At 42.7% G+C, this 56,349-nt stretch carries 57 protein-coding genes, 3 pseudogenes and 1 riboswitch (1 of these 61 only partly in view); of the genes and pseudogenes, 11 read left to right on the forward strand and 49 right to left on the reverse strand.

Annotated elements, in window-relative coordinates; genetic code table 11:
- The 6 genes and pseudogenes from tnpA to tmk form a co-directional block, all read right to left on the reverse strand.
- Window positions 1-226: pseudogene (tnpA, locus tag HMPREF9389_RS11905) on the reverse strand (IS200/IS605 family transposase); the annotation flags it as partial.
- Window positions 227-467: 241 nt separating this feature from the next.
- Window positions 468-1,232, reverse strand: a complete 765-nt coding sequence (locus tag HMPREF9389_RS00580) for a DpnI domain-containing protein (RefSeq protein ID WP_002931299.1) — start codon at window positions 1,230-1,232, stop codon at window positions 468-470.
- Window positions 1,233-1,317: 85 nt separating this feature from the next.
- A complete protein-coding gene (gene rsmI, locus HMPREF9389_RS00575) occupies window positions 1,318-2,187 on the reverse strand; it encodes a 16S rRNA (cytidine(1402)-2'-O)-methyltransferase (protein WP_002931303.1) in 870 nt (289 codons plus the stop codon).
- Window positions 2,188-2,189: 2 nt separating this feature from the next.
- On the reverse strand, window positions 2,190-2,507 hold the full coding sequence (gene yabA / locus HMPREF9389_RS00570; protein WP_002894690.1) for a DNA replication initiation control protein YabA: 318 nt from the start codon (window positions 2,505-2,507) through the stop codon (window positions 2,190-2,192).
- 24 nt (window positions 2,508-2,531) lie between these two features.
- The gene (locus HMPREF9389_RS00565; RefSeq protein ID WP_002931304.1) at window positions 2,532-3,422 is read right to left on the reverse strand and encodes a DNA polymerase III subunit delta'; all 891 of its coding nucleotides are present in this window, start codon (window positions 3,420-3,422) and stop codon (window positions 2,532-2,534) included.
- Window positions 3,419-4,057, reverse strand: coding sequence for a dTMP kinase (gene tmk, locus HMPREF9389_RS00560; protein ID WP_002931310.1), 639 nt, complete (start codon window positions 4,055-4,057; stop codon window positions 3,419-3,421). The genes HMPREF9389_RS00565 and tmk overlap by 4 nt, the downstream gene beginning before the upstream one ends.
- A 311-nt stretch (window positions 4,058-4,368) precedes the next feature.
- Between tmk and HMPREF9389_RS00555 the strand changes: the two genes are divergently transcribed.
- Window positions 4,369-5,256 carry a YitT family protein gene (locus HMPREF9389_RS00555; protein ID WP_002931316.1) on the forward strand — a complete coding sequence of 296 codons (888 nt, stop codon included), beginning with the start codon at window positions 4,369-4,371 and terminating at the stop codon, window positions 5,254-5,256.
- Between the two features lie 33 nt (window positions 5,257-5,289).
- Here the strand turns inward: HMPREF9389_RS00555 and HMPREF9389_RS00550 are convergent, their stop codons facing one another.
- Window positions 5,290-5,946, reverse strand: coding sequence for a CBS domain-containing protein (locus HMPREF9389_RS00550; protein ID WP_002931317.1), 657 nt, complete (start codon window positions 5,944-5,946; stop codon window positions 5,290-5,292).
- A gap of 318 nt (window positions 5,947-6,264) precedes the next feature.
- Between HMPREF9389_RS00550 and HMPREF9389_RS12330 the strand changes: the two genes are divergently transcribed.
- The gene (locus HMPREF9389_RS12330; protein WP_002931319.1) at window positions 6,265-6,396 is read left to right on the forward strand and encodes a hypothetical protein; all 132 of its coding nucleotides are present in this window, start codon (window positions 6,265-6,267) and stop codon (window positions 6,394-6,396) included.
- Window positions 6,397-6,750: 354 nt separating this feature from the next.
- On the opposite strand, the gene HMPREF9389_RS00545 is transcribed toward HMPREF9389_RS12330, so the two are convergent.
- From HMPREF9389_RS00545 to HMPREF9389_RS00495, 11 genes are all read right to left on the reverse strand, one after another.
- Complete coding sequence (locus tag HMPREF9389_RS00545) at window positions 6,751-7,461, reverse strand: ABC transporter ATP-binding protein (RefSeq protein WP_002894681.1); 711 nt, start codon at window positions 7,459-7,461, stop codon at window positions 6,751-6,753.
- Complete coding sequence (locus HMPREF9389_RS00540; protein ID WP_002931321.1) at window positions 7,461-8,225, reverse strand: ABC transporter ATP-binding protein; 765 nt, start codon at window positions 8,223-8,225, stop codon at window positions 7,461-7,463. The genes HMPREF9389_RS00545 and HMPREF9389_RS00540 overlap by 1 nt, the downstream gene beginning before the upstream one ends.
- Window positions 8,225-9,178, reverse strand: coding sequence for a branched-chain amino acid ABC transporter permease (locus tag HMPREF9389_RS00535; RefSeq protein WP_002931322.1), 954 nt, complete (start codon window positions 9,176-9,178; stop codon window positions 8,225-8,227). Before HMPREF9389_RS00535 ends, HMPREF9389_RS00540 begins: the two co-directional genes overlap by 1 nt.
- Window positions 9,179-9,181: 3 nt before the next feature.
- Window positions 9,182-10,051, reverse strand: coding sequence for a branched-chain amino acid ABC transporter permease (locus HMPREF9389_RS00530; RefSeq protein WP_002897070.1), 870 nt, complete (start codon window positions 10,049-10,051; stop codon window positions 9,182-9,184).
- Between the two features lie 245 nt (window positions 10,052-10,296).
- The gene (locus HMPREF9389_RS00525; protein WP_002931324.1) at window positions 10,297-11,457 is read right to left on the reverse strand and encodes an ABC transporter substrate-binding protein; all 1,161 of its coding nucleotides are present in this window, start codon (window positions 11,455-11,457) and stop codon (window positions 10,297-10,299) included.
- 88 nt (window positions 11,458-11,545) lie between these two features.
- Window positions 11,546-11,815, reverse strand: a complete 270-nt coding sequence (locus HMPREF9389_RS00520) for a YlbG family protein (protein ID WP_002899797.1) — start codon at window positions 11,813-11,815, stop codon at window positions 11,546-11,548.
- A gap of 160 nt (window positions 11,816-11,975) precedes the next feature.
- A complete protein-coding gene (locus tag HMPREF9389_RS00515) occupies window positions 11,976-12,593 on the reverse strand; it encodes an ATP-dependent Clp protease proteolytic subunit (protein ID WP_268869288.1) in 618 nt (205 codons plus the stop codon).
- Between the two features lie 80 nt (window positions 12,594-12,673).
- Window positions 12,674-13,303, reverse strand: coding sequence for a uracil phosphoribosyltransferase (upp, locus tag HMPREF9389_RS00510; protein ID WP_002903228.1), 630 nt, complete (start codon window positions 13,301-13,303; stop codon window positions 12,674-12,676).
- A gap of 164 nt (window positions 13,304-13,467) precedes the next feature.
- Window positions 13,468-14,643, reverse strand: coding sequence for a MalY/PatB family protein (locus HMPREF9389_RS00505; RefSeq protein WP_002931328.1), 1,176 nt, complete (start codon window positions 14,641-14,643; stop codon window positions 13,468-13,470).
- The gene (locus tag HMPREF9389_RS00500; protein WP_002931330.1) at window positions 14,636-15,793 is read right to left on the reverse strand and encodes a cystathionine gamma-synthase; all 1,158 of its coding nucleotides are present in this window, start codon (window positions 15,791-15,793) and stop codon (window positions 14,636-14,638) included. Before HMPREF9389_RS00500 ends, HMPREF9389_RS00505 begins: the two co-directional genes overlap by 8 nt.
- Window positions 15,794-15,889: 96 nt before the next feature.
- Entirely contained in the window at window positions 15,890-17,518 is a 1,629-nt protein-coding gene (locus tag HMPREF9389_RS00495) for a putative polysaccharide biosynthesis protein (RefSeq protein WP_002931331.1), read from the reverse strand.
- Between the two features lie 86 nt (window positions 17,519-17,604).
- Here HMPREF9389_RS00495 and HMPREF9389_RS00490 point away from each other — a divergent pair.
- Window positions 17,605-19,049: pseudogene (locus HMPREF9389_RS00490) on the forward strand (UDP-N-acetylmuramoyl-L-alanyl-D-glutamate--L-lysine ligase).
- Window positions 19,050-19,093: 44 nt separating this feature from the next.
- Here HMPREF9389_RS00490 and HMPREF9389_RS00485 read toward each other — a convergent pair.
- The 9 genes and pseudogenes from HMPREF9389_RS00485 to treP form a co-directional block, all read right to left on the reverse strand.
- The gene (locus HMPREF9389_RS00485; RefSeq protein ID WP_216725493.1) at window positions 19,094-19,852 is read right to left on the reverse strand and encodes a CPBP family intramembrane glutamic endopeptidase; all 759 of its coding nucleotides are present in this window, start codon (window positions 19,850-19,852) and stop codon (window positions 19,094-19,096) included.
- A gap of 231 nt (window positions 19,853-20,083) precedes the next feature.
- Window positions 20,084-20,278 carry a CsbD family protein gene (locus HMPREF9389_RS00480; protein ID WP_002894655.1) on the reverse strand — a complete coding sequence of 65 codons (195 nt, stop codon included), beginning with the start codon at window positions 20,276-20,278 and terminating at the stop codon, window positions 20,084-20,086.
- 100 nt (window positions 20,279-20,378) lie between these two features.
- The gene (locus tag HMPREF9389_RS00475) at window positions 20,379-21,032 is read right to left on the reverse strand and encodes a DUF1803 domain-containing protein (RefSeq protein WP_002931335.1); all 654 of its coding nucleotides are present in this window, start codon (window positions 21,030-21,032) and stop codon (window positions 20,379-20,381) included.
- Window positions 21,025-21,537 (reverse strand): YiiX/YebB-like N1pC/P60 family cysteine hydrolase, encoded by a 513-nt coding sequence (locus HMPREF9389_RS00470; RefSeq protein ID WP_002931338.1) that lies wholly within the window; start codon window positions 21,535-21,537, stop codon window positions 21,025-21,027. The genes HMPREF9389_RS00475 and HMPREF9389_RS00470 overlap by 8 nt, the downstream gene beginning before the upstream one ends.
- Window positions 21,538-21,628: 91 nt before the next feature.
- Window positions 21,629-22,564, reverse strand: coding sequence for a manganese-dependent inorganic pyrophosphatase (locus tag HMPREF9389_RS00465; RefSeq protein ID WP_002931339.1), 936 nt, complete (start codon window positions 22,562-22,564; stop codon window positions 21,629-21,631).
- A gap of 139 nt (window positions 22,565-22,703) precedes the next feature.
- Window positions 22,704-23,514 (reverse strand): annotated as a pseudogene (gene pflA / locus HMPREF9389_RS00460) (pyruvate formate-lyase-activating protein).
- A gap of 222 nt (window positions 23,515-23,736) precedes the next feature.
- Window positions 23,737-25,986: an endonuclease/exonuclease/phosphatase family protein gene (locus tag HMPREF9389_RS00455; RefSeq protein WP_002931351.1), complete on the reverse strand. Its 2,250-nt coding sequence runs from the start codon at window positions 25,984-25,986 to the stop codon at window positions 23,737-23,739.
- Between the two features lie 186 nt (window positions 25,987-26,172).
- Window positions 26,173-27,804 (reverse strand): alpha,alpha-phosphotrehalase, encoded by a 1,632-nt coding sequence (treC, locus tag HMPREF9389_RS00450; protein ID WP_032906659.1) that lies wholly within the window; start codon window positions 27,802-27,804, stop codon window positions 26,173-26,175.
- Between the two features lie 71 nt (window positions 27,805-27,875).
- Window positions 27,876-29,873, reverse strand: a complete 1,998-nt coding sequence (treP, locus tag HMPREF9389_RS00445) for a PTS system trehalose-specific EIIBC component (RefSeq protein WP_002931354.1) — start codon at window positions 29,871-29,873, stop codon at window positions 27,876-27,878.
- 188 nt (window positions 29,874-30,061) lie between these two features.
- Here treP and treR point away from each other — a divergent pair, with 188 nt between their 5' ends.
- Window positions 30,062-30,775, forward strand: coding sequence for a trehalose operon repressor (gene treR, locus HMPREF9389_RS00440; protein WP_032906661.1), 714 nt, complete (start codon window positions 30,062-30,064; stop codon window positions 30,773-30,775).
- A 366-nt stretch (window positions 30,776-31,141) separates the two neighbouring features.
- On the opposite strand, the gene HMPREF9389_RS00435 is transcribed toward treR, so the two are convergent.
- Together HMPREF9389_RS00435 and HMPREF9389_RS00430 are read right to left on the reverse strand one after the other, a co-directional pair.
- A complete protein-coding gene (locus HMPREF9389_RS00435; protein ID WP_002931356.1) occupies window positions 31,142-32,482 on the reverse strand; it encodes a hemolysin family protein in 1,341 nt (446 codons plus the stop codon).
- 151 nt (window positions 32,483-32,633) lie between these two features.
- Entirely contained in the window at window positions 32,634-33,758 is a 1,125-nt protein-coding gene (locus HMPREF9389_RS00430; RefSeq protein WP_002931357.1) for an AI-2E family transporter, read from the reverse strand.
- Between the two features lie 74 nt (window positions 33,759-33,832).
- On the opposite strand from HMPREF9389_RS00430, the gene HMPREF9389_RS00425 reads away from it, so the two are divergent.
- The 5 genes from HMPREF9389_RS00425 to HMPREF9389_RS00405 all read left to right on the forward strand — a co-directional run bounded on the left by HMPREF9389_RS00425 (window position 33,833) and on the right by HMPREF9389_RS00405 (window position 39,063).
- Window positions 33,833-34,627 (forward strand): ABC transporter ATP-binding protein, encoded by a 795-nt coding sequence (locus tag HMPREF9389_RS00425; RefSeq protein ID WP_002931358.1) that lies wholly within the window; start codon window positions 33,833-33,835, stop codon window positions 34,625-34,627.
- Window positions 34,624-36,186, forward strand: a complete 1,563-nt coding sequence (locus HMPREF9389_RS00420; protein ID WP_002931359.1) for a hypothetical protein — start codon at window positions 34,624-34,626, stop codon at window positions 36,184-36,186. Before HMPREF9389_RS00425 ends, HMPREF9389_RS00420 begins: the two co-directional genes overlap by 4 nt.
- A gap of 111 nt (window positions 36,187-36,297) precedes the next feature.
- Complete coding sequence (locus HMPREF9389_RS00415) at window positions 36,298-36,672, forward strand: hypothetical protein (protein WP_002931360.1); 375 nt, start codon at window positions 36,298-36,300, stop codon at window positions 36,670-36,672.
- Between the two features lie 118 nt (window positions 36,673-36,790).
- On the forward strand, window positions 36,791-37,555 hold the full coding sequence (locus HMPREF9389_RS00410) for a class I SAM-dependent methyltransferase (protein ID WP_002931361.1): 765 nt from the start codon (window positions 36,791-36,793) through the stop codon (window positions 37,553-37,555).
- Between the two features lie 449 nt (window positions 37,556-38,004).
- Window positions 38,005-39,063 (forward strand): DMT family transporter, encoded by a 1,059-nt coding sequence (locus HMPREF9389_RS00405; RefSeq protein WP_002931363.1) that lies wholly within the window; start codon window positions 38,005-38,007, stop codon window positions 39,061-39,063.
- A gap of 481 nt (window positions 39,064-39,544) precedes the next feature.
- Here HMPREF9389_RS00405 and HMPREF9389_RS00400 read toward each other — a convergent pair whose 3' ends face one another.
- The 9 genes from HMPREF9389_RS00400 to HMPREF9389_RS00360 all read right to left on the reverse strand — a co-directional run bounded on the left by HMPREF9389_RS00400 (window position 39,545) and on the right by HMPREF9389_RS00360 (window position 46,151).
- Window positions 39,545-40,321, reverse strand: coding sequence for an ABC transporter permease (locus HMPREF9389_RS00400; RefSeq protein WP_002931364.1), 777 nt, complete (start codon window positions 40,319-40,321; stop codon window positions 39,545-39,547).
- On the reverse strand, window positions 40,308-41,261 hold the full coding sequence (locus HMPREF9389_RS00395; protein ID WP_002931365.1) for an ABC transporter ATP-binding protein: 954 nt from the start codon (window positions 41,259-41,261) through the stop codon (window positions 40,308-40,310). Before HMPREF9389_RS00395 ends, HMPREF9389_RS00400 begins: the two co-directional genes overlap by 14 nt.
- Window positions 41,261-41,857 carry a TetR/AcrR family transcriptional regulator gene (locus HMPREF9389_RS00390; protein ID WP_002931368.1) on the reverse strand — a complete coding sequence of 199 codons (597 nt, stop codon included), beginning with the start codon at window positions 41,855-41,857 and terminating at the stop codon, window positions 41,261-41,263. The genes HMPREF9389_RS00395 and HMPREF9389_RS00390 overlap by 1 nt, the downstream gene beginning before the upstream one ends.
- Window positions 41,858-42,097: 240 nt before the next feature.
- Window positions 42,098-42,649: a class I SAM-dependent methyltransferase gene (locus tag HMPREF9389_RS00385; protein ID WP_002931372.1), complete on the reverse strand. Its 552-nt coding sequence runs from the start codon at window positions 42,647-42,649 to the stop codon at window positions 42,098-42,100.
- The gene (locus HMPREF9389_RS00380) at window positions 42,643-43,590 is read right to left on the reverse strand and encodes a TIGR01212 family radical SAM protein (RefSeq protein ID WP_002931375.1); all 948 of its coding nucleotides are present in this window, start codon (window positions 43,588-43,590) and stop codon (window positions 42,643-42,645) included. Before HMPREF9389_RS00380 ends, HMPREF9389_RS00385 begins: the two co-directional genes overlap by 7 nt.
- A 59-nt stretch (window positions 43,591-43,649) precedes the next feature.
- Window positions 43,650-43,958, reverse strand: a complete 309-nt coding sequence (locus HMPREF9389_RS00375; RefSeq protein WP_002931377.1) for an MGMT family protein — start codon at window positions 43,956-43,958, stop codon at window positions 43,650-43,652.
- A 95-nt stretch (window positions 43,959-44,053) separates the two neighbouring features.
- Window positions 44,054-44,704, reverse strand: coding sequence for a phosphatase PAP2 family protein (locus HMPREF9389_RS00370; RefSeq protein ID WP_002931381.1), 651 nt, complete (start codon window positions 44,702-44,704; stop codon window positions 44,054-44,056).
- Window positions 44,694-45,251 carry an ECF transporter S component gene (locus tag HMPREF9389_RS00365; RefSeq protein WP_002931383.1) on the reverse strand — a complete coding sequence of 186 codons (558 nt, stop codon included), beginning with the start codon at window positions 45,249-45,251 and terminating at the stop codon, window positions 44,694-44,696. The genes HMPREF9389_RS00370 and HMPREF9389_RS00365 overlap by 11 nt, the downstream gene beginning before the upstream one ends.
- Before the next feature lie 131 nt (window positions 45,252-45,382).
- Window positions 45,383-45,532: riboswitch (FMN riboswitch) on the reverse strand.
- Between the two features lie 115 nt (window positions 45,533-45,647).
- Window positions 45,648-46,151 carry a tRNA (cytidine(34)-2'-O)-methyltransferase gene (locus HMPREF9389_RS00360; RefSeq protein ID WP_002931385.1) on the reverse strand — a complete coding sequence of 168 codons (504 nt, stop codon included), beginning with the start codon at window positions 46,149-46,151 and terminating at the stop codon, window positions 45,648-45,650.
- 339 nt (window positions 46,152-46,490) lie between these two features.
- Here HMPREF9389_RS00360 and trkA point away from each other — a divergent pair, with 339 nt between their 5' ends.
- Complete coding sequence (gene trkA / locus HMPREF9389_RS00355; RefSeq protein ID WP_002931386.1) at window positions 46,491-47,840, forward strand: Trk system potassium transporter TrkA; 1,350 nt, start codon at window positions 46,491-46,493, stop codon at window positions 47,838-47,840.
- 4 nt (window positions 47,841-47,844) lie between these two features.
- Window positions 47,845-49,284, forward strand: a complete 1,440-nt coding sequence (locus tag HMPREF9389_RS00350; RefSeq protein WP_002931387.1) for a TrkH family potassium uptake protein — start codon at window positions 47,845-47,847, stop codon at window positions 49,282-49,284.
- 50 nt (window positions 49,285-49,334) lie between these two features.
- On the opposite strand, the gene yidD is transcribed toward HMPREF9389_RS00350, so the two are convergent.
- The 11 genes from yidD to HMPREF9389_RS00300 all read right to left on the reverse strand — a co-directional run.
- On the reverse strand, window positions 49,335-49,589 hold the full coding sequence (gene yidD / locus HMPREF9389_RS11910; protein ID WP_080560800.1) for a membrane protein insertion efficiency factor YidD: 255 nt from the start codon (window positions 49,587-49,589) through the stop codon (window positions 49,335-49,337).
- On the reverse strand, window positions 49,586-50,314 hold the full coding sequence (locus HMPREF9389_RS00345) for a pseudouridine synthase (protein ID WP_002931389.1): 729 nt from the start codon (window positions 50,312-50,314) through the stop codon (window positions 49,586-49,588). Before HMPREF9389_RS00345 ends, yidD begins: the two co-directional genes overlap by 4 nt.
- Window positions 50,301-50,870, reverse strand: a complete 570-nt coding sequence (gene scpB, locus HMPREF9389_RS00340; protein ID WP_002894610.1) for an SMC-Scp complex subunit ScpB — start codon at window positions 50,868-50,870, stop codon at window positions 50,301-50,303. The genes HMPREF9389_RS00345 and scpB overlap by 14 nt, the downstream gene beginning before the upstream one ends.
- Window positions 50,863-51,573 carry a segregation/condensation protein A gene (locus HMPREF9389_RS00335; protein ID WP_002931394.1) on the reverse strand — a complete coding sequence of 237 codons (711 nt, stop codon included), beginning with the start codon at window positions 51,571-51,573 and terminating at the stop codon, window positions 50,863-50,865. The genes scpB and HMPREF9389_RS00335 overlap by 8 nt, the downstream gene beginning before the upstream one ends.
- A gap of 2 nt (window positions 51,574-51,575) precedes the next feature.
- Entirely contained in the window at window positions 51,576-52,307 is a 732-nt protein-coding gene (xerD, locus tag HMPREF9389_RS00330; RefSeq protein WP_002931397.1) for a site-specific tyrosine recombinase XerD, read from the reverse strand.
- A complete protein-coding gene (cbpB, locus tag HMPREF9389_RS00325) occupies window positions 52,304-52,765 on the reverse strand; it encodes a cyclic-di-AMP-binding protein CbpB (protein WP_002894606.1) in 462 nt (153 codons plus the stop codon). Before cbpB ends, xerD begins: the two co-directional genes overlap by 4 nt.
- Complete coding sequence (locus tag HMPREF9389_RS00320) at window positions 52,762-53,283, reverse strand: metallophosphoesterase (protein WP_002923538.1); 522 nt, start codon at window positions 53,281-53,283, stop codon at window positions 52,762-52,764. Before HMPREF9389_RS00320 ends, cbpB begins: the two co-directional genes overlap by 4 nt.
- Window positions 53,262-54,266 (reverse strand): nucleoside-triphosphate diphosphatase, encoded by a 1,005-nt coding sequence (locus tag HMPREF9389_RS00315; RefSeq protein ID WP_002931398.1) that lies wholly within the window; start codon window positions 54,264-54,266, stop codon window positions 53,262-53,264. The genes HMPREF9389_RS00320 and HMPREF9389_RS00315 overlap by 22 nt, the downstream gene beginning before the upstream one ends.
- The gene (gene racE, locus HMPREF9389_RS00310; RefSeq protein WP_002931399.1) at window positions 54,263-55,057 is read right to left on the reverse strand and encodes a glutamate racemase; all 795 of its coding nucleotides are present in this window, start codon (window positions 55,055-55,057) and stop codon (window positions 54,263-54,265) included. Before racE ends, HMPREF9389_RS00315 begins: the two co-directional genes overlap by 4 nt.
- 97 nt (window positions 55,058-55,154) lie before the next feature.
- Window positions 55,155-55,403, reverse strand: a complete 249-nt coding sequence (locus HMPREF9389_RS00305; protein ID WP_002894600.1) for a YneF family protein — start codon at window positions 55,401-55,403, stop codon at window positions 55,155-55,157.
- Between the two features lie 56 nt (window positions 55,404-55,459).
- Window positions 55,460-56,349 carry the 3' portion of a diaminopimelate decarboxylase gene (locus tag HMPREF9389_RS00300; RefSeq protein WP_002931400.1) on the reverse strand. It continues 361 nt past the right edge of the window, so only the last 890 of its 1,251 coding nucleotides appear in the window; the start codon falls outside the window, past its right edge; it ends in the stop codon at window positions 55,460-55,462.

The following is a 56,349-nucleotide window of genomic DNA, read 5'->3' on the forward strand; positions in this document are numbered from 1 at the left end:
GAAACACTTATCCTCGGTGGAATACTTACCAACATATGTACATGATCTGGCATTAAGTGACCCTCGATAATTTCAACACCTTTATAACTACATAATCGGTGAAATATTTCACCCAAACTGTTTCGATATTGATTATAGATAAGATTCACCTATACTTAGGTGTGAACACAATGTGATATTTACACATCCACTTTGTGTGTGATAAACTATGTGCCTTTTGCGCCATATATTTCTCCTTTCGCTTTACAATTGGCTTGAACACCTTTATTGTATCGCGTTGGGAGTTTTTTTGGTATAACCTTCGATGCGCACCCGCATAGCGGGTGGTTTATTTGTCTCGCACCTACCGGAGCGAGACAGACTGAAAGTCAATAACAAAAAAATCCTGAGTTTAAGTCAGGATTACTAAGTCTGAAGACATAGAAAAATTAAAGATTTAATTTCTATAGAAAGTGTTTAATCAATTTTCATAACTTCCTATATCTTCCTCTACCAATAAATTCTATCATCCCTTTATCTCTTAGCAATTGCAATTGTTGGCGAATCTTGTCCTTAATATGATGGTTGTTAGGAAAAATGAGTTTTAAGCTTTCTTCAAAAGAATACATATCTTCAAGCGTAAACTCTCTCTCCTTGATTTTATCCAAGCATTTGAGAATTTCCAGCAACCATCCCCTAGTAGCAAAAGATTGCTTTCTAAGAAATAAGGTCTCTCTAAATTCTTTATGTACTAGTTCAGGCTCTCTAATCTGACCATTTTTAACTAGAAATATTCTTCCCTTTGATGACACTTGTGACAAATCGATATTGCAGCCTACCCAACCCGCTCGTCTTGCAGTCGGACCAAGTGGCTTCCTCTTAATTATAGTGTCAACTGTTATAAATTGCTTGGGAAGGACTATAAAATTTTGAACTTCATAAGTTTCAGAATAGGTCAAAAAGAAAAAGTTTGGATTATTATCTGCTTGTACTCTCTCAACCATAGTTGCATAAGCACCGTCATTAATAATAGAAGAAAAATTTCCCTTCTTACTTTTTAGTTCAAATTCTTCTGAACAACTCTGGCAGAAGAAGTCTGCAACAGGGCGATTATTTTCAAAGTGTTTCAAAGGGGTTTTACCACAATTTGGGCAATAGCTATGACGAGCAACCCAATCTTCTGTCAAAACACGAGCCTTTTGACTGTTGCTTTTATAATTTTTAATTAAAGCTAAGTTAAACTGTAATTGCATAAGAACCTCTAAGTACGATAAACAGCAACAACCTACTATAAAAATTTGACAGCAGGGAGCATGATTAAACACATTTTTAAAGTCTTCAACTTTCTCTTAGTTCATGATAAACCGCATAGAGCTCGCTCTTGTTCCTGCCGTATTTCTTGGCGATGTTCTTGATGGCATGATTTTTTTTGCTGCCGGCTTCAACTAAAAGATCAATTTCAGCTAGAATCTGCTCTTGAGATATTTCTTGTTGAGCATCTTCTGCCGCCCCAGCTACAATCAAGAGACACTCTCCTTTGGGCGGATGTTCAGCCGCATAAGCCAACAATTCTGAAATCTGCCCTCGCTGATACTCTTCGTGAATCTTAGTCAGCTCGCGCACCAAGACGACTTGTCGATTACCATAAACTGCCAACATATTTTCCAGCGTAGCCCGAACCCTATGAGGGGATTCGTAGAAAATCTGGGTCTCAGGATAGGATTTTTTGCTAGTGAAAAATTCCTTCTGCTGGCCAGCCTTTCTAGGCAGAAAACCATAGAAAATATGCGGTTGGGGAGCCAATCCGCTGGCAATCAAGGCTGTTATTCCAGCACTAGGACCAGGAATTGGCACTACAGTAATTCCAGCTTCTAGCGCTGCCTGAACCAAATCATGTCCAGGATCAGAAATGCTGGGCAGACCAGCATCCGAAACCTGGGCTATATCATTTCCGCTTTGAAGCATGTCCAAGAGAACTGGGATTTTCTCCTTGGCATTGTGCTCGTGAAAACTGATCTGTTTAGTCTCAATCCCAAAATGTTTGAGCAGCAGGCCGGTGTTTCTCGTATCTTCAGCCGCAATCCTGTCAACCTCTTTCAGGGTATTGACCATACGGATACTCATATCATCCAGATTGCCAATAGGAGTCGCGACCAGATAAAGCATGCCGTAGGCAGTTTCGCCCTTAAAACTTTTTTGAACCTGCATCGCTACTCCCTAAATAACAATTCATCGCAGAACATGCACTCTGCGTCATTCTCCCGGCGCTGGCCATAGAAATCCGTACAGACATGAAAGCCGTCATAGTAAAGCTTGCGCAGATTATCCCGGTTTTTCTTGGTCTTGGTCGGAGCTTCCTTCTCCACCTCTCCCAAGCGCTCCCTCAGCTTGTCATTTTCCAGATGCAGAGCAATATTTTCCTCTACCACACTCTTGAGATTTTTCTTGACGGCCTCAACCTCAGCAAGGGTCACTAAAAGCGTCTGTGAAAAATCATCTAAGGCGTCAAATAAGTCTTTTTTATCCATTTTATACTCCTGTGCTGCCTCTTTTTACTTTCCCTTCAAAGTCATATATTCTAAAGCGTTTTGAAAAGATACATTGGCTCGCCACATCTTCCGAGCCAGCAAAAGCTGCTCCAAGGCTTGTCGACCATTTTCTGTTGCTATCTCTTTATAAAATAACACTTCCAAGAGCTTGAAGACCTGTTCCTGCTTCTCCTTATCATCAGCCATCTTTGCCAGACGTGAAACCTGCAGAAATGCCTGACTGGAGCGAGTCTGAAAATCCTTGACAAAGCGCTCGCATTCGCTGACTAATTCAAAAAATGCGTTATTATGAGCCAAGCTTTCCGCTTCTGACTGAGTCTGACTATAGGCAGCTAGTAGCTCCGCTCGACTTTTAATCAAGCCATCCTGCTCCAAGCTGTGCTGCAAAGCAGCTGTATTTTTCAAAAAATGATAAACCTGAGTCCGACTTCGAATTGTCGGCAGAATCAGCTGTTCATCAGCAGTCAGGAGAAAGATATAAATCTCGCTCTGCGGCTCCTCAATGACTTTGAGCAAGGAATTGGCTGCATTAACGTGCATCCGATCCGCATCGCAGATAATGAAAACCTGCCGACTGCTTTCCAGACCAGTCTGAGAGAAGTTTCGGACCAGCTCCCGAACTCGGTCAGTTTTGATAATGTTATTAGCTGGTCGCACCACTGTTACATCAGAAAAGTCTTCTTCTGCAATCAAACGACAAGAACGACAAGACTGACAAGGCCAGACGCCTTGCTTATTCTCGCAAAAGAGACTCTGAGACAGGATTTGGGCCATTTCAAAACTGCCAAAAGCTCCGGTAAACAAGTAGGCGTGACTAAGCCGCCCCTGTTCCAGAATATGCTGAAACTGCTCAAACAAGCTGGGCTGGCTTTGCTGTAAATCTTTTATCTTCATGACAGATTCCCAAATCGTTCCTGAATGATGGCCAAACTATCAGCCACCACCTTATCCAAAGGTTGGCTAGCATCCACCTTGACAAAGCGCTCGGGCTCCTTATCAAGAATCGCCAAATAGCCCTGTCGAACCCGCTGATGCAAGTCCAAACCTTCCAGATCAAGCCGATTCACCTCTCGACTTTCGTTCTTAGCAATCCGCGCCAGCCCTTCTACAACATCAATATCAAAATAGAGGGTCAAATCAGGCTTGAGTCCATCTGTCGCAAACTGATTAAGCCATTCAATATCAGATACATCCAGCCCTCGGCCGTATCCCTGATAGGCTACTGAACTATCAATAAAACGATCCATCAAGACGATTTTCCCTTGTGCTAAAGCCGGCAAAACCCGCTCAGCCAAGTGCTGACGGCGGCTGGCAATGTACAGCAAGAGCTCAGTCTTTGCATCCATAGCCGTATGGCTAGGCTCCAAAATCACTTCGCGAATAGCCTCCGCAATCTGGACACCGCCCGGCTCCCGCGTCGTAATCAGACCAGTGCCATAATTTTTCAAAAAAGGAAGCAAGGCTTCCAACACACTCGACTTTCCAGCCCCTTCCGGACCTTCCAGCGAAATCAAAATACCATTTTTCATCTTTACCTTTAATCTCTAACTTCTAATTTCTTAATCTTTATAAGAAAATGCAGATGCGAATTACTCTAAAGCTTGATATAAGCTACTTTTCAGAGTCCGTCCACATTGCTGAGCAGCTTGATAAGAGCCGACTCCGTCAACTCATTATTATCATCCCACTCTTTTTTATCTATTGTTTATTTTACCAAAAAAAAGCTAAAAGCCCATCATAAGAAAAACTTTAAATATTTTTTCAAAGTGTTTTACAAAGGCTAAATTTTTGGTAAAATATATTCAGAAGAAATTTCTGGAAAGAGATTTAGGAGGATCTTATGTTTAAATTAAAAAACGTACTAGCCATCATTTTTGGGGCTGGAATTTTTTCTTTTGCGATTCATTATTTGGTCATTCCTTTTCATTTGTATGAGGGCGGAGCAACGGGTCTGACCTTGATTACCTACTATCTATTTAAAATCCCTGTCTCAACGACCAACCTAGTGATTAACATTCCTCTCTTTATTATTGCATGGAAGCTACTGGGTTCGCGAACCCTCTACCTCAGCATTCTGGGGACCTTCTCTGTGTCTGCTTGGCTCAAGATTTTTGAAATTATACCTGCCTCCAAACACCTGCAAGACTATTTTATCTCAGCTCTGGACGGCGATGTCTTACTAGCCTGTCTTGGAACGGGGATTATTATGGGGATCGGACTGGGCACCATCTTTAATGCTGGCGGAACAACTGGCGGTACCGACATTGTAGCTCGCATCTTCAATAAATACACCAGCATTTCCATGGGCAGACTCATGCTGACGGTTGACTTTGTAGTCATTACCTTGGTTCTCCTAGTCTTCAAAGACTTACGCATGGTATCTTACACCCTAATGTTTGTCTTTATCACCTCCCGCGTCATTGACCTGATTGCAGAAGGAGGTTTTGCCGGCAAGGGCTTCCTTATTGTTACCAGTAAGCCAACAGAGCTGGCTGAAGCTATCAATGACAAGTTAGATCGTGGAGTGACCTACCTCAAGGGGCAAGGCTTCTATAGCAAGCAGGATTTGCAAATTGTCTACTGTGTCGTTTCTCGTAATGAAATGCAGCAAATGAAGAAACTCATTAACCAAGTCGACCCATTTGCCTTTACTACTATTACCGAAGCCCATGAGATCTTGGGCGAAGGCTTCACTTTAGATTCCAACAAACAACCTATTGTACGTTAAAAACCTCATCTAACGATGAGGCTTTTTTATGACTTATAAGGCTTTTGCAGCAGTATGTGTAATCTCAGCCAGCTTAATAGCATGCTCTTCAAATTTTTTCTTGAGAAGCTCCATGTCTATATCACCAGCTAACTGTACTTCAATGACGATTTTGCCATCCTTGCGTGGGATATTGACTGTATTGGAGATGTTGAGATTTTCTTCCACCAAAAGATGGATAATCTGCTCAAGAACCCCCACCTTATTCTCAGTGACAAAACGTAGCCGAACTCCCTCTTCACCATAGCCAGATACTTCTAAAAAGGCCTTGAAAATATCACGGTCTGTGATAACTCCGTAAAGCTGTTCATTGTCCACGACAGGCAGGATGCCAATCTTATTTTTCAGCATCAGATAGGTTGCATCTTCCAGACTGGCAAACTGAGAAATCGTGACCACATCCCGAATCATAACATCACCAACCTTGGTTTTGTTGAGAAGATAGTTCATCTCATAAATGGACAGGCTCGTTGCCTTAGATGGACTAGCTTCTGCAATCGTTCCTTCTGTCACTAGTCCCACTAATTGGTCATTTTCAATCACCGGCAGACGGTGGAGCTTCTGCTCACGCATCATATCTGCCGCATGAGCAATCGTTGTATCTGGGCTGATATAAACCACCTTACGCGTCATAAAATCTTTAACTGCCATAAGAGTTCCCCCTTCTTCCTATCCAAAATTCTTATACTTATTATACTTTATTTTGCAGCTGATTTCAAACGCTTCCAAGTTCTTTGCCTAAGTTTTCAAAATTTAGAAAAATCCTACGATTGGAAAAATTGAAGATAGGAAATAGTCAACTATACTATCTCACTTCAGAGACCATTTTTAAAGATAAACTTTTAGCTATTCAGAAACGTGTTAATAAGCATCAGTTTCAGGTCTTCAATTATATCAGAACATGTATTGATTTGGTCATATATTAAAGATACAATACTACTAAAATATTAGTAAAATTGGAGAGTTCCCATGAAAAATCTGATGGATAAATTAAACAATCTACCCAAAGGCGTTCAGCTAGTCCTAGCAGTGATTATCTTTGCAGTCATGTTCGCAATTATGTACCATGTTGGATTTAATCTATTTGCACCTAGCAAATAATTTTTAAAGTATAGAACTTCATGTTTTAAAATCTGATATTCAAATATGTTTCGATTGACAGGCAGTGTATTCACACTGCTTTTTTTGAATGTGTGGATTTTAAATATGATGACAGGTTTGAAATCACAAAAGACTTCTCAGCTTCAAAGCAAAGAAAAAGGTCCATTGGACCTTAAAGAGCGAAAACTCGCTACCGCGAGTTCCCATCTGCAACCTGAAACAATCCCCTAGGCATCTTGACGAAAAACTTGTTTTCTTTATCTGCAACTTAAAAAGGTCCAATGGACCTTTTCAAAATGTTAAGTTACTATCGTAACTTTCTATCCACAACCTAAAAATGTCTCCCAGACATTTTTAGCCACCTAGATATGCTTTTCGGACTTCGTCAGAAGCGAGGAGTTCTTGACCGGTTCCGGACAGAACGATTTTACCTGTTTCAAGGACATAACCGCGGTCAGCGATAGAGAGAGCCTTGTTTGCATTTTGCTCAATCAAAAGAACTGTCGTTCCTTGTCGCTGAATATCTTGAATAATATCAAAGATTTCCTGGATAAAGATCGGCGCCAAACCCATAGAAGGCTCATCCAAGAGCAAAAGCTTAGGTGTAGACATCAAAGCCCGTCCCATAGCCAGCATCTGCTGCTCACCACCTGAAAGGGTTGCAGCATCTTGGTTTTTACGCTCTTCCAAGCGTGGGAAACGAGAGAAGACCTTTTTGAGATTGGCTTGATTTTCTTCGCGATTTGTTTTGAGAAAGGCGCCCATTTCCAAATTCTCCAAAACGGTCAAACCTGGAAAGACATGACGGCCTTCTGGTACTTGCGAAAGTCCAGCTGCTACGATTTTTTGAGCAGGAACTTTTTGAATTTCATTACCTACAAATTCAATTTTACCAGCACTTGGACGAACCAAGCCTGAAATAGTCCGGAGAATGGTCGTTTTCCCAGCTCCATTGGCACCAATCAGGGAAACGACTTCTCCTTCGTTTACTTCAAAGCTGACATCACGGACAGCCTGAATCATGCCATAATGGACAGAGAGATTCTCAACTTTAAGCATGGACATTAGGCTTCACCTCCTAGATAAGCTTCAATAACACGTTTGTCATTCTTAATTTCATCAGGTGTTCCGTGCGCAATCAAGCGGCCGTACTCCAGCACATAGATTCGCTCAGTGACTTCCATTACCAGACTCATGTCATGCTCAATCAGCATGATGGTAATGTTAAATTCGTTTTTAATCCGTCGAATCAATGCAGTCAGCTCTGCTGTCTCCTGAGGGTTCATCCCTGCAGCTGGCTCATCCAAGAAGAGGATCTTAGGCTCTGTTGCCAATGCCCGAACAATCTCCAAGCGACGCTGCTGACCATAAGCTAGGTTCTTAGCCAAGGTTTCTGCTTCCTTGTCCAAGTCAAAAATTTTCAGCAACTCCAAAGCCTTGTCTTTGAGTTCTTCTTCGTTTTTGTAGTAAGCTGGCAGGCGGAGGAAAGAAGCTAACACATGAGCCTTATGATGATTACCAAAGGCAATCAAAACATTATCCAAAACACTAAGGTCCTTAAAGAGCCGGATGTTCTGGAAGGTCCGCCCTAGCCCTAAAGCAGCAATCTTGTAAGGAACCTTACCATTGAGCAAATGACCATCCAGTGTCACTGTTCCTTCACTCGGCTCATAAACACCAGTCAAGAGGTTGAAAAGAGTCGTTTTTCCTGCACCATTAGGGCCAATCAGACCAACCAGCTCACCCTCGTTGAGTTCCAAGGTCACATCGCTGACAGCAGTCAGACCGCCAAAATTTTTAGTTAGATTTTTTACATCAAGAAGTGCCATTATTCTTTGACCTCCTTATTCTTTTTGAAGAGCTTAGATAGACTGAGCTCCCAAGTTCCTAAAAGTCCGCCTGGACGGAAAATCATGACCAAGATTAAAGCTAAAGAATAGACAATCATCCGAATGCTGGATACATCCTGCAGCAACATATTGAGAATGCCCAATACTACTGCAGCTACGATTGTTCCAGTCATAGAGCCTAGACCACCAAAAACGACAATAATCAAGATATTGATAGTGTTGGTAAAGGAATAGTCCTTAGGAACAACTGAACCAACGAAGCCAGCTTGAAGAGAGCCAGCAATAGAAGCCGTGATAGCTCCCAAGACAAAGGCTGTCACCTTGATTCTAGTAGTATTAACCCCAACAGACTCGGCAGCAATCTCATCCTCACGGACAGACAGAGTACTGCGGCCAATCGGACTGCGCAGGAAATTCAAGGTCAAAATAGTTGTGATAACAACAAAGGCATAGACCATCTGCCAAGAAGTAAAGGGCGGAATGGATAGGATACCAGCTGCGCCATTAGTCAAAGTACCGCCATTAATAATCAGAATCCGGATAATCTCTGAGACACCAAGAGTCGCAATCGCGAGATAGTCCCCTTTAAGACGTAGTGTTGGCAAACCAACTGCCAAAGCCACAATACCAGCAATGACAGCGCCCGCCAGCATAGCAATAAAGAAAGCTCCATAAGTTGGCGATTTAGAGCCAATAATTGCTACAGCGTAGGCACCGATAGCCATAAAGCCAGCATGCCCCAGAGAGAATTGACCCGAGAATCCGACGATGAGATTGAGCCCCACAGCCAAAATAATATTAATTCCGATCTGCTCTAAGATTTGAATGTAAAAAGCATTAAGAACACCGGCACTAACCAATACTGTCATCAGCAGGTAGCCGATTAAGACAAGGCCAAGCCAGAAAATATTTACCTTTAAATTCTTTTTCATACCTTACACCTTCTCTTTCACATTTTTGCCGAGGATACCAGCTGGACGGATCAAAAGAATGACAATCAAAATCGCATAGACAATGGCATCGCGGAAATCAGATAATCCAAGCGCTGTCGCAAAAGTTTCCAAAAGACCGATAACAAAGCCACCAAGTGCTGCACCAGGAATGATTCCAATACCACCGAGAACGGCCGCTACAAAGGACTTAATACCTGGAGTCATCCCCATCAAAGGCTCTAATGAATTATAGTAGAGGGCAATTAGAACACCAGCAGCTCCTGCAAGAGCTGAACCCAAAGCAAAGGTGAAACTAATCGTGCGATTGACATTGATTCCCATCAGCTGAGCAGCATCACTGTCTACGGATACAGCGCGCATAGCCTTACCCATCTTTGTCTTCTGCACGATGAACTGCAAAGCCACCATAAGGAAAATCGAAATTCCCAAAATCAGCAGCTGAATATTTGAGATAGAAATCGGCCCCAAGTTAAAGCGTACTGTTTTAATAACCTGCGGGAAGGAACGGGTATTGGCACCGACAAAGAAAATCATGCCATATTCGAGGAGAAAGGAGACCCCAATGGCTGTAATCAAAGCCGCAATCCGAGTCGAATTTCGCAGAGGACGATAGGCTAAAAACTCAATAACCACACCGAGAATCGCTGTCCCAATCATCGCTAAAATGAGAGAAAGGAAGAAATTAAACTTCAGGATATTAATCAAGTAATAACCCATAAAGGCACCAATCATATAGATATCGCCATGGGCAAAGTTAATCAGCTTAATAATCCCATAAACCATGGTATAACCCAAAGCCAGAAGCGCATAGACACTACCTAGGATTAGACCGTTGACTAATTGTTGGAGCATTAGACACCACTCTTTCTATAATAAAATAAGGAATGGGACAAAAATCAGCAGACTAGGTCGTGATTTTATCATCCCACTCCCAAAATACGAATAATAGTTGATTGAGAAACGAAGAAGAATAGATTATAAAACAATACTCTTTCAATCCATAGATTCATAAAGCAAGAAATCATCTACTAATTTCGTCCAAACAACTAAAAATAGAAAACAAGTCAAAGACTGGGATAGCCCCAGCCTCATAACTCTTATTCCGCTTTAACTGTTTCTACAGTATCTACTTGACCGTCTTTCAAGCCAATCATCAAAGCTGTTTTCACTGGATTGTGATCTTTATCAATAGTGATTGAACCAGTCACTCCATCGAAATCTTTAAGCTTAGCCAAGTTGTCTTTGATATCTACAGAAGTTTTAGCACCTTTGGCTGCTTCTGCTGCCATATAAACAGAGTCATATGCCAGAGCTGCAAACATAGATGGCTCTTCTTTATACTTAGCTTTGTATGCTTCAACAAACTTCTTAGCTTTTTCTGACATTTCACCAGAAGTTGTAAAGCCAGATACATAGTAAACATTTGTAGCTGCAGCAGGAGTTGCTTGCTCAACGAACTTAGCATCACCAAAGCCATCAGGACCAACGATTGTTTGGTCAATACCCAAACCACGCGCTTGATTAACAATTTTACCAGCTTCTGTATAGTAACCTGGAACAACCAGAGCGTCAAATTCTTTGCCCTTAATCTTTGTCAAAGCAGCTTGGAAGTCTGTATCCTTGGATTGGAACGTTTCTGTTGCTACAATCTCACCCTTGAATTCCTTCTTGAAGGCATCCGCCATTCCTTTAGCGTAGTCACTAGATTGGTCGTAGTAAAGAACGACTTTCTTAGCTTTCAAGTTGTCAGTGACATACTTAGAAATGATTTTACCTTGGTAGCTATCAATAAAGGTAGCACGGAAAAGATAATCTTGCTTGTTGGTCAGGTCATCCTGTGTCGCACTTGGTGTAATGATTGGTACACCCGCTTTAGCAGCATTTGCAGTAGCTGAAGCTGTAGCTCCAGAAGTCGCAGGGCCAATGATTGCATTTACCTTGCTTTGGGTAACCAAGCTAGTAGTGATGGTAGATGCTTCAGCAGTTTCTGATTTGTTATCCTTATCAGTAACTTCAATCTTCTTACCATCTACGCCGCCAGCAGCATTGATTTCATCAACTGCTAGCTGAGCACCACGTTGTTCAGCTGTACCGTAGGCTGCTACTTCACCTGATTCTTCAAAGTTGAAACCAAATTTAATCGTATCGCCAATTTCTGTACCAGTTGCTGTTGAGTTGTTATTGGATACTTCTCCACAAGCTGCGAGAAGAGCCGCACTAGCAAAAGCTACTAGGGATAGTGCAAATTTTTTCTTCATTCCGAAATCTCCTTAAGTGATTTGATTGATGATATAGTAAGAATATATCGAATTATCTGACAATTGTCAACCCCTTATAGAAACTTTATCAAATGATAACGTTTTCTTGCTCTCTATACAGGCTTCCAACAAAGTTTTGATCTAGTTCTTTTATATGAGAAATTCGAACCTGCTTAACATAACGCTCCTTGGGAAGATTCTCCTGTAAGTTCTGGGCGTCCTCTTGCTTGACATAGAGATGCAGATAGCGATGCTTCTTAGAATGATAAATAATATCCCCAAAGTTAGCCAGCTTTTTGGCATCTCGATTATAGTAAAGATAGACAATCAAGCCCACTCTTTCTTCTCTCTCTATCATAAAACTCCTTTCCGGTCCATGTAGTTCTTAGATGATTATAGCAAAGATAGGTCAAAAAAACTAGCCCTGAAAAGCTTTATAGTCAGCTTAAAACACCGGAACTTGGTAGCTTGTCAGATTCAAAACAGCAAAAAAGGAACCGCTTTTGGCTCCTCCTCTGTTAGATCAGATTGCTATTTTCCATGATTTCGTCAATAAAGCCGTATTCCAAGGTTTCCTGAGCACTCATCCAGTAATCGCGTTCCGCATCCTTGTGGATTTGCTCAACGGACTTGCCAGAGTTTTCGGCCAAGATTTTTTCCAAGGTATTACGAGTTCTAAGCAAGTGCTCAGCTACAATGGCCATATCCGTTTGCTGAGTACCACTTCCAGCTCCGCCCATTGGCTGGTGAATCAGATATTCTGCATTTGGAAGCATGAAGCGTTTGCCCTTAGCACCACTGGAAGCAATGATTGTTCCCATGCTAGCAGCTACACCCATAACAATGGTCTGAACATCAGACTTGATGAAGTTCATAGTATCCACAATAGCCAGACCTGCTGAAACGGATCCCCCCGGCGTATTTACATAGAGATAAATATCTTTAGTATTGTCCTGTGCATCCAAGAAAAGGAGCTGGGCAATGACTGAATTAGCCATATTATCCTCTACTGGGCCAGTCAGCATGATAATGCGGTCTTTTAATAGCCGGGAGTAAATATCATAGGAGCGTTCTCCTCGGCTGGTTTGTTCAATAACTACAGGAATCATAGTTTTCTCTCTTTCTCTTTTTAAAATTTTCTATCAAACTAGGAAATAGAATTTCAAATTACGGAACTATTATATCCTTTTGGTCAAAAAAGGTCAAATAGAAACTTTTACTTGGTTCCGAAAAGACGATCTCCTGCATCTCCCAGTCCTGGTACGATATAACCATGGTCATTGAGATGGTCATCCAGAGCAGCCGTGAAAATATCAACATCTGGGTGAGCTTCCTGCAAGGCTTTTACTCCTTCAGGCGCTGAAACCAAGCAGACAAATGTAATATGGCTAGCACCACGTTTCTTCAGAGAATCCACAGCCAAGATAGCAGAACCACCCGTAGCCAACATTGGATCTACAACAAAAATCTGACGTTGGTCAATATCTTCTGGCAGTTTCACCAGATATTCAACCGGCTTCAAGGTTTCCTCATCACGGTACATTCCGATATGGCCGACCTTAGCTGCTGGAACCAAGCTCAGAAGTCCATCCACCATGCCAATACCGGCCCGCAGGATTGGTACAATAGCTAATTTCTTCCCTGCAATCTGCTTTTGAATGGTTTTCGTAATCGGTGTTTCAATTTCGACATCTTCAAGTGGTAAATCGCGCAAAACTTCATATCCCATGAGCATTGCGATTTCATCAACTAATTCACGAAAAGCCTTGGTAGAGGTATCTGTGCGACGCAAGATAGACAATTTATGCTGAATAAGCGGATGAGCAATAACTTCAAGTTTTCCCATGATTGGATTTCCTTCTTTCAATTTATTCTTCTTATTATATCAAAAAAAGAGTGAAAAGGCTTGCCATAAGCAAACCTTTTCAAGGATTTTATGCACTTTACTTCCGTAGACTATAACGTATGATATAAAGGTATTTGAGAAATAAATCAAAAAAAGTTTTTGATTTATTTTGGCAATACCTCTGCAATACGAGAGCAGATTTCTTCAACCATGGTCTCTGGAGCAGCAACATTTAAGCGGGCATGGCCTTTCCCTTCTTGACCAAAATCACTTCCCCGATTCAGGACGACCTTTGCATCTTCTCGCAGCAGCTGGAAGAGCTGGTCATCTGTCAGGCCATAATCTGAAAAGTCCAGCCAAATCAGATAAGTCCCTTGAGGCTTCATGACTCGAAGGCGTGGCGCTTCCTTGGCAAAATAATCAACCACAAAATTCACATTCTTCTCAAGAACTTCCTTGAGCTCCATCAACCAAGACCAACCGTAACGATAGGCTGCTTCTGTCGCTAAAAATCCAAGGCCAGGAATTTCATGCTGGTTGTTGGCCAGCTGGCGTTTTTTAAACTGATGCCGCAAGCTAGGATTCTCAATCACAGCATAGGAATTTTTAGTTCCAGCAATATTAAAGGTCTTAGTCGCACTTGCTAAAATCAAACTAAAGTCCTTAAAGTCAGGTGAAACAGTATTGAAAGACTGATGTTCATGGCCAAACAGCGTCAAATCTTGGTGGATTTCGTCTGAGACTAGGAGGACGCCGTACTTTTGGCAGAGGCGGCCAATTTCCTCTAACACTTCCCGTTCCCAAACTCGACCTCCGGGATTATGCGGATTGCAAAGAACATAAATCTTGACTTCATTATCTGCAATGTCCCGCTCCAGCTGCTCAAAGTCAATCTGAAAAAGTCCGTCTTGCTCTATCAGAGAATTGGTAATAAGCTGACGATTATTGAGCTTAACACTGCGGGCAAAAGGCGGATAAACTGGAGTGTTGATTAGAACGGCATCGCCTTCCTCACTAAAGGCTTGGATAGCCGTCGAAATAGCAGGAACAACCCCTTCAATAAATACCAAGGCCTCCCGATCAAAGGTATAGCCATGCTCATCCCGCTCCCAATTTAGCACGGCATTGATTAGCTCTTCACTAGCATAGGTATAGCCATAGACTAGCTGATTAGCATAGTCATGAACGGCTTGCTGGATTTCAGGCAGGACTTCAAAATCCATATCTGCAATCCATGCTGGCAGGACTTCTTTGTCCTTCTCCACTTCTTTCCATTTATAAGTATGATGCCCTACACGACAGGGGGCTTTTTCAAAATTATATCTTCCCATATTATTCATTCTCCAAGGCTGCGCGTAAATCGTCTACCAAATCTCGACTATCCTCAATTCCAATTGACAGGCGCAGCAAATCATCAGTCAAGCCATAAGAATGACGCACCTCCACCGGAATATCTGCATGAGTCTGGGTCGTCGGATAGGTAATCAGGCTCTCTACTCCGCCCAAACTTTCCGCAAAGGTAAAGACTTTCAGGCTATTTAAGAGATGAGGAATCTTCCCTTCGTCCACAACTTTAAAGGAAATCATGCCACCCTTACCTGGATAGAGAACCTCTTTGACCGCAGGAGATTTCTTCAGAAAAGCGACCACTTCGTGTGCATTCTGAGTAGAACGCTCCATGCGGAGAGCCAATGTCTTGAGGCCGCGCAGAAGCAGATAGCTGTCAAAAGGAGACAGGACTGGCCCAGTTGTATTGAGATTATAGAATAGCTTGTCATAGATAGCAGCGTCATTGGTCATGATAGCTCCAGCCAAGACATCATTGTGCCCGCCTAGATACTTGGTCGCAGAGTGCAGAACAATATCAGCCCCATCCTCCAGCGGTTTTTGATAAATGGGACTGTAGAAAGTATTGTCCACAATGACAGCTGCTCCTCGCTCGTGAGCCGCTTGGGCAATGCGGGCAATGTCAAACTCTACCATAAGAGGATTGGTCGGTGTCTCGATATAGACAATATCTATATCCTCTGTCAGATTATTCAGTAGTTCTTCTTCTGTATTGGCATAGGTAAAGGCAAAGCGTCCTTCCGCTTCAGCCTGAGCAAACCAGCGGAAAGAGCCGCCATAGAGATCCCGAACAGCCAAAACCTCACTGCCGACCGGAAAGGCACTAAAGGCAAGCACAATAGCCGACATTCCAGAGCTAGTTGCCAGAGCATAATCTGCACTTTCGATAGCAGCTAGAGTCTCTTCCAAGCTAACCCGCGTTGGATTCTTGGTTCGAGTATAGTCATAACCTGTTGACTGGCCAAACTCAGGGTGCTGGTAGGTCGTTGAAAAATGCAGGGGTGTTGTTAAGGCACCGGTTGCTTCATCTGTTTTAACCCCAGCCTGAGCCAGTAGTGTATTTAATTTTACGTCCTTACTCATATTAACCTTCCAATCCTTCGCTAATATTTCACCCTCTATTGTAACATCTTTTGAAAACATTTATCTTTTTTCTTTTCAAGAGCTAGCTATAGTTTGAAACTATAATGTTGATGTTTTAGAAAAACAAAGCTAAAAATAAAAAAGCCTAGCGGCTTTTTAATAGATATGAAAACGTCGACGGAGACTGGCTGCTTTTGAACCGATAAAGCGATCCATGAGGCGAACTTTGAGCGCCAGACCACCATAGACAGCGAGGCCAATGCCGCCAATAAGGGCTATATAGACAAAGCTGGAAATCCGTCCGCTAGGATGGAAGAAGAGTCCAATGAGCAGTTCTGCTACCAAGACAAAGATGGTCATCAGAACCGTCAGAATCACTGACAGGAGACTTCGTTTAATGAGGTTCTTAGGATTCAGACCGGTTACCTTGCGAATTTCCTGATACATAAGCAGGATTGGGATAATCAGACCAATTGTCGTCGCAAGAAGAGGTCCATAAGCTTTGAAAATATAAATCAATGGCACTTGTAGCACCAACTTCACTCCTACTCCATAGAGGAAGTAGATAATAGCTTTTCGATTTTGGAAGAGAGCCTGAATCATCGGAGCCAACACAGTATATAGACTGAGGATAATGGTCTGCAGCATAGCAAAGATGAAAAGACCTAGTGCTAAGCTATCTGGCTTGCCATAGAAGACAGTATACAGAGGCTCCGCCACCAAAACAGCACCAATAGTTGCTGGCAGGATAAAGAAAATCAACATGCTGAGATTATCCTGCACTAAGCGGGCAGCCGAGCGGAAATCACCTTTGACATAGTTCTCGGTCAAAAGCGGAATCCCCACACCACCGATAGAGGTCGCCACAGCAATTAAAATCATGGTGACTTTATTAGGATTGGCTGAGAAATAGGCAAACTGAACCAAGAGCTCGGACCTGCTGTGCTTACTAATCCAACTCATGACATGGATAAAGGTAGATTGGTCAATAATCTGAAAAAGCTGAATGGCAGATCCTGTAATAATGAAAGGAATGGCTTCACGAATGGTATCCCAGAGCAGGGCACGGCCATTAATCTCTGTGGCATTTGCAGGCTTATGGATGATAGAAGTCAGCATTCCTGTCTTCCAAAGATAGAAGGCCAAGACAGCCATACTAGCCAGCATACCGATAAAAGCGGCAAAAGTTGATTGGGTAACCGCTTCTACATAGTTGCCAGAACCGATTTTCATGATGAAAAAGGCTGTCAGCAGCATCCAGATAACCCGAATGACCTGCTCCGCAATCTGACTGATGGCATAAGGCTTGAGATTGTTAAAACCTTGGAAAAAGCCTCGGATAACACTCATCGATGGGAAAATCAAAACAGCCCAGGACAGACTCTGCATAACAGGCACTAAGTCTGAACCACCACCGGACATAGAAGCGAAAACTGGTGAGAGCAGGTACATAATCACCCCAAAGACAGCTCCCAAAAGCAACATAAACTTGAGAAACTCTCGAATCAGAGTGAAGCTATGCTCTTCCTTGTCAATGGTATTGTACTTAGCTACCTGCTTGGCCACTGCCACTGGCACGCCGGCTGTCGAAATCAGTAAAAACCAGGCATAGATATTGTAGCCCATAGTAAAAAGGCCGTTGGCCTCGGCGCCGTGCTTGCCCATCCAGATATACCAAGGAATGATATAGATGGCACCCAGAAGACGACTGATAAAATTGCTGGCAGTTAACCAGGCAGTTCCCCGCAGCATCTGCTGCTGCTGGCTTGTTGTTTCTTGGCTCATAGAAAACCTCTTCTATTTATTCTTCTTTTATTATAAACTTTTCCTTGCCTCTTGTAAAACCCAGCCATAAGGTTTACAATAGATTTATGATTAAAATTGAAACCGTATTAGATATTTTAAAAAAGACCATAATTTTCGGGATATTGTTAAAGACGGAGAATACTTCTTCTCCTACAGCGGCTTAACTTTCGATAGTATCAGCTATGACAGTAGGGAAGCGGATGCCTCTACCCTCTTTTTTGTCAAGGGTGAGGCTTTCAAGAAAGAATTTCTAGAAAAAGCCGTCACAGCTGGCCTGCGCTTTTATATCAGCGAGACAGACTTTCAAGTGGGCATTCCGGTTCTCTTGGTCAACGATGTCAAGCAAGCCATGAGTCTCTTAGCCATGGAATTTTACGACCATCCTGAGAAAAAGCTCAAACTGCTAGCCTTTACAGGCACCAAGGGCAAGACAACTACAGCTTATTTTGCCTATCAAATCCTTTCCCAAAGTCATCGGCCTGCCCTGCTCTCGACTATGAATACCACTTTGGATGGCGAGACCTTCTTCAAGTCAACTCTGACCACACCAGAGAGTCTGGATCTCATTAAAATGATGGCCCAAGCCCTTTCTAATGATCGGACTCATCTCATCATGGAAGTTTCCAGTCAGGCTTATCTCAAGAAAAGGGTTTATGGCCTTACCTTTGATGTGGGTGTCTTTCTCAATATCAGCCCCGACCATATCGGTCCTATCGAGCATCCGACCTTTGAAGATTACTTCTACAATAAGCGGCTCTTGATGGACAATAGCCGAGCAGTTATCGTGAATAGCGGCATGGATCATTTCCAAATCGTGAAAGAGCAAGTCGCTTCTATGGAACACGATTTCTATGGAGCAGACTCTAGCAACACCATCACGGATTCTCAGGCTTTCAGCTTTGAAGCTACTGGCAAGTTAGCTGGCCACTACGATATCCAGCTCATCGGCCGCTTCAATCAGGAAAATGCAGTAGCGGCTGCTCTTGCCTGTCTGCGTCTGGGTGCTAGCCTCGAAGACATCAAAAAAGGAATTGCCGCAACCCGAGTCCCAGGCCGTATGGAAGTTCTGACTCAGAAAAATGGCGCCAAGGTCTTCGTTGACTATGCCCACAATGGTGTCAGCCTAAGCAACCTTCTGTCTGTGGTACAGGAACACCAGAAGGGCAAAATCATCCTCCTCTTGGGTGCTACCGGCAACAAGGGTGAAAGTCGCCGCAAAGACTTCGGTCTCCTACTTAATCAGCATCCTGAGCTGACCGTTATCCTAACGGCGGACGATCCCAACTATGAAGATCCTCTAGCCATTGCGGAGGAAATCGCATCCTATATCTCCTATCCAGTGGAAAAAATAGCCGACCGTGAAGAAGCCATCAAAAAAGCTCTCAGTCTGACAGAACGAGAGGGAGAAGCCGTCATTCTAGCCGGTAAAGGAGCGGATGCTTACCAGATCGTAGAAGGAGAAAAAGTACCCTATCCAGGAGACTATGCCCTAGCAGAAAAGTATTTATAAGAAAAAAGGCGAGCATTTCGCCTTTTTATTGTTGTTTTGTAAAATTACCGCCATTTAATCAGAACGTACATCAAACTGGAGCCAAACATATCCGCCAAGGCGTGCATGAGAAAGAAAGGCAAGAGGTTCTTGACCTTGTACTTGTAAAGGAAATAGTAAAAGAGACCGTACACTACTCCGATAACCAAGGCCCACAGCATGCCCTGATAGGTATGGAAAGAAATCCGAATGATAGTAGAGTAGGCCAGCGCCCACCACTTATACTTATCCTTAACAGAGGTCATAAGACCCAGAAAGAAGAATTCTTCATAGAAGCCATTGAGAAGTCCATAGAGAATAGCCATAGGTGTCAGCTCAGCAAATTTCCGAAAGATTTCTAGCAAATCCACATAAGACCAAAGAGTTGGATCAAAGTAATTATACTCGCCGCTCAGTGTCGTCACAATGTCACCAAAAAAACCTACCACTACAAAAATAAGAGGAGTCCAAAGGAGAACCGACCAGCTCATACGGATGGGAAGCTGCTTAAAGTCAAAGCGCCGAAGCAAGAGATAAAGAATTGTCAAAAACAGCATCAGTAGCTGAAAATTGAAATTGCTAGAAAAAGCCGCTCCTTCGCTGGCTGTATTGGTCGCCGTTTCAGTCGCTCCTGTGCTGGCGGCTGGTGCAAAGCTAGCTAGATAAAGCTCCGTTGAGCGGTAAATAAACTGCCCAAACATAAGCAGGGTGATCACAGCAATATCAAACCACCTCAACTCTTTCAAAGGCTTTGAGGGGCATAAGTGCGTCAATCGTTTCATCATCTTTCCTTTCACCACCTGTAAATTCATATCACCATTGCAGGTTCTTTTTTATATTTCTATCTTAGCATCAAAAGCTTAAATTTTTATTATTTACAATTTTATAAAACTTTTTTATTGCTGTTTACTGCTACCTGTTTCGTTTTTCATTTACAAACAGAAGGTGAAAAAAGATTTCATCTCTACTTGGAAAGGAAAAAAGAGAGTTAAATTTTAACTCTCTTCTCACTATTCTTATTTATCCAAGCTGTTTTTGATACCTTCAACGGCACCTTCTACAGCTTCTTTAGCATCTTCAGCAACTTCTTTGGCTTTGGCAACTGTTTTTTCTACAAAGCCTTCTGCCTCTGTCTTGTTATCGCCTGTAACTTTGCCCACGCCTTCTTTAACAGCGCCTTTAGCTTGATCGAATTTATTTTCTAGTGACATATGATTGCCTCCATTCTTTTTTACGGTTTCTGATACCGTTTACAGTAGTATATATTTTTCCTTTTCAAAGGTCAAATATTCTGCTCATTCTATGGGAAAATCAGTGCAGCTGGAAAGTCAATCTCTCCTTGTCAAAGCTGGCCTGCAACTCATACTTGCCTACTTCGTTTTGTCGAATATAACCTAAGATTACTAGGCTATCGACAAAAATGTCCCGCCGCTTCTGCATGAGCTCATCCTTGCGGACATACTTAAGGAGAAAGGTTGTCATATACTTTAGTGCATACTCGGGATTGACATCGCCCAAGACAGCATAGAGGGGCTTTTGTGTCTCAGACAGGGGATATTGGCGTTGCATCTTGTAAAAATAATTAGCCAAGGTCAGCTTATCTCGCAGAAAATCTGTATCTTCCAGCAAGACCGCCGCATTTGTCTGATTGGAAAGCTGGGTCTCAAAGCGCAGCTCCAACAATTCCTGATAGAGGGGACTATCATCACGGATAAAGACCTCCTGATCCAAACGCAAGTCCTCCAAACTTTCCACAAAAGGCAGCGTCAGATAATATCGCTTGTTCTCTCGCCGGATGTAGCCAGCTTTGATATACTCTTCTATCGAGCGGTCAATATTAGCCACACCCTCAAACTCTCGCTTAATCTCACGTAGAATCACCGCCTCATGCTGATCCAAATAATCAATCAGCTCCTGAAAAAAAGGCTGGCGCGTCAAACGGCTGGGATTGATGATTTTAATCATGTAGTTCTCCTTTGTAGATGAGTTTTCTTGACTGAGCCAACTGGCTAGGATTCGTCCCAGGCTGATCAATGGGAACCGCTAAGCCCAAATCCAGATAATACTCCTGCCAAAAATCAGAAATCAGATTTTCCTCATCACCAAACTGCATAGGAATCGTATCAAAAATCGGTAAAATCTCTGCAATATACTCCGAACAGTAAAAACCATCGGACTGAGGATAAAAGCTGAAATTGTATGGCTTTCCTAGATGTAATTTGGCCCTTTTAAAGACAGCTTCTGCTTCAATAGCTGGATAGCGGTACACGTCATAAACGTCCTCATCCTGCAAAAAATCAGACAAGTCTTGATTGACAACACCCTTCTTATCGGTTGCATGAAAAATCTCACCATTAAAAAAGATAGCCACGTGGCTATATGAACCCGTTGCTGCTCGGATTGCTGCAGCAATTTCTGAAGATCCGACTGTAAAAATCAAATCTCCGTCTTGTAAATCTTGAATCTTCATTTCTCTCGTCTATCAAAAAAGGAGCCGAAACTCCTTTTTAGTATGAGGGGAATAGCCCCCATCTAGTAACCTATTTCGTCAAATGAGCTCTTTAAGCATTAAAACTTGCTGTCAGTTGAGGCACCACTTGCTTCTTACGAGAAACAGCGCCTGCTAGGAAAGCATGATTATTCTCAAGAGTAAAGTTAAAGGCTGCTTCGACCTTGTCCATATTGCTTCCGATAGCCAGAATCTCTGAGTCTGAGTTGATAATATCTGTGATCATAAAGACGAAGTCAGAGTAGCCATTATCAGAAATTGCTTTTTCAATAGCAGCTTCGATTTCTGCCTGACGCTCCAAAACTTCGGAAATGTCAACAGTGTTGACTTGTGCTACACGGACATTGTTTCCGTTCAATTCAAAGGTTTTAGCATCAATATCAATCAATTCTTCTGCAGACTTGCTAGCCAAGTTTGTACCTGCCTTGAGCATAGCCAAACCATACTCTTCTAAGTTGACACCAGACAGCTCAGCCAATTCTGGTGCAATGGCCTTATCAGTCGGATGAGTTGTTGGTGACTTGAGCAAGAGAGTATCAGAGATCAAACCAGACAGCATCAATCCTGCAATCTCTTTTGGAACTTCTACGCCGTGCTCCTTGAACATGCGGTAAACAATAGAGGAAGCAGAACCAACTGGCTCCAAGCGCATGTAAAGGGGGCTAGCTGTTTCAAAGTTGCCCACACGGTGGTGGTCCACCACGCCATAAACTTCAACTTCAGCGATATCTGCTACAGACTGCTGGAATTCATTGTGGTCTGTCAGGATAACTTGCTCAGCTCCCTCTGCCTTTGCCGATGTAATCACGCGCGGTGCAGCCACGCCAAAGTAATCCAAAACAAAGGCTGTTTCTTCATTAGGATCACCCAGAGCAACAACTTCTGTATCCAAGCCATAAGCTTCACGAGCCAAGTAAGCAAAAGCGTAAGATGAACCAATGGCATCTGAATCAGGATTTTGGTGACCGAAAACTAAAATTTTAGACATGATAAACCTCTTCTTTTATATAATGTTTATTGCATTTATTTTACCACAATTACAGGCATTTCACAAAAGCAGAAGGACTTTTTCTTAAGAAAAATGGACTGGTTAGCCCACCAACCCATGAATTCATACTTAAAATAGATTAGTTACTATGCACCCGATTCATGTACTCTGTATAAGATTCAGTCTGCATGAGTTCCTTGGCATTCTTGACCCGATCAGCTGTCGGAGGCTTAACACTTTCCAGCTTGTAAGGGATGCCTAGCTCCCGCCATTTGAATTCTCCCATGGTATGGTAAGGTAGAATTTCAAACTTATCAACATTCTTCAGCGTCTTTACAAATTTACCTAGCTCAATCAAGTCATCATCTCGGTCGGTCAATCCCGGCACCAAGACGTGACGAATCCAGACTGGCTTTCCAATGTCCGACAAGTACTTAGCACAAGCCAAGATATTCTTGTTGGTCTGGCTGGTCACAATTTTGTGCTGTTCTTCATTAATCTCTTTAATATCCAGTAGGACAAGGTCAGTGACTGCCATAAGCTTGTCAAATTTTTTCAGATAGCGAGGCGTATTTCTGAAGGGCAGGGCACAGGTATCCAAAGTACAGTGGATACCCAGCTCCTTAGCCTTGGTAAACAAAGCAATCAGAAAATCAATCTGCAGCAAGGCTTCTCCACCACTGACGGTGATGCCGCCTTTATTGCCCCAGAAACCCTTATAACGGAGAGCTTCTTGTAAAACATCATCTACAGTCCGCAGCTGAGATTTGTTGGTCTCCATCTCCCATGTGTCTGGATTATGGCAATACTGGCAGCGCATGTGGCAGCCCTGCAAAAAAAACAATAAAACGGATACCCGGTCCATCAACAGCTCCAAAACTTTCGGTGGAGTGGACCATGCCCGTTACCTTTCCATAATCAACTGCTTCTTCAATTTTCTCTTCAACCATCACGCAACCTCTTAACTCTGAAAACGTTTTATAACTAACTACATTATAACATGATTAAAGCAAAAATAGACTTAATTTGCCTATTTTTTAGAAAACAAACTGTTTTTCAGTTTCATTTTCAGTGTTTTACAACAGATAAAACTTTAGGGTGAAAGCAGTAGGCAAAAAAATCAGGGCAAAATCTTTATTCCACCCTGATTTCACTTTTTAAATTGATTTTAGTTAATTTCTGCTTCTCTTTTTGAGAGTAAAAGCAAACATCAGCAGGGTCAATCCCAAGACTGCCCAGCCGCTGTTATTTTGGCCGGTCTGCGGGAGTCCCTTCTTCTTGCTGCCAGCAGTCTGACCTTGTCCAGTTTGATTGGACGATGAAGGATTGGTCTGAGACGGAGCTCCTTGATCTGCCGCTGCAGAGGATTTATCGGTTGATTGAGACGGTTGGGAGCTGTCAGAAGACGAAGCTGCAACATCCTTAGAAAAGTCCAGCTGCACCACTACTGGATCATGGTCTGAAGCTCTGCCATGTTCCTCCATGAAAGAGGCATTGATATGGACAGGCGCAAAGACTGCCTTGCCTGCAAGGTTCTTTGAAATGAAAATATTGTCCAAGCTTTGGTTGCTGCCGCGGTAGAAATAGGAATAACGGTCAGCCACATCATGCTCCTGCATGAGATTAATCAATTCATTACCCGCTAGTGCTTTAGCCGTTTCGGAAAATTCAAAATCATTAAAATCACCAGTCAGCACAAACTTAAGGTTAGGATTTTGTCTCAGTCCTTCCTGAACAAAGCTATTTAAAATTTTCGCCTGTTCTATCCGGGCTGCCTGCGTATGCTGAACTGCTGGCTGAGCGGAACCATAAACGGCATCATCCCCAATCTTGGACTTCAAATGATTGGCAATAACGACGATATGCTGTCCCTTAAATTCAAACTCAGCTGCTAAGGATTTACGAACCTTAGTAAAGGCTGGATTTGTTGGAGCAATCCGGGCAGGATTCTTAACCAAATGGCCACCGGAGAAGCTAGCTGCTTCTTCACTCGTACCGGCTTCTTTTTCGACTAACTTCACCCGATTTGGATCGTAGAGAAAGGCTACGCGAATATTAGAGCCAGGCTTGCCGCCATCTTGACCGTCAAGTGGGGCAACTTCAGTGTACTTGTAAGTTTTTCCGCCCAGTTCTTTGATGCGGGCCGCTAGTTTCTCACCGCTTTTGACACCGCTAGTCGTCCCATCATTGACACTGCCATTCTCATCTTGAACCTCAATGAGCGTGATGATATCTGGACTATGAATTTCATTGATAAAGGAATTGGCGATTCTAGTCACTTTTTCCTCAGGCGTTTCACCTTTTTTAGCATTTGCAGAAAAATTCTCGATATTGTAGGAAGCAATAGTCAGTTTGTCCTCGCTTGGATAGATAGGAGAGACCTGTCTCTGCAAGCCACCGTCCACCAAATCAGGCAGCTGAGTCGGCTCCAACTTGTAAATCTTCCCACGATAGGTCACGACTCCGACCACATCACCATTGAAATAATCCTTGGCCTTGGCAATAAATTTATTGCCAACATAGACTGGAATGGTTGCGGTATTTTGGGCGTTTGGACGAAGATTGAGACCTCCGATATTGTTTAATGGCAAGGCTTGGTAGCCTTCAGGTAAGAGATAAATGTCTCCACGGTACTGCGGGCCTAAAACACGAGGCCTCTTCACCTTCGTCAACATTCCTTCCAAACTTTCCCAGTAGTCCAACGCTTCACTTTGAGGCTGATAGTCATTAATATCGTTATCAACCGTATCCTGAGGCATATTAGCCACGATGTCTACTGGAGCAGGTAAGTCAGCTTTCCCTTCCTTGATCACCTTGGAAGCGACAAGCATGGTGACTGTCAAGCTATCACTTGGCTTGTTGAAAGTTTGCCCCTGACGAATGCTGAGCTCTTCCATATAGCCTTCTTTGACACGACCTTCAAGACTAAGTTTGTCTCCGATATCGACTTTTTCTTTAGAAACAACATAAAGAGCATCAGAAGTCCTTCTGTTTCCATCAGGAGTCACGTCTTGAACATAAAAACCATAGCGGTCTGTTTTCGTCACAACTACATTGGAAACTTGAACTTCCTTGTCGTCATAGGGAGAGGTTTGTGATTCTCCCTGAATGGTTCCCACATTGGGCACAACCTCTGGTCCGCTAGTCGCAGCTTGTGCTGCAGTAGAGGCTTGGTCTGCCTTTCCCACTGACTCTGTAGAAGCTGGCCTTGCCTCTCCCAAGTCTGCAGATGGACTATCTGCTTGACTGGCAACCGACGCATCGCTTACAGTTGGATTCTCTGTAAGAGCTGCCGCATCTGAAGTCGACGAACTTACTGCTTCTTCTGCTCCAACCGGTCGGACAGAAAAAAGCAGGGATAGAAAAGCAGCTAGCAAAACCACTGTGGGAAAGAGCTGCTTGTAAGAAACTTGTTTTTTCATGAACTTCTCCTTTTCTGTATAAATGTATATTATCCTATTTAATTTTTATTATAAAGAAAAGAATCAAATTTTGCAAAGGCTTTCTCAAAATTCTGTATTAGTTTCTCTCTCTTCAGAAAAATACTTGTCTAGGCTGGCCCAACACATAAAAAAGAATCTGGAATTTTACCAGATTCTTTCGAGACTTTAGTTTTCCCCTACTAAGATTGCCAAGGTTTCATAAGGCTGCAGGGTCATCACATGATCAATCTGAGTCTTGTCGTAATTGGATAGGAGAACCTGACCATTTTGATAATCCGGCAGGATGTCCACCGTAATCGGATCAGCATAGAAGTTGTTAAGGACTAAAAGCTTTTGTCCTTGCCACTCCCGCTCAAAGGCATAGACCTGAGGACTGTCCTCATAGGCTGGCTGATAGCTGCCCTCTGCGATGATAGGTAGTTCCTTACGCAGGGCAATCAATTTCTGATAAAAGGTAAAGATTGGGCCCTTGATTTCATTTTCTACATTGATGAGAGGATAGGATTTGCCCGCCTTCAGCCATGGAGTTCCTGTTGTAAAACCTGCATTGGCTGAATCATCCCACTGCATAGGCGTCCGAGAATTATCACGAGATTTGGCCTTGATAATCCTGAAGGCTGCTTCTGGTGATTGACCTTCAGCAAGCAGAGTCTGGTAAGCATTGAGAGACTCGACATCCACATAATCTTCCATGGAGTCATAGTCAGGGTCCACCATGCCAATCTCCTCCCCCATGTAGATATAAGGCGTCCCGCGCGAAAGGTGAATACTGGCTGCCAACATGGTCGCTCCTTCATTGCGGAAATTTTCTACATCGACAAAGCGGTTGAGGGTTCGCGGCTGATCATGGTTGTTCCAAAAGAGAGCCGACCAGCCTTCATGATTACTCATTTCCTTGCCCCAAGTATGGAAGAGGCGTTTTAACTCTTCAAAGTCAAAAGCCTTAAGCGTCCACTTCTGTCCAGCTTCATAGTCCACCTTGAGATGATGGAAATTAAAAGCCATGGACAGCTCCTGCCGGTCTGGTGCCGTGTAAAGGATGCAATTTTCAATCGTCGTAGCACTCATTTCGCCAACCGTCATAACAGAATCGTCCTGCCCAAAAGTTGCTTCGTTCATCATACGCAGATAGTTATGCACGATTGGCTTATCAGTATAGGCTGGCTTGCCCTCCTGCTCTGGACAGTCCGTCAGCACCTCATCTTTTCCGATGACGTTGATGACATCAAAGCGGAAGCCCTTGACTCCTTTATCTCGCCAAAAATTCACCACCTTGAAGAGCTCTTGACGAACATTGGGGTTGCGCCAGTTAAGATCAGCTTGAGTCACATCATAGAGATGCAGATAATATTTGCCCGTATCGCCAAATGGCGCCCAGGCACTGCCGCCAAACTTGGACAGCCAGTCCGTTGGCTCATCCCGCAGGATAAAGAAGTCCTGATAGTAGGAATCCCCAGCCAGCGCCTTTTGGAACCACTCATGCTCAATTGAGCAATGATTGAGAACCATGTCCAGCATAAAGTCAATACCATGTTGCTGGCCAACCTTGACCATCTCTTCAAAATCTGCCATATCTCCAAAGATAGGGTCTACCGCAGTGTAATCAGAAATATCGTAACCGTTGTCCCTCTGTGGACTCGGATAGAATGGATTGAGCCAGATCATATCCACTCCCAGCTCTTTCAGGTAAGGAAGTTTTTCAATAATCCCGCGAAAATCTCCCAAACCGTTGCCAGTCGTGTCTTTAAAAGATTTTGGATAAATTTGGTAGACAACCTTTGTTTTATCAAGTGTCATATGTTCTCCTTTTTTGAGAAAAGGGACAGGTTTTAAAGCACCGTCCCTCTCTATAGTCATTTCATTTTTCTTTAAAGTGGCTTAGCGTTCATCAACTGACTTCCTCGCTCAACTGCCTGAGGAAGTTGTTCAAGCTCCTCCACCTGATACCTGTCGGAATTCGTAATGATGACTGGTGTTTCTGTCACATAGCCCGCTTTCTTGATCATGTCTATATCAAAGGAAATGAGCTTGTCGCCAACCTTGACCTTATCACCTTGAGATACATAACCTTCAAATCCTTTGCCTTCCAGCTTGACAGTGTCCATTCCGATATGCATCAAGATTTCAACCCCTTCATCTGACAAGATGCCGATTGCATGCTTGGTTGGGAAGAAGACTGTTACTCTACCATTGACTGGTGAAACCAACTCACCTTGGCTAGGAACAATGACAACCCCGCGCCCCATCAAACCTTGTGCAAAGACAGGATCCGTTGCCTGACTCAATTCTTTGACTTCTCCTGCCAACGGACTGGTGATTGTTACAGGAGTCAATGAATCAGCTGCTTGCACCTCTGGAGATGACTCGGCTTTGGAAGTCCCAGCAAATTCTGCCTCTTCCTGAGCTGCAAACTCTGCCTGCAATTCTGGATCTTCCTCTGTCTTGGTTAAGAAGCCTGTCTTGCGGAAGAAGAAAGTCAGGAACATTGGTACAAGAATTGCTACAAGCATAACTCCTGCAAACGGAATCATATATTTTGCTTGGATAGAAAGGATACCTGGTAAACCACCAATACCAATAGCATTTGCCGTTATATTAAAGGTTACAGAAAGCAGACCCGCAATAGACGAACCAATCATTCCCGCAACAAATGGATAAACGTACTTGACATTGACCCCGAAGAGAGCTGGCTCAGTAACACCAAGGTAAGCTGAAATGGTAGCAGGCAGGGAAATTTGCGCTTCCCGCTCATCATGGCGTTTCATAAGGTAATAAGCAAATACAGCTGAACCTTGAGCGATATTGGACAGAGCAATCATTGGCCAAAGACCAGTACCACCGGCATCAGCTACCAACTGAGTATCAATGGCATTGGTCATATGGTGAAGACCTGTGATAACAAATGGAGCATAAAGAGCACCAAATACTGCGCCAAAGAGCCATTTAACTGGACCAGTTAAACCTGCAAGTACAACTGTTGAAAGCCCCTGACCGATTGTCCAACCGATAGGACCCAAGACAGTATGAGCCAGAATCAGAGCTGGAATCAAGGATAAGAATGGCACAAAAATCATAGACACTACTTCTGGAATATGTTTACGCCAAAAGATTTCCAGATAAGATAGAGATAAACCTGCTAAAAGGGCTGGAATAACCTGAGCTTGGTAACCAACACGATTGACAGTGAAGAAACCGAAATCCCAAACCCAGTCCTTAGCGATTTCAGCTGCTGGTGTCGATGCTACCGAATAAGCATTGAGCAATTGTGGGGACACCAAACAGATTCCCAAGACAATCCCAAGAATTTGGCTAGTTCCCATTTTACGAGAAACAGACCAAGTGATTCCAACTGGCAGGAATTGGAAAATTGCTTCTCCCGGAAGCCACAAGAAATGGTTTATTCCAGACCAGAATTTGGATACCTCTGTGATTGTTTTCCCATCCAACATAGACCAATGCACGCCCTCAAGGACATTGCGGAAGCCAAGGATTAACCCTCCGACAATCAAAGCTGGAATAATCGGTGTAAAAATTTCCGCCAGAGTGGCCATAACCCGCTGAAGGGGATTTTGGTTGCTCTTAGCAGCAGACTTTGCTGCTTCTTTTGATACCCCCTCAATACCTGAAACAGCAGTGAAGTCATTGTAAAAGATTGGCACATCATTTCCAATGATAACTTGGAATTGCCCTGCATTTGTGAAAGTTCCCTTGACCACTGGGATTGCCTCAATAGCCTTGACATTGGCCTTTTTACCGTCGCCAAGTACAAAGCGCATCCGCGTTGCGCAGTGGCTAACTGCTGTGACATTCTCTTTGCCGCCGATTGCATCTAGCAGATCTTTAGCTTCCTTCTCAAATTTTCCCATTTGACTACTGGCTGAATGAGAATCCAGCACTCTCCTTATATTTTTTTACGAGTCGGTTTTTCAACACACTCCTACAAATTATTGTAATCGATTTCAAAGATGTAGGCAAGTTGTTTGTTGAAAAAAGCCCTCATTTTTGATAAAATTTTCTAGGTTGTATGCAAAAAAGAAAACAAGTGGAGTTTATGATGAAGAAATACAAACAATTGTTCAAACAGATTGAGAAAGATATTTTAGAGGAACATTATGCAGTCGGAGATTTCTTGCCCAGCGAACATCAGCTGACAGAAGACTACCAGGTCAGCCGCGACACTGTGCGCAAGGCTCTGGCCCTGCTGCAGGAAGAAGGATTGATTGAAAAAGTCCGCGGACAGGGTTCCAAAGTCATCAAGCATGAACAGTTTGACTTTCCTGTGTCTAAGCTGACCAGCTATCAAGAAGTAGTCAAGCAGAATAATATGCAGTCCAAAACCAATGTTGTCAGCTTGGAAAAGATTACCGTAGATCAGAAACTATCCGACATCACTGGCTTCCCTCCCTACCGACTGGTTTGGCGAATCGTCCGTCAGCGCGTTGTAGACCAAATCGCCTCTGTATTAGATATTGACTATTTGGACAAGGGTCTCGTCCCTCACTTGACGAGGGAAATTGCTGAGCAGTCCATTTATGCCTATTTGGAAAATGATTTAAAGCTCAATATCGCTTATGCCAAGAAGGAATTTACCATTGACCACGCCAATGACCGAGACAAGATTCTCATGGACCTAGGCAAGGACCAGCAGGTCGTCTCTGTCAAGTCTCAGGTCTATCTGACAGACAGCCGCCAGTTTCAATATACCGAGAGCCGCCACAAGCTTGACAAATTTCGCTTTGTGGATTTTGCTAAGCGCCAGAAAGAATGATCTTGAGTTCCACCCAGATCACAAAACCACCCCTGCCAGCTGGAAGGCAGAGGTGGTTTCTTTTATAAGTAGTCTAAGGCTGCCTTGTTTGGGAGCGACAAAGAGCCTCAAAATTTCTTTTTACTTGTTTTAGGAGATTTATATGAAAAAATTAGTTAAGGGTTTCTGCTGCTTTTTAAACGTTACTGATTCTTATTACTTCCTTTCCTACTTTTGCGCCTGTGAGAATGTCAAAACTTGCTTATCATATAAGGTAACTTTAGATGTCATTGGACTGTCCTCATTTCTATTTTGATGGTATTAGTATAATCCCAGAAACTTAAGGCAGACTTATAAAAAACTTGAAGGAAACTTAAAAGGCTGAGTTTATTTCTCAGCCTTTTCTACTTCTTCAATAATTTCAGAAATTTCAACCTTAACCTTCGTAACACGGCCATTTTTAACCTTGTCATTGGTCAAAATGAGTTGCTTATTCTGACTTTCGGCTTCGTAGCTAATGCGTTCTTTCGGGTCTGGAATAGTCCCTACACAAGTCAAGTAATAACCAGCTATCGTATCCACATCGTCGCTTTCGATTTCAACTTCAAAGTATTCATTAAAGTCATTGAGGGTCATGGTTCCTAAGACGATGTAGGTATTCTCACCGATTTCATGGACTTCAATCTCAGCCTTGTCAGTCTCATCGTCTATCTCACCGACAATCTCCTCCAAGAGGTCTTCCAGCGTGACCAGACCAGCCATTCCGCCATACTCATCCAAGAGAATCGCCATTTGGTTTTGCGTATTACGTAACTCCTTGAGCAAATCATCGACAAACATAGTTTCCGGTACAAAGAGCGGTTCCTGCAGGATTTTACGCAGAACGATATTGTCAAAACCATTGATGAATCCTTCATTGAGCAGTCGCTTGGTATGAATCAGACCGATGACATTGTCCTTATCCCCATCATAGACAGGAATCCGCGAGAAGCTCTGTTTGAGAATGCTTTCGATGATTTCCTTGGTATCGCCCTGAATGTCCACCATAAAAGCATCCGTCCGCGGCACCATTAGTTCACGCGCCATCAGCTCATCCAGAGAGAAAATCCCCTGCAGCATCTCAATCTCGTCCGCATCCAAGGTCTCTTCGCTCTTAGTCAGCATATACTCAATCTCGTCCCGGGTCATCTTTTCGTCTGCATCATCAAACTTCATCGGCGTTATTCGACTCAGCAGGTTGGTTGAAGCTGACAGCAACCAGACGAAGGGGCTGACAATCTTACCAAGAAAAATAATGACTGGTGCAGCCCGTACAGCTAGATTGTCTTTCAGGTTCATGGCAATGCGCTTAGGATAAAGCTCCCCCAAAACAATGGAAATATATGTCAATAAAATCAGGGCTAAGAAAGTTCCGATAGCACGTGCAGTTTCGGAATTTCCCATCCAAGAAGAGAAAAGTTTCCCCAGATTATCCGCAAAGCTGGCCCCAGACAGGATATTGATAACCGTAATCCCAACCTGAATAGTTGATAAGAAGTTATTGGGGCTTTCCAAGACAGCTAAGAGCCGGATATACTTGAGGTCGCCCTCTTCAGCCTTTTGCTCCACACGCGCCCGATTGAGCGATACCATTGCCATCTCAGCAGCTGAGAAAAAGGCATTTAACAAAGTCAATATAAACAGTAGTAAGGCTTGCCATAACATATTCTGACTGCCAGGGTCTTCCATCGATTCTTTCTCCTCGAAATGTATAAGTAAATCTGATTATATCATATTTTTAAATTTAGTGCACAGGAAATGAAAATAAGACGGAAGTTCCCTCTTCCGTCTTATTTTCTAGTCTTGAGACTCTGGAATCAATCGATTCCGAAACTCATCCTTATTTATTAATAATCCCAAACTCTTCGTTCTTCTTCTGCTCTTGAGCTTCCTTGTGATTGTCATAGAGGTTAGCCAAGAACTTAACGATTTCTTTAAGGATAGAATAGGTCGGGATTGCAACAATCATCCCCAGCACGCCATAGATATTGCTGGATAAGAGCAAGAGCACCATGATGGTAATAGGATGGACCTTCATCACACCGCCAACGATACGGGGATAGAGGATATTGCCATCGACCTGTTGGATAATCAGCATGTAAATCAAGGCCGCCACCATCTTCTGAGGATCGGTAAAGGTATAAGTAATGACCATAGGAATCAAGCCGATACTCGGTCCTACATAGGGGATTAGATTAGCCAGACTGGAGAAAATAGCAAAGACCAAAGCGTACTTGAGTCCAATGACGCTATAGCCAATATAAGCCAGAGCACCGATTATCAGGGCATCGATTGAAATCCCGCTGATATAGCGGGCAACAGTAGCATTGAGATTGGTCAGCAAGCTGGAGATATTGAGCTTATCGCGCTTGAGGACTGTCCGCTCCAGCATGGGCAAAAGCTTATGGCCGTCCATGAGGAAGTAAACCAAGAAAATCGGCGTCATAATTAAAATCATCAGCGTATTGACAACTGCTGAAAGAACGCTCCCCAGACTGTTGGTCACACTGTTAAGGATATTTTGCAGAATGTCCACATAAGACAGGTTGAGCTGCTGGATGGTGGACTGGATATTCAAATTCCGAAAGACCGGATTTTTAGATAATTGATTGACAAAACTTTGAATTTCCCAATAAAGGCCTTGTGTGGAATTAATTAAGCTGCTCAGCTGATTAATCAAAATCGGCAAGAGGTAAATAACGCCTAAAGCAATCAAGCCAAACAAAAGACTGAGTGTAATCAGAATCCCAATCACTCGGTTGATTTTGAGCTTATCCTGGAGAAATTTCACCAGCGGATTCGTAATATAGTAAAGAAATCCTCCCACAAGAAAGGGAATCAAGATTGTATTCACAACGCTAACAATCGGGGTTATCATATCCCCCATCTGGCGCCAGATAAAGAAAATAATCGTTAGCAAAAGGACCTCACTGGTCCAAAACATCAGCTTACTTTTATGAAACATTTGACTCCTCCTATCAGTTATTTTACCATAAATTTTGTTATAATAAAGGAGATTTAACGAAAGAAAGAGTAAAAATGGAAAAGATTATCAAACTGGAAAATGTAAGCTTAGCTAAACAAGGCCGAACCATCTTAAAAGATCTCAACTGGCAGGTGAAAAAGGGGGAGCATTGGGCTATTCTCGGTCTCAACGGTTCTGGAAAGTCTACTCTTCTGCGCTTGCTCATGGCTGAACATTGGAAGACCCAGGGTAAGGTAACAGTTCTCGGTACTGAATTTGGTGCCGGCGACATTCCTCAGCTGCGAACTAGGATTGGAGTGGTCGGCTCATTCATTGCTGAGCGCCTGCCCAGCCATCTCACTGCCGAAGGAATCGTCCTAACAGGCAAGTACAAAAGCAGTATTCTCTATGCTCCTTACGGGCAAACTGAGCTGAATCAAGCTAGGGAAATGCTGGCTTCCATTGGCGGGCAAGAATTGATTGGCAGAAGCTACGCCAGTCTGTCTCAAGGGGAAAAGCAGCTCTTACTGATTGCGCGCAGTCTCATGGAAAAGCCAGAACTGCTTATCTTAGACGAAGCGACCAGCGGTCTGGATCTCTTTGCCCGCGAGCGCCTGCTGGATCAAATTGGTAAGATTACACAGATGAATCAGGCTCCAACCATCCTCTATGTAACCCACCATGTAGAGGAAATCACTGCTGCTATGGATCATGTCCTGCTCCTAAAAGAAGGCCAAATCATAGCCCAAGGTCCTAAAAAAGAAATTTTTCAAAAAGTAATCATGGATCGATTCTATCCTCAGCCAGTCGAGCTGATTGAGCTGGGAGAAGACCGCTATTTCGTCAAGGTGGAGGTCAGTTCGTCATGAAGCAATTTTCTAACACAATCTTCAACCTGGGCTATTTTCTGATTCTGACCATGACTGCGATTGCCTTGCTTTTCCTGTCTGGGCAGATTCTGCTGTCCCATACTTACATCCCTTTGAGGATTGCTGAGGGGGTCCAATTCGTCAGTAATCCTTGGTATTTCTACCCTATCCTCCTGCTCTTTCTCCTCAGCCTCTTTTTAATCCGGCCCCTGTTGGAAAAGGTTCAGACCAAGCATCTTTTTTGGATCCTGTCCCTCATCTTTATAGTAGCAGCAATTTTTCTGATAACTGCCTACGATGGCCGCATCCGAGCTGACGCCAAGCACGTTTTCAATGCAGCGCTGGCCTTTAACCGAGGAGATTACAGCTCACTGACGACCGTCGGAAGCTACATGTATCGCAATCCCCATCAGCTAGGACTGATGACTCTGGAGCGACTTTATGCTTTTATTTCTCCGACGACTCAGTTTGCCTTTAGCATGAATGTCGTCTGGACTTTACTCAGTCATTTCTTGATTTACAAGATTACAGCTCTCCTCAATGCCAGAGAAATGATTCAGAAATACACGATTCTGCTGACTTTTCTCTTTCTACCACAGCTATTTTTCGTCCTCTTTGTCTACGGTACCATTCCTGGACTCTTCTTCTGTCTGCTCAGTCTCTATGCTTTTATCAAGCTGGACCAGAAAGGAAACCTGCTCTATGCCTTGCTGGGAGCTGCCAGCATCAGTCTGGCCTGCCTCCTGCGCAACAACTACATCATCTTTGCCATTATGCTGATCGGCGTCTACTTCCTGTCCGTTTTTTATAAATGGTCTTGGAAGAAACCACTGACTATCATCCTGATTTTAGCCGGCATCGTTCTTTCAAACAAGGGTCTGACGGCCTACTATGAGCAGCTGATCGGAGGCAAGATAGGTGTCGGCACACCAAAAATCGCCTACATCACTATGGGCCTGCGGGATGATCCTAATCGGCAGAGTCTGGGAGGCTGGTACGATGCCTACAATACCAAGATTCTCAAGCGCAACAAGTACGATGAAAATTTGGCAACAGAAATGGCCACTCGGGATTTGAAGGATATCCTGATTCACTTCAGCAAGCATCCTGCTTATGCGCTCAAATTCTTCTACGAAAAGGTCAAGTCTACCTGGACTGAACCGACCTTTCAGTCTATCTGGACTGGACCGCAGATTGAGCGCCAGCAATACATGAAGCCAACTGTCTTGCGCAGCATTTATGAGGAAAGAAAGGGTTATCAGATTGTTAATTTCCTGCTCTTGACCCTGCTAGCCAGTATCTATCTGCTCGCCTGTTTCTTTATTCTACATAAATTTTTCGTCGCCGAGGAAAAGCTGACGCCTTTTGACCTCTATCCCTTCATCTTTCTCTTGGGGGGCGGCCTCTTCCACTTCTTCTGGGAAACCAAGAGCCAGTATGTCTATATCTATGTTCTCCTTCTCATCCCTTCCGCCGCTCAATCCTTAGTCGACCTGAGCGATTGGTGGAAGAACAAAGGAAAAGGGAAATCAACAGACCAGCTTGAGAAAAACCTATAAAACTTGAACACTTGCTAAGAATTTGTTATAATTTTATAGGAACATTAAGTGAGACAAAGTTGAATTTGTAATTAAAATTTTTTGTATTTTGCGAAGGGAGAATAGCGATTTATGTTTTCAATATTAGGTGCAGTATTATTTGGAGTTATAGCAATTATGACAGTTCTTGTTGCTTGCGGTCTGCCTTTGGGCGAATATACAATGGGTGGACAACATAAAATCTTACCTAAAAAATTTAGACTTGCGGCAGTCATTTCGGTGGCTATCCAAATTTTTGCCATGATCATTATTTTGCAAGCTGGAGGTTTGCTTCCTTTGTGGCTGTCTTTTAAGGTGACTAAATATATTTGTTTCTTCTTTGCCGCTTACCTATCCTTGAATACGATTATGAACATGATTTCAAAAAGTAAGAAAGAAAAATATGTTATGACTCCGATTTCACTTGTAGCCGGAATATGTTTTTGGATAACAGCATTTCAGATGTAGTATGTAAGCGAGGATCATCTATAGTGAGTCAAATTGGAATTTGTAGAGGTGAGAAAAATGCAATGGCAACATATTCAACTTAAATCTAAATAATATAAAATTACGAGGAGATTATAAGATGAACAATTATATAAAATTAAATGAAGATAGATGGAATAATGTACAAAATGATTATACTGAGCCATTGACACACGAAGAATTAGAAGAAGTTAGAAATAATCCAATTTCTGTTGCATTAACTGTTGGGAAAAAAGTTCCGAAAGAATGGTTTGAAAAAGCCAACGGAAAAAAGATATTAGGTTTAGCTTGTGGTGGTGGACAGCAGGGTCCAATTTTTGCTATAAAAGGTTATGATGTAACCATAATGGATTTTTCTAAATCACAATTACAAAGAGATAAGATGGTTGCTAAAAGAGAAGGCTTAAAAATCAACACAGTTCAAGGCGATATGACAAAACCATTTCCATTTGAAAATGAAACTTTTGATATTATTTTTAATCCGGTTTCAAATGTATATATAGAAGATTTAGAAAACATGTATAAAGAAGCCTCTCGAGTATTGAAAAAGGGTGGACTATTAATGGTCGGATTTATGAACCCTTGGATATACATGTACGATGCTGACATTGTATGGGACAAACCCGATGAAGAATTACTTTTAAAGTTTTCAATACCTTTTAATTCAAAAGAGCTTGAAGAGGAAGGCAAAATAACCATAAATCCAGAATATGGATATGAATTTAGCCATACCTTAGAAACTCAGATTAGAGGACAACTTAAAAATGGTCTCGCTATGATAGATTTTTATGAATCATGTGATAAAAGACATAGATTATCACGTTATGGAAATGACTATATAGCTACACTCTGCATTAAACTATAATATTATAGAAAACACTTAAGGAGAATAGCCCATTTTATTTTCCTTAAGGCTTAAAATCTAAAAATCCCAGTTTGTCTAATTGAATCAAAGAATGTTTAAAACAGTAAATCAAAAAGTTTTACTGTTTTTTGCTCATTTTTCCAAAATAAAAGAGTCAGTAATTTTTGAATCAAGAAAATCGCAATAACTGGAATAAAGCAACCCTAACAGGCATTTTGAAGAGGCAAGAGTATTGATGCGATGTAGTCAAAGTCAAAACCGAAATTCTATATTAAATGGAAAGAGCTAAAAGTGTTAGAAATTGTTTAGAGACACTAGTAAAAGAAAATAGAGGACTAACACAGGTTAAGAAGCAAGAGCTAGGGCTCTAACATTAAGTAAATATATGATATAATAGTAAAAATGTTTAGGGAAGCGAATTAGAATATACAGAGCAAAGGGGATGACAAATGTTGAAGCAGAAAACAAAGACGAGTGCAGTTATATTAGCACTGTTAGCAGCTGGATTTTATGCAATTAACACGCCATTTTCAAAAGTTCTTTTGAATAATGTTACACCAACTTTTATTGCCGCTTTTCTTTATCTTGGTGCTGGTCTTGGCGTTGGAATAATGTATTTATTTCACATAAAAAAAGAGAAAAAATCAGAGAGACTTACAAAGCAGGATTTACCTTATACAATCGGAATGATTGGATTAGATATAGCCGCCCCTATATTTTTAATGATAGGTATAAAAATGGGAACAGCATCTAATGCGTCACTCCTTGGTAATTTTGAAATTGTGGCGACTGCGTTAATGGCATTACTGTTTTTCAAGGAGAAGGTATCAAGAAAGCTGTGGATTGCCATTGGATTTATTACGCTATCTAGTATTGTTTTGTCATTTGAGGGAAGTGATAGTTTCCAGTTTTCTATAGGTTCTTTTTTTGTGATACTGGCAACCTGTTGCTGGGGACTTGAGAATAACTGTACAAGAAAGATGTCAGATAAAAGCACATATGAGATTGTTTTGCTAAAAGGCATTTTTTCTGGCGGAGGTTCATTTACTATTGCATTGCTACTTGGCGAAAAGATTCCAGAAATGAAATACATTGCCGAAGTTATGCTATTAGGATTTGTAGCATACGGATTAAGTATTTTTCTTTATATAAGAGCGCAAAGAGACTTAGGTGCAGCTAAGACAAGTTCTTTTTATGCTATAGCACCATTTGTGGGATCATTTTTAGCCTTTGCAGTAAATGGAGAAAAATTGGCTCTAGAATATTTTATAGGGCTGGCTCTGATGTTGCTAGGAACTGTATTCGTAGTATATGACACTATGATACAGCAGCATCTTCATGAGCATACGCATACGATTGTTCATACACATAACGGCGTGACACATACTCATGTAATCACTCATGAACATGAGCATAAGCACTTCGGAAATGAGGAGAGGCATAATCACAAACACGAAGATTATATAAATAGCCAGGAACATAAATTGGCTCATGCGAATGGATTATAAATCCCAGTTTGTCTAATTGAATCAAAGAATGTTTAAAACAGTAAATCGCAATGGTTTACTGCTTTTTTGCTCATTTTGAGAAATCATAACCACCCGTGAAAACGAGTGGCTTGTACACCGGCTATAAGCCGTTTCTCTCTAGCGACGTCTAAAGACGTTCGCTGAACTTCTTTTAGGTTAATGCTATGATTACTTGACTAATTCCCGTAAAAATAGGCTTTTATCTTATTCTAAAACTGCCATCTGAGAACGCTTTGACACTTAACTTGTCAAAGACAAGGTCATTTTTTCCCAATCGCGTATATATTTAGAAACTATCTTTTCATTTAGGCCAACGATATTCACATAGTCCCCTCTCCCCCAAAACTTTCGATTGTCATAATATAACCCCTCTTGTTTTTCAATCTGAACAGGAGGGGTTGTTTTGAATCGAAATGAATAAGACTTAGCCTTGTGTTATTAGCATTCTTATCACTTCATTTTAATCGTAATCAGCATACCTCCACCAAGCTATTGTTGTGATAAGACCTAGAATACTTACCCCAAATAAACTGACAATGCTCCCAAAATTCAATAATGCTTTTCCTGCAATACCACTTGCGAGTGCAGGAATCGCCCATGGAATATACTTCCCAAAGTTAAGAGCAGAACCAAGCTGAGAAAAAATAATAGTAAAAATGATAAATGCCAATGGAGACAAATAGCCCCGGCCTAAACAAGCAAAAAATGCTACTGGAGTAGAGAGTATGATCGTAAGAGTAGTACAAAAACCAAAAGTAAGTATACCTTTGAAAATCACCGTTAAGTTCCCACCATCAAGTCCAATCAGATTGCCAGCTAATAATCCCAATAAAAGTGCAAAAATTGATAGAATATAGCTCCATAGAGCGATAACGATAAATTTGGATAATACGATTGTATCTCTTTTTATCGGGAGTGCTAATAGGTCTATCATAGTTTTATCAGAATATTCTCTACCAAAAACCCAAGATGCTGTAAATCCAAAAATGAGCAATCCCCCAACAGAAATGACTTGTGATATGGTCATTAAGTACGACGACCAGTCTGTTATCCTCATCATTTCCATTTTTGCAGAAATCAAACCAAGATTTTTAAAATTCTCTGGATATTTCATCATAGTTGCAAACAGCCCAACAATAAAAGGAACTAAACAGATAGAACAAGCAGTTACGATGGAAAGTTTTGATTTTATTAACTTTTTCCATTCAATTAAAATACAGGAACTAAGCTTTTTCATTCGAGATTCCTCCGTGATAGTCATTCAGTATTCTTAAGAAATAATGTTCTAAATCTTCTTTCTCAACAGCCAGCGATTTGGGTGGATAACCTTCATGAACCAGCAATGTAGCAATTTCTTCCGGATATTCCACAGATTTTGTATCAGTTAATTCTAAAAAATTGATATTATTTTCTGTGTCTGATTGAATGTTTACATGATAGCCATGGTTAGATAATACTTCTTTCATAGCCTTATTATTAGAACCACTTACTAGTAACTTCTTTTCTAAGTACTGTTCTAATTCACTGCTTTCAACTTCTCTTATAAGTCTGCCCTCATGTATAATGACTATTCTAGTAGCAATTTTAGATATTTCTTCCAGATTATGACTTGAAATAAGAACAGTTGTACCTAGATTATTTGCCAATTCCTTTAACAGTTCTCTCACTTCAATAACTCCAAAAGGATCTAATCCATTTGTTGGCTCATCAAGAATTAGGATTTTAGGTTTATGAATAATCGCTTTTGCAATTCCTAAACGCGCAATATTTCCTAAAGAAAGATGCTTCTCCTGTTTATGTTCATATTGCTTTAATTTTAATTTCTCAATTACCCAGTCAATATTATCTTTATTAACCCCTCTTAATTTACTAACGATTTCTAAATTTTCTCTCACAGTTAAGTCTGGATAAGAATAAGGTGTCTCAATAATATAACCTATTTCATTTCGAAGTTCTAAATTACTCAGATCTAACTTTTTTCCTTGAATATAACATTCTCCTGATGTAGATTTTATCAATCCTAGCATCATTCTCATCGTCGTTGTTTTCCCTGCACCATTCAGTCCTAAAAAACCTACTATTTCACCACTTTTTATTGATATATTCAAGTTATTGACAACATTTTTTGTTCCATATCTTTTAGAAAGGTTTGCGGTTCTAATTGCTTCTTTCACCATTACCTATCCTCCTTAGTAATTTGCTCAACAATTCCTTGTATGACTAACTTCAATGTAGTATCAAATTGTTCTTCACCGATTTCCTCGATGTGTAATATAGTCATAGCAATCGTTCTAAATAAAGCAGAGACGATTTCTACCGATACATTTTCTCTAATGTTGATTCGGGATACAATTTTTTTAACCATCCTATCATCTATCAGATGATGATTTGTTATCGCCTCTTTTGGTAATTTTCTTACGAGTAATTCCATTTCATGATTTTTAAATATGGTATACATAAATGAATAGCGAAAATCTTGATAAAAATCATAAAGTAACTGTACCAGACGATTTGTATCTATCTTGACTTCCATACCTAATTGTTCAGTCAGGCGATTCATAACATCTATTTGATATTCTTCTAAGACCGTAAAAAATAACATTTCTTTTGAAGAATAAAAATTATAAAAAGAACCTTTGGAAATATCTACCATTGCTGCCATCTGGTCAACTGTGGTTTTCTTAACCCCATATCTTTGAAGGCATTCTTTTGCAACTTTATGTAATTTCTTTCTAATAATTTCTTTTTCTTCGCTAGTAAAAGCAGTAGCCATAACTTCCTCCTAAAAACTCTATGACGTTTTTTGGTTTTACAGTCATAGATTATCATATAAACTAAAAAATGTCAAAAGTCTTATATCTTTTTTGTAAGAAAATATAAGACTTTACATTTACACACACCATAATTTTCTTCTTTTAGACCTAGTTATTTGATTTTCACGATTTAAAAAAATAAAGATACAGTACTGAAAGCTCCTATTATCTGGTTTTTCTCTCTGTATCCTTATTGTATATCAAGCTTCTTCTCTCAATTTTTCAATCATGACCAAGAAAGGCGGGTTGTTAATCTGGTTGATGGTCTTGTAGAGGGCAACAGTGAAGTCCTGCTGGGACAGCTGACTGACGAAGTCTAGCACTGCATCTTTTTCAACTTCGCCACCTTCATGCCCATAGTAAATCATGATAGCTGCGCGACCGCCTTTTTCTAAGCCTAGACAGACCTTTTCCAAAGCTTCCAGCGTCGTATCAGGTCGGGTAATAACAGACTTGTCCGCAGAAGGTAGGTAGCCCAGATTAAAAATAGCAGCCTTAAAATGGTCTAGGTATTGGTCCAGCGTCTCATGCCCAGCTAAGATTAGCTGGGCATTGTCCAAGCCAGCTTCTGCCAAGCGCTGGCGGGTCTTTTCCACAGCTTGCTCCTGAATGTCAAAAGCATAGACTTGCTTGGCCAACTTAGCCAGAAAGAGGGTGTCATGCCCATTCCCCATGGTAGCATCCACCACGGTATCTTCCTTGGTCACGACTTCTGCCAAAAAGGCATGGGCCATCTGTAAGGGTCTTAACATACGAATCTCTGCTCCTTTGCTTTACAGCCTTGTTTGCTGCCACGGCGACGCATTTCTGTCTCAATGGCATTGAGAACTTCCCATTTATTGAGGCTCCACATGGGACCAATCAACATATCCCGCGGAGCATCACCTGTGATACGGTGGATGACGATATGCTCGGGGATAATCTCCAGTTGGTCGCAGACGATAGAGACATACTCCTCCTGACTGAGCAGCTGCAGTCGCCCCTCATGATAATCCCGCTGCATACGGGTATTAGTCATCAAGTGAAGTAGGTGGAGCTTGATCCCTTGAATGTCATTATCGGTCACACAGCGGCGGACATTCTCTAGCATCATGTCATGGGTCTCACCCGGCAGGCCGTTGATCAAGTGAGAGACAATCTCCGCCTTGGGAGCCAACTTACGGACTCGCTGGACCGTCTCCACATAGAGCTCATAAGAATGGGCACGATTAATCAAATCTGAAGTCTCCTCATAGGTAGTCTGAAGCCCCAGCTCTACAGTCACGTGCATGCGCTCAGACAGTTCAGCCAAGTAGGCGATGGTCTCATCAGGCAAACAGTCCGGCCGAGTCCCGATATTGAGTCCAACGACACCTGGCTCGTTAATAGCTTGCTCATAGCGCTCACGGATTACTTCAAGCTTCTCATGGGTATTGGTGAAGTTCTGGAAATAGACCAGATACTTGCGAACATCTGGCCACTTTCGGTGCATAAAGTCAATTTCCTTATAGAACTGCTCGCGAATGGGCGCATCTGGTGCCACAATGGCATCACCAGAACCCGAAACGGTACAGAAGGTACAGCCTCCATGCGCTACCGTACCATCCCGATTGGGACAGTCAAAACCCGCATCAATAGGCACCTTAAAAGTCTTTTCACCAAAAAGTTTTCGATAATAATCATTCAAAGAATTGTAAGATTTCATACCTTTCATTCTACCACAAAAAAGACCTGAGAAACAAAAAATCCCTCTTTCACAGAGAAAGAAGGAAATCACCGTTCCCACAAATAGACTTTCAAATCCACACAGCCATTAGCCTTCAAGTCCACTCCCTCCGCCCAAAGCAAGTGCCTTTGGTCTTCCCAGCCAGGTGCGAGGCGCCCTGCTACATTGACCACCCGATGACAAGGATGTACACCGCCATAAAGTTCCGACTGACTGAGAATCTTTCCCACCAAGCGGGCATTTTTTGGCCGACCAATCAAACGGGCAATCTGGCCATAGGTCGCTACGCGCCCAGAGGGAATGCTATCTACTACTACCAAAACAGCATTGATGAGTTCTTGATTCAAATTGGACATTCTGACCTCCTAATCTTGTTTGCTCCTATCTTAAAGAAAGGGATTTTCTTTGTCAAGACAAAAAGGCCAGCAAAGCCAACCTTTCTCATCTATGTTTATTTCTGCTTTCCCTTGAAACGCCACTGAAAACGCAGCTTGTCATAAAAGGGAAATTCGATATTGAGAATGGCAAAGCCCATCAAGGCTCCTCCGATTACATCCGTCGGATAGTGCACACCCAGATAGACTCTGGATGCCATAACAGTGAAGATATAGACCAGAAGCAAACCTTGTACCAAGCGCTTGATTTTTTGGTTTTGAATCCGTTGCTGAGCGATAATAATCAAGGTCCCAAGAACAATGGCTGTCGCCATGGAATGTCCGCTCGGGAAAGAATAACCTCCCTCTTCGACCAAATGCGAAAGACTCGGCCGGCTTCTATGGTAAACGAGTTTAATCAGCTTAATCAAAATCCCATGTAAGACCAGATTTCCCGCTAGCAAGGCAGCTTCTAGCTTCCATTTTTTATAAAGGAAAAACAGGACAAGAGCTGAAACCCAGATGATAATCCCCATCGGATCAATCACACTGGTCACTAGTTTGAAAAATGTCGTCAAAGCTGCAGGCAAGTCTCCCCTCAGCCAGGTCTGAATCGGGGTGTCAAAGCTGGTCAGTTGCTCAGGATAAAACTTGACCATGTAGCCTAGCATGACGAAAAGTAAAAGGGCAAAAGAGCCCTTTGTTAGATAAGATTGTTTATTTTTCATAGCGTTTTAGAACAGGCTGTAAGAGTTTGTAAATCAGCCAAAAGACTAGAGCCCAGATTACTCCTTCTAATAGATTAAAGGGGACAATCATGGTCAGCAGATACTTGGACAGGCCATATGTTTTATAAATATCAAAACCAGCAAATCTCGCAAAGAGAGGAACTGCATAAATGACATTTAAAACGATCATAGTTACAGTTAGACCAAGCGTTGCTACCAGAGAAGCCTTCACATAGTCAGACAAGTTTTTCCTTTTTTTCCATAAGAGTGCAAAAGCAGAAACAAATACAGCTACTGCCAATATATTCATGGGGAGACCGATAAGAGTGCCTATACCATGATTATTCAAAGCTAGCTTTAAGACAGAGCGAATCAAGAGCACTGCCAGAGAGCTTTTTAAATCCAAGACCACCAAAGCCAGTAAAATCGGAATAATTGAAAAATCCAACTTTAGAAACTCGGTTATCAAGGGAATCTCATAAAGCATGAGTAGAAATGATAAAGCAGATAAAACTGCTACAATCGCCAACTTACGAGTATTTGTCATCACAGGTTCCTCCAATTTATAAAAATTAGAGAAGCCGGAAAGGCAACTGAAAAAAGCTTGTCAGCTAATGATTATTTAGTATAAGGCTCAGCCCTTAAATAAAGATTAAACGGCAAGATTGCTTCACTGCCTCTCGTCTTCTCCCATCCAGACTATACTGTCGGTTGTGGAATCTCACCACATCAGCTTGCGCTCGCGGACTTGATTTGGCATTGAGAAAAAACATTTTCCAGCCAAAAGTTACCGCCGGTCGGGAATCTCACCCTGCCCTGAAGACATCATTATCATAACAAAAAAAGCCTGCCAGAGCAAGCAATTTGATTGATGTAATTAAAAATGTTTCAACAATAGTATTCTATCTATTAGAAAAATTACTGCTTAGATACATTCATTCCACTACTTCAGCTTGTCCACTTCATACTCATGTACCAAATCTAAGCCAGCAAAATTCTGCTGGCGCAGAGCTTCATAGACAATCATGCAGACAGCATTCGATACATTAAGGCTGCGGACATGCTGGTCGTTCATGGGGATACGCAGGGCCTTTTCTGGATAACGACGCATAAATTCTTCTGGCAACCCCTTGTCCTCACGACCAAACATAAAATAGTGCGAGCTTTCTGCTGCAAAATTCTCCTCAGAATAGACCTTCTCCGCAAACTTAGAAATCAGATAAAGTCGGCCGTCCATCTGCTCCATAAAATCTTCTAAACTATCATAGTAGGTGATGTCCAGCTTATCCCAATAGTCCAGCCCCGCCCGCTTCATCTTGCGGTCATCAATGGGAAAGCCCATGGGCTTGATGATGTGAAGCGGCGAATTAGTCGCGGCGCAAGTACGGGCAATATTGCCGGTATTCTGCGGAATCTGAGGCTCAAAAAGAACGATATGATTTTTCATAATAAGAATATTTTCCTAGTATTTTCTTTAGATAAAAAAATAGCCACACTGCCCGGAGTCAAGCTCAGCAAACAGCGTGGTTAAGGCTTCATTAACTTACATCACAACAGGTTTGAGGTAAACCAATGAAGGTACTCATTTAGTATAACACTTTCAGCCTACAAGTCAATAAAAACGGCTCAAAAAAATCTAGTTTTTTTTAAATTTTCATAGGAAGACACCATTTTTGTAAAAAAATATTCGGAATTCTATAAACAAGCAAGCTATTCTGTATTTTATAGATGAAATTTAAATGAAAAAAGAGTATGATAGATACATACTTTGGAGGAATCTAAACTTATGAAAATTATCGTTGTTGGCGGCGGGAAGGTCGGAACGGCCCTCTGTCGCTCCTTAGTGGCTGAAAAACATGATGTTATCCTAATTGAGCAGGATGAGGCTGTTCTCAACCAGATTACCAAGCGCTATGATATTATCGGTATTTCTGGCAATGGAGCCAACTTCAAAATCCTAGAACAGGCAGATGTTGGGCACTGTGACATTTTCATCTCTATGACCGAGCATGATGAGGTCAACATGGTTTCAGCGGTCCTAGCCAAGCGGATGGGGGCTAAGGAAACTATCGTCCGAGTGCGCAATCCTGAGTATTCCAACCCTTACTTTAAGGAGAAGAACATCCTGGGCTTCTCGCTAGTGGTCAATCCTGAGCTCCTAACTGCTCGCTATATTGCTAACATCATTGACTTTCCTAATGCCCTGTCAGTAGAGCACTTTGCCAATGGCCGGGTGGCACTGATGGAGTTCAAACTCAAGGAAGACAGCAATCTCTGCCAGATGAATATTTCCCAGTTCCGTAAGAAATTTGGAAATATCATTGTCTGTGCTATTGAGAGAAAAGGGCACTTGGAAATTCCTGATGGTGACTTCACTTTGGAGGCCGGGGACAAGTTCTATGTAACAGGTAACCGCCTAGACATCGTTCAATTCCACAATATGGTACGCCCTAGAGTGGTTAAGAGCCTGATGATTATCGGGGCAGGCAAGATTGCCTATTACCTGCTCAATATTCTCAAAAACAGTAAAATTGAGCTCAAAATCATTGAATCCAACCGCGAGCGGGCAAACTTTTTCAGTCAGGAATTTCCTGATCTCTATGTCGTCCATGGTGATGGTACTGCCAAGGACATCCTGCTGGAGGAACGCGCTAATAACTTTGATGCCATCGCTACCCTGACTGGTGTAGATGAAGAAAATATCATCACTTCTATGTTCCTTAATAATCTAGGTGTACAGAAAAACATCACCAAGATTAACCGGACCAGTTTGTTGGAAATCATTGATAACCAAGATTTTGCCAGCATCGTGACACCTAAAGGTATCGCTGTTGATACCATTATGCACTTTATCCGTGGTCGCTACAATGCTCAATTCTCTAACCTAGAAGCTCTGCACCATGTAGCCAATGGCCAAATTGAAACCCTGCAATTCCAAATCAAGGAAGAAAACAAGATGACTGGTATTCCTCTGTCTCAGCTTCATCTGAAGAAAGATGTCCTGATTGCGGCCATTATCCGTCAAGGCAAAGCCATCTTCCCTACCGGTGATGACGACCTGCAAGTTGGAGATAAGATTATCGTTACCACTCTGCTGCAAAATATCACGCAGATTTACGATCTGTTAGCGAGGTAGGCCCATGAATAGATCTATGATTCGCTACCTGCTGGCAAAATTACTGCTGATTGAGGCGGCACTGCTGATTGTGCCCATTATCGTAGCTCTAATCTACGGTGAGCCTTTAAAGGTCTTTCTCTCTATCGGGGCAACCATGGCCATCCTGCTAGTTTTAGGTGGCATAGGCTCTTATTTCAAGCCCAAGGACCTACATATCTACGCCAAGGAAGGTGTCCTGATTGTAGCCCTGTGCTGGATTCTCTGGTCCTTCTTCGGAGCTCTGCCCTTTGTTTTTTCCGGGCAGATTCCAGACGTTATTGATGCTTTCTTTGAGATCAGCTCCGGCTTCACCACCACGGGAGCGACTATCCTTAACGATGTCGGCGTTCTCTCCCATTCTCTGCTCTTCTGGCGCAGCTTTACTCACTTAATCGGAGGGATGGGAGTGCTGGTCTTTGCCTTAGCTATTATGGACAATGCTAAAAATGGCCACTTGGAGGTTATGAAAGCAGAGGTACCTGGACCAGTCTTTGGCAAGGTCGTGTCCAAGCTCAGGAGTACGGCTCAGATTCTTTACATCATCTATCTGGCTCTCTTTGCTATCTTTGCTCTGCTTTATTTCCTAGCGGGCATGCCGCTCTTTGACAGTCTCGTCATTGCCATGGGAACTGCTGGCACAGGAGGATTCACCGTTTATAATGACGGTATCGCCCACTATAACAGCTCGCTGATTACTTATCTAGTCAGCTTTGGAGTTTTAGCTTTCGGGGTCAACTTCAATCTCTACTATTACTTGCTGATTCGTAAGTTTAAAACTTGCTTTGAAGATGAGGAGCTCAAGGGCTATCTCTGGATTGTATTTCTTTCCACAGCCTTGATTGCCTTTAATGTCTTCCACCTCTATCAAGGCTTTGCCAAGAGCGTGGAGATTTCCTTCTTCCAGGTAGCCAATGTCATCACAACAACTGGATTTGGCTATGGCGATACAGTCAAATGGCCGCTCTTTTCTCAGGTTATCCTGCTCTTGCTCATGTGTATCGGGGGCTCAGCTGGATCAACAGCTGGGGGATTTAAGGTCATTCGGGGGATTATCATTTCCCGTATTGCTAAAAATCAGATTCTATCTACCTTATCACCTAATCGCGTCCTGACCTTGCATGTCAATGGTGCGGTCATTGACAAGGATACCCAGCACAAGGTACTGAAATACTTAGCTGTTTATATCTTGATTGTTCTAGCTCTCATTTTCATTGTCAGCTTGGATAATGATAATTTCATGACGGTTGTCAGCGGGGTTCTCTCTTGCTTCAACAATATCGGCCCCATGATTGGGACGACAGATACTTTTTCTATCTTTAGTCCTTTTTCCAAACTGCTGCTAGCCTTTGCTATGATTGGCGGTCGTTTGGAAATCTACCCGATTCTCCTGCTCTTCCTGCCTAAGACTTGGTCTAGAAGATAGGAAATATTCGGAGAATATAGATATATATAAAAGTCACACTAGATACTTATCTAGTGTGACTTTTTTCTTGAATTATTTCTTCTCAGGCTGAAATGGTCTGGTACAGAATCCTCTCCTGGCTGAGACCAGGGATGACAGCGGAGAATGCGCGCCAAGCCCATTAAAACTCCTTTAGCACCATGCTTCTGGATAGCCTCTATCATATAGTTAGAGCAGGTGGGCCGAAAGCGGCAAGATGGAGGGAAAGCAGGCGATATGAAGCGTTGATAAAAGCGGACAGGAGCAATAAGCAGTTTCTTTATCATTTCTTGGTCTTGGTTACAGCCAGTGTATGCAGCTGGCTGACTTCTTTTTTATTGAGCTTACGATACTCACCAGGCTTGAGGCCAGTTAAGTCCAAATGACCAAATCGAGTCCGTGAAAGCTTATCCACTTGCAATCCGACCGCCTGAAACATCTTCTTGACCTGATGGTTACGGCCTTCGTGGATTGTCAGCTGAACGACCGAGCGATTTTTCGCCGGATCAACCTTGATAATCTCATAAACCGCTGGCTTGGTTTTGCGCCCCTCTATCTCAATACCGCGAGTCAGAGGACGAAGAACTTCTTTATTGGCCAATCCTTTGACACGGGCCACATAGACCTTGTCAATCTCATTGCGGGGATGAATCATCTCGTCGGTAAAATCTCCGTCATTGGTCAGAATGAGAATACCAGAAGTATCCCAGTCCAAACGACCGACCGGATAAATTCGCTCCTTGACCTGAGGCAAGAGCTCCACGACCGTCTTACGTCCCTTGTCATCACTGACAGAGGAAATGACCCCGCGCGGCTTATTGAGGAGGTAATAAACCTTCTCTTCATTGTAGATAGGTTGGCCTTCTATTTCCACACGATCGCCAGACTTGACGTTTGTCGCCAGTTCTCGTACCACTTGGCCATTTATACTGACCTTCCCCTGCCTGATTAGCTCTTCTGCCTTACGACGACTGGCTATCCCAGCATGAGCGATGTATTTATTGATTCTCATCGATATCTGTCCTTTCAATAAAGAGCTGGCTTTCTTCAGCAACTAGCTCTGTTTCTTCGACAATCGGCAGCTCATCTAGGTGATTGATTCCCATATAGTCTAAGAAATAATCCGTTGTCACATAGAGATTTGGCCGACCAATGACTTCCTTTTTGCCATCTTCTCGAACCAGTTCAAAAGCTAAGAGCTTGGCCAATGCACCACTGGAATTAACCCCGCGGATGTCATCTATTTCTACCCTTGTAATCGGCTGCTTATAGGCAATGATAGATAAGGTCTCCAGTGCTGCCCGCGACAGACTTTGATTGATTGGCGCCCGTGAATAGGCCCGAAGAATCTCAGCAAACTCTGGCTTTGTGACCAGCTTGTATGTCTTTGAAGTTTCCAGCAGGGTCAGGCTAGAGTCTGGATTGGCTTCATATTGCTCAGCCAACTTCTCCAAACTCTGAATAACCCCGGTCGGCGGCAAAGATAAGATTTCTGCCAATTGATGAACCTTGAGTCCATCTTCTCCCGCCACAAAAAGCAGGGCTTCAATCTCTGCTAACTTACTCATTTCCTCTTCCTACTAAATAAATATTTCCAAAATTTTCTTCCTGAATGACTTGCACTTCCTGCACCTTGACCAATTCCAATGTCGCCAGAAAGAGAGTGATAATTTCATTCATATCCTTGGTCTCTGCAAAAATCTCCTGCAGAGCCAGACGGCTCTTACCAGCACAACGCTGACGCACCACTTCCATCATGTCCTCAATCTTGTACTCGTCTCGCACAATGGTTGTATGGCTCTTAGAAAACTCCTCTTGCTTCTTGGCTATAACCTTGGAAAAAGCCAAGAAAAGATCAATCGTTGACTTGTCATGCAGGAGCTCAGCATCCTCATAAACCAGCTCTAGCTTAGGCTTAGAATAATAAAGCGCCCGGTCATCATGCTGGAGCGACATTTTCTCACCCAAGAGCTTGAACCTGCGGTATTCCTCGATCTGGCTCAAGAGGTCTTGCTCCAAATCATCTTCCAGCTCAGCATTATCCGCCACCTTAGGCAGGAGCTTGCGGCTCTTAATCAGCATGAGCTGGCTTGCCATGACCATGTACTCGCCCGTCACTTCCAGCTTCATGGTCTGCAAAGTAGCCACATAAGCCAGATACTGCTCGATGACCTCCGTAATGGGAACATCATAAATATCCACCTGGTACTTAGATACAAGGTGGAGCAGCAGGTCCAACGGGCCTTCAAAATCTTTTAGTTTGATATCCATTTTTATCTGTATTTTTCTAGTGTAATCATGGTTTTCAAGCCCAAGTCTTGGGCAATATCATAGAGGCCAATCCCCTTCTCCCGCTGGCGCAAAATAAACTGCTCACGCAGGCTTTGGGCAGATAGACTGGCTTGTCCCTGCTCAATCAAGAAGGCCTCTAGCTGACGGAAGCCCCATTGACGAGAATAGGATTTGCCGTTTTTCTCAAATAAATATGTCCCTGTCAGATAGTCTTCTAACTCACCCGTCAGGCTCTCAGGAATCTTGATGACCCGCTTCTGACCGGCCTTTTCAATCTTCAAAACCTGAAAATCAAGATTGACATCTGCCACTCTGACCTGCAAAATCTCGCTGGGCAGCAATCCCATTTCCAAGATAAGAAGAGCCATCAGCCGCCCCCTGGGAACGCTTGATTCCTGCCAAAAAGCAGACAGATCCAGCAGTTCATTTTCCTGCTCCTTCGATATGGAAACCTTGGGCAGGACCAAGCGGTAGAACTCCTCAATAAGCTGCTGCTGATAAAGGAAGTAAAGAAATTGATTGACTGCTGAGAGTTTCCGCTTCTGAACAGCTGCCTTAAAATCCTTGATGGAGGCCTGATAAATCCGCAGATTGGTCTCGGTAATCCGGCCATGTACTTCCTCGATAAACTGCTCCAAATCATAAGAATAGGCAATTTTAGAATTTTCTGAGATGTTTTTTTGATTTAAAAACGGTCTAATGTATTCTTTCATTTTTTGCGAATTTCGTACTTCTTGCTAAAGCCGTGCAACAAAGAATTGACAGCTTTCAAAATGGACTTTCTAGTAATAATTCCGTAAAAATGCTGATCCTCGCCCACAACCGGCAGGAATGACTCGTCGACCAGCTTATGAAGTACATCTGATACAGTATAATCTGGCCCAACTGTCAAGTCGTCCATTTTAGTCATGTGGACGATATCGGTCATCATGAATTCCTCTTCTGGCAAATCATGGCGCATGCGATAGGACATGATGTCGGTCAGGGAAATCGTACCAACAAACTTTTTATCTGCTGTCACGACTGGTACACGTGAGTATGTCATCTGGCTCAATAGTAGGATAGCATGATCCACATTGTGGGTGTCAATCATAACCGCCAAATTTTCCCCAGGCGTCAAAAAAGTTTCTTCATGTTCCAGCAGATAGTCTTCAAATTCCTTAGCAATCATCGGCTAAACTCCTTGGACAAGCTTGGATAAAGTTCATGATTTCGCGTATAGAAATCAACTTTAAAGCGGTCATCATCAATCTCTACCTTAGCGTAGAGACGTTCGTTGATCAGGCCGCGTGGCTGGCTGATGGAGCCCGGATTCAGAAAGAGCGTTTTGCCCTCCATTCGAGCATCTGGGATATGCAGGTGACCATAAAGGCAGATGTCTGCATTAACCTCTTGCGCCCACAAATCCAGCTTTTGAAAAGAAAAGTTGATATGGAAGAGATGCCCGTGAGTCTGGGCAATAATGGTCCCCGCCAAATCTGTCACCAATCGTTCTGGATAGCCGTCGTAAAAGTCCATATTCCCTGCAACAACCTGAATCCCTTGCCATACCTCATCATCAGAAGGAAGCTCAGAGTCTCCGTTATGGAAAATCGCATCTACTTTTCCTATATAATGATTCCTAATCTCTTCAACAATAGCACGGTCGCCATGAGAATCACTCATGACTATAATAGTTTGCTTTGCCATGCTGGAAATACCTCCACTAATTTCTTAACTGCCTGAGCCCGGTGAGATTGCGCATTCTTTTCTTCCATCGTCAGCTCGGCAGACGTTTTTCCTGTTTCTCCCACTAAGAACAAGGGATCATAGCCAAATCCATTTTCCCCTTTTGGCTCATGGGCTATGTAGCCCGGCCAATCCGCTTCAACTACCAGAGACTCCCTGTTAGGACTAGCCACCACTAGGGTCGTATGAAAATGGGCAGAGCGGTCCTTGATATCAAACACCATAGCCAACTCATGCAGGAGCTTGATGTTGTTTTCATCATCTGTCGCGCCTACTCCAGAGAAGCGAGCCGACCAGACTCCTGGCAAGCCGCCTAAAACATCAACCTGCAGACCTGAGTCGTCAGCTAGCACCATTTTACCGGTCAGCTTACTGATTGTCTCTGCCTTGAGCCGCGCATTTTCCTCAAAGGTGGTTCCAGTCTCTTGCACTTCTGGCAAATCAGGATAATCATTGAGATTTTCAACCTTATAGCCCAGCTTCTCAAAGAGTTTGCGAAACTCTGCTGTCTTTCCTTCGTTGCGAGTCGCAATCAAGATGGTATCTCCGACAGCCATCTCAGACTCCTGACCCTGACCAAAAAAGTCGGTCATCTTAACCCCATCCTTGGACAGGAAGAAGACCTTGCGCAGCAAGTCCTTTTCTGTAATTAGAATAGCCCCCTTATGACTGGTCGCCTTAAACTCTCGCTCCTGACGGTCGTTAATCATATTGAGGACAAACTGGATATAGGACATAGGTGAGCCGTATTTAACCACAACTGTCGTAAAGGCGTTATATTCTTCATCCAAATCCCGCTCAATCAGCTCACACAACTCTGCATCAATATGCTCCAAGAGCCTGTAAGGGATGTCGTTGAAATGATAGCCAGCCTTGCGAAAGCGGGTCCATTCCCCGATATACCAATTGTTCTCGTCAATGTATTCATAAATTTTATTTGTCATAAGCTTACATGCTCCACATTCACTTTCAGGCCCAGCCAGCTTTCTGCAATCTCCGAAAAGCTCTTGGCATTGGCGGTTGTGTAAAATTGGTGATTGAGCTCCTGTTTTTCCCGGCTGCGGTTGATTTCAAAGTAATTGAGCAGGACAGAAATATCCCGTACGCACTCTGCCCCGCTGTCAATCAGCTTCACATTTGGTCCCATCCTATTTTGAATAATAGGCCGGAGCAAGGGATAGTGAGTACAGCCCAAGACCAGGGTATCTACCCGGCCAACCAGAGGCTGGAGGGTTTCATAGACAACTTTTTTGGTAAGACTGGAATGAAGTTCATTGGACTCTACCAAAGGTACAAACTTAGGGCAGGCCAAACTTTCCACCTGCATCTCCGGCGAGAGCGCTTCAATCTTCTGACGATAAATATCAGAAGAAACAGTCATTGGCGTTCCAATAACACCGATGCGGCCACTGGCAGTTGACTTAATAGCTGCACTAGCCCCCGGCAGAATCACGCCCAGTACTGGAATATCCAGCTTTTCCTTCACTTCTTCCCAGACAACGGCAGTCGCAGTATTGCAGGCGATAACAATCATCTTAACATCCTTGGTCAGGAGGAAGTTGACCAACTGCCAGGTATAAGCGCGAATCTGCTCAGCAGGCCTAGGACCGTAAGGAGCCCGCGCTGAATCTCCGATATAAATGACCTCTTCGTGGGGGAGCTGCCGCATGAGCTCACGGACTACAGTCAAACCGCCCACTCCTGAGTCTAAAAAACCGATTGGTCGATTATCCATAAGGTCTTCTTTCTAAAACAAGGGACTGGAAGCTGATTCCAAATCCCCATTTTTTATAGATTTTCTCTACTGGTATTAAAAGCCAGCCACTAGAAAATTATTTTTTCTTTTTGCTCTTAGCAAGCGCAGCTTTCTGCTGGCTGATAATTTGACGATAGACTTGCTGTACTTTCGCTTCATTTGGCCGTTGGCCGCTAGCGCTAAGCAAGGTCCGAACTGCTTCTACATTCAAACGCGGATTTTCTGCAAATTCCTTCTCCACTTGACGACGAAGCAGATACATACCCAGAATCACGCCCCCAGCAAATGCTGCCATAATCAAGAAAATTGCTAAAACTAAATTCATATCGAGAACTCCTCTATTTCCATTTTTACATTGCTCTTCATTATATCAAATTTTCTCTATTTTTCAAAATCAAAGCCATATAGTGTCGCAAAATAATCTTCTGGTTTTTCAGCCCGACGAATCATGCGAACATTGCCATCTTGTTCCAAGAGAATTTCGCTGGAGCGGAGCTTGGCATTGTACTGATAACCCATAGAAAAACCATGAGCCCCCGTATCGTGAATCACTAGTGTATCGCCAATTTGACTGACGGGAAGCGAGCGATTAATGGCGAATTTATCATTATTCTCACAGAGACTGCCGACAACATCCACAATCTCTGTCTCACCATCGGGTCGATCCATATTGGTAATGTGGTGATAAGAACCGTACATGGCAGGACGCAGCAGATTGACCGCAGAGGCATCCACTCCCAGATAGGTTCGGTAGGTCTGCTTCTTATGGGTAACCTTGGTGACTAGCAGGCCATAAGGCGCCAACATGAAGCGGCCAAGCTCCGTATAAATCTTGACCTCTCCTAGACCAGCTGGAGTTAGAATAGCTTCATAGGCCTGACGAACTCCTTGACCAATGACCGCAATGTCATTTTCCTCGCCATCAGGTTGATAATTAATGCCAACACCGCCAGATAGATTGATAAAGTCCAGCTCAACTCCTGTCTCAGCCACTACTTCTACAGCCAGCTCAAAAAGCTGACGGGCCAGTTCAGGATAGTAGTCATTGCTGACAGTATTTGAGGCCAAGAGAGCATGAATGCCAAACTTCTCAGCTCCCAACTCCTTGAGCTCTTTGAAAGCCTGAATCAGCTGGTCCTTAGTCATACCAAACTTGGCTTCTTCTGGATTATCCATAATGCTGGTTCCCAGCTCAAAGACACCGCCAGGGTTGTAACGGCAGGAAATAATCTTTGGAATACCAGCAGCCTCCTTCAGAAAGGCCACATCTT

Source organism: Streptococcus sanguinis SK355, from assembly GCF_000212855.1.
Classification (GTDB): Bacteria; Bacillota; Bacilli; order Lactobacillales; family Streptococcaceae; genus Streptococcus; species Streptococcus sanguinis_A.

Excerpts from the sequence above, each read along its gene's own strand:
- HMPREF9389_RS00580 (WP_002931299.1), bottom strand. The coding sequence starts at position 1,232 with ATGCAATTACAGTTTAACTTAGCTTTAATTAAAAATTATAAAAGCAAC.
- rsmI (WP_002931303.1), bottom strand. The coding sequence starts at position 2,187 with ATGCAGGTTCAAAAAAGTTTTAAGGGCGAAACTGCCTACGGCATGCTT.
- yabA (WP_002894690.1), bottom strand. The coding sequence starts at position 2,507 with ATGGATAAAAAAGACTTATTTGACGCCTTAGATGATTTTTCACAGACG.
- HMPREF9389_RS00565 (WP_002931304.1), bottom strand. The coding sequence starts at position 3,422 with ATGAAGATAAAAGATTTACAGCAAAGCCAGCCCAGCTTGTTTGAGCAG.
- tmk (WP_002931310.1), bottom strand. The coding sequence starts at position 4,057 with ATGAAAAATGGTATTTTGATTTCGCTGGAAGGTCCGGAAGGGGCTGGA.
- HMPREF9389_RS00555 (WP_002931316.1), top strand. The coding sequence starts at position 4,369 with ATGTTTAAATTAAAAAACGTACTAGCCATCATTTTTGGGGCTGGAATT.
- HMPREF9389_RS00550 (WP_002931317.1), bottom strand. The coding sequence starts at position 5,946 with ATGGCAGTTAAAGATTTTATGACGCGTAAGGTGGTTTATATCAGCCCA.
- HMPREF9389_RS12330 (WP_002931319.1), top strand. The coding sequence starts at position 6,265 with ATGAAAAATCTGATGGATAAATTAAACAATCTACCCAAAGGCGTTCAG.
- HMPREF9389_RS00545 (WP_002894681.1), bottom strand. The coding sequence starts at position 7,461 with ATGTCCATGCTTAAAGTTGAGAATCTCTCTGTCCATTATGGCATGATT.
- HMPREF9389_RS00540 (WP_002931321.1), bottom strand. The coding sequence starts at position 8,225 with ATGGCACTTCTTGATGTAAAAAATCTAACTAAAAATTTTGGCGGTCTG.
- HMPREF9389_RS00535 (WP_002931322.1), bottom strand. The coding sequence starts at position 9,178 with ATGAAAAAGAATTTAAAGGTAAATATTTTCTGGCTTGGCCTTGTCTTA.
- HMPREF9389_RS00530 (WP_002897070.1), bottom strand. The coding sequence starts at position 10,051 with ATGCTCCAACAATTAGTCAACGGTCTAATCCTAGGTAGTGTCTATGCG.
- HMPREF9389_RS00525 (WP_002931324.1), bottom strand. The coding sequence starts at position 11,457 with ATGAAGAAAAAATTTGCACTATCCCTAGTAGCTTTTGCTAGTGCGGCT.
- HMPREF9389_RS00520 (WP_002899797.1), bottom strand. The coding sequence starts at position 11,815 with ATGATAGAGAGAGAAGAAAGAGTGGGCTTGATTGTCTATCTTTACTAT.
- upp (WP_002903228.1), bottom strand. The coding sequence starts at position 13,303 with ATGGGAAAACTTGAAGTTATTGCTCATCCGCTTATTCAGCATAAATTG.
- HMPREF9389_RS00505 (WP_002931328.1), bottom strand. The coding sequence starts at position 14,643 with ATGAATAATATGGGAAGATATAATTTTGAAAAAGCCCCCTGTCGTGTA.
- HMPREF9389_RS00500 (WP_002931330.1), bottom strand. The coding sequence starts at position 15,793 with ATGTTTTCAAAAGATGTTACAATAGAGGGTGAAATATTAGCGAAGGAT.
- HMPREF9389_RS00495 (WP_002931331.1), bottom strand. The coding sequence starts at position 17,518 with ATGAGCCAAGAAACAACAAGCCAGCAGCAGCAGATGCTGCGGGGAACT.
- HMPREF9389_RS00485 (WP_216725493.1), bottom strand. The coding sequence starts at position 19,852 with ATGATGAAACGATTGACGCACTTATGCCCCTCAAAGCCTTTGAAAGAG.
- HMPREF9389_RS00480 (WP_002894655.1), bottom strand. The coding sequence starts at position 20,278 with ATGTCACTAGAAAATAAATTCGATCAAGCTAAAGGCGCTGTTAAAGAA.
- HMPREF9389_RS00475 (WP_002931335.1), bottom strand. The coding sequence starts at position 21,032 with ATGATTAAAATCATCAATCCCAGCCGTTTGACGCGCCAGCCTTTTTTT.
- HMPREF9389_RS00470 (WP_002931338.1), bottom strand. The coding sequence starts at position 21,537 with ATGAAGATTCAAGATTTACAAGACGGAGATTTGATTTTTACAGTCGGA.
- HMPREF9389_RS00465 (WP_002931339.1), bottom strand. The coding sequence starts at position 22,564 with ATGTCTAAAATTTTAGTTTTCGGTCACCAAAATCCTGATTCAGATGCC.
- HMPREF9389_RS00455 (WP_002931351.1), bottom strand. The coding sequence starts at position 25,986 with ATGAAAAAACAAGTTTCTTACAAGCAGCTCTTTCCCACAGTGGTTTTG.
- treC (WP_032906659.1), bottom strand. The coding sequence starts at position 27,804 with ATGACACTTGATAAAACAAAGGTTGTCTACCAAATTTATCCAAAATCT.
- treP (WP_002931354.1), bottom strand. The coding sequence starts at position 29,873 with ATGGGAAAATTTGAGAAGGAAGCTAAAGATCTGCTAGATGCAATCGGC.
- treR (WP_032906661.1), top strand. The coding sequence starts at position 30,062 with ATGAAGAAATACAAACAATTGTTCAAACAGATTGAGAAAGATATTTTA.
- HMPREF9389_RS00435 (WP_002931356.1), bottom strand. The coding sequence starts at position 32,482 with ATGGAAGACCCTGGCAGTCAGAATATGTTATGGCAAGCCTTACTACTG.
- HMPREF9389_RS00430 (WP_002931357.1), bottom strand. The coding sequence starts at position 33,758 with ATGTTTCATAAAAGTAAGCTGATGTTTTGGACCAGTGAGGTCCTTTTG.
- HMPREF9389_RS00425 (WP_002931358.1), top strand. The coding sequence starts at position 33,833 with ATGGAAAAGATTATCAAACTGGAAAATGTAAGCTTAGCTAAACAAGGC.
- HMPREF9389_RS00420 (WP_002931359.1), top strand. The coding sequence starts at position 34,624 with ATGAAGCAATTTTCTAACACAATCTTCAACCTGGGCTATTTTCTGATT.
- HMPREF9389_RS00415 (WP_002931360.1), top strand. The coding sequence starts at position 36,298 with ATGTTTTCAATATTAGGTGCAGTATTATTTGGAGTTATAGCAATTATG.
- HMPREF9389_RS00410 (WP_002931361.1), top strand. The coding sequence starts at position 36,791 with ATGAACAATTATATAAAATTAAATGAAGATAGATGGAATAATGTACAA.
- HMPREF9389_RS00405 (WP_002931363.1), top strand. The coding sequence starts at position 38,005 with ATGTTGAAGCAGAAAACAAAGACGAGTGCAGTTATATTAGCACTGTTA.
- HMPREF9389_RS00400 (WP_002931364.1), bottom strand. The coding sequence starts at position 40,321 with ATGAAAAAGCTTAGTTCCTGTATTTTAATTGAATGGAAAAAGTTAATA.
- HMPREF9389_RS00395 (WP_002931365.1), bottom strand. The coding sequence starts at position 41,261 with ATGGTGAAAGAAGCAATTAGAACCGCAAACCTTTCTAAAAGATATGGA.
- HMPREF9389_RS00390 (WP_002931368.1), bottom strand. The coding sequence starts at position 41,857 with ATGGCTACTGCTTTTACTAGCGAAGAAAAAGAAATTATTAGAAAGAAA.
- HMPREF9389_RS00385 (WP_002931372.1), bottom strand. The coding sequence starts at position 42,649 with ATGTTAAGACCCTTACAGATGGCCCATGCCTTTTTGGCAGAAGTCGTG.
- HMPREF9389_RS00380 (WP_002931375.1), bottom strand. The coding sequence starts at position 43,590 with ATGAAAGGTATGAAATCTTACAATTCTTTGAATGATTATTATCGAAAA.
- HMPREF9389_RS00375 (WP_002931377.1), bottom strand. The coding sequence starts at position 43,958 with ATGTCCAATTTGAATCAAGAACTCATCAATGCTGTTTTGGTAGTAGTA.
- HMPREF9389_RS00370 (WP_002931381.1), bottom strand. The coding sequence starts at position 44,704 with ATGAAAAATAAACAATCTTATCTAACAAAGGGCTCTTTTGCCCTTTTA.
- HMPREF9389_RS00365 (WP_002931383.1), bottom strand. The coding sequence starts at position 45,251 with ATGACAAATACTCGTAAGTTGGCGATTGTAGCAGTTTTATCTGCTTTA.
- HMPREF9389_RS00360 (WP_002931385.1), bottom strand. The coding sequence starts at position 46,151 with ATGAAAAATCATATCGTTCTTTTTGAGCCTCAGATTCCGCAGAATACC.
- trkA (WP_002931386.1), top strand. The coding sequence starts at position 46,491 with ATGAAAATTATCGTTGTTGGCGGCGGGAAGGTCGGAACGGCCCTCTGT.
- HMPREF9389_RS00350 (WP_002931387.1), top strand. The coding sequence starts at position 47,845 with ATGAATAGATCTATGATTCGCTACCTGCTGGCAAAATTACTGCTGATT.
- yidD (WP_080560800.1), bottom strand. The coding sequence starts at position 49,589 with ATGATAAAGAAACTGCTTATTGCTCCTGTCCGCTTTTATCAACGCTTC.
- HMPREF9389_RS00345 (WP_002931389.1), bottom strand. The coding sequence starts at position 50,314 with ATGAGAATCAATAAATACATCGCTCATGCTGGGATAGCCAGTCGTCGT.
- scpB (WP_002894610.1), bottom strand. The coding sequence starts at position 50,870 with ATGAGTAAGTTAGCAGAGATTGAAGCCCTGCTTTTTGTGGCGGGAGAA.
- HMPREF9389_RS00335 (WP_002931394.1), bottom strand. The coding sequence starts at position 51,573 with ATGGATATCAAACTAAAAGATTTTGAAGGCCCGTTGGACCTGCTGCTC.
- xerD (WP_002931397.1), bottom strand. The coding sequence starts at position 52,307 with ATGAAAGAATACATTAGACCGTTTTTAAATCAAAAAAACATCTCAGAA.
- cbpB (WP_002894606.1), bottom strand. The coding sequence starts at position 52,765 with ATGATTGCTAAGGAATTTGAAGACTATCTGCTGGAACATGAAGAAACT.
- HMPREF9389_RS00320 (WP_002923538.1), bottom strand. The coding sequence starts at position 53,283 with ATGGCAAAGCAAACTATTATAGTCATGAGTGATTCTCATGGCGACCGT.
- HMPREF9389_RS00315 (WP_002931398.1), bottom strand. The coding sequence starts at position 54,266 with ATGACAAATAAAATTTATGAATACATTGACGAGAACAATTGGTATATC.
- racE (WP_002931399.1), bottom strand. The coding sequence starts at position 55,057 with ATGGATAATCGACCAATCGGTTTTTTAGACTCAGGAGTGGGCGGTTTG.
- HMPREF9389_RS00305 (WP_002894600.1), bottom strand. The coding sequence starts at position 55,403 with ATGAATTTAGTTTTAGCAATTTTCTTGATTATGGCAGCATTTGCTGGG.